Genomic DNA, 57,671 nt, shown 5'->3' on the forward strand with positions numbered 1-57,671 from the left:
GGCTTCTACCTATGATCAAAATCCAGCGTTGAGTATTGAGATGTTGAGTTGGCCTGAATCTATTTTAAACGCAGCTCATGATGTTAGAGAATCTTCCGTTCAAGCAAAGAATTTTTACTTGCAGCTGGCTAACTTTAAACAGTTTTTGTCGTACGCAACACTTAACAAAAACTATGTGCCTAGCCTATCCCGCGACTTTTATGAGTTAACGATTAAAGCATATATTGACGCGATGGAAGCATATCAGGATAGCTACAATAATTTTCAGCAACAAGGCAGAAGTTTAGAAAACAAACGCCAAGATCTCACTTTGATGCAGGATAACCTATTCGACGTTGCATCTGCTGAGCAACGAATTATCTCTCGCTCTGTTGAGCAACTGACGAGCTTGGTAAAAACACTTGATGAACAAAAAGCATCATTCAGCGGACAAGAAAATAATGTCTTCTATTCTGGGGTCGAGTTTCAACAAGGAATTTTGGACTACAAACTAGATAAAATCACTGAAATTGGGCTTAAAGTACTTGAAACCGTAATTAGTGCGGGCACTGCATTTGCGGGTGCTGCTGGGGGTGACACCAGCGGTCTGAAAGACTTGGTCGCGAGCTTGCCCGCCACAATCCAAGAGATCAATGAGTTAAAAACCAAAATTGATGATATCGCGTCATTAATGGATAAAGTACAAACGGTTAGCGGCCAGTTAAACGTGTTATCGCAAAAAACCGCTGATCCGTTTTCTAGTAGTGAGCTTGCACAAGAGTTCAATCGTCTTAATTCACTCATTCCGACCAAAGAAGAGGCAAATCGAATTTGGGACGAATTTTTGATAACTGCTAAGGCACAAATGAAAAAGGCCATAGATGAAGACATTGATGGTGCAAGTGACTACCTTGTTGCTATCGAAAAGTTGATTAATCATGGTAAGGCAATAGTTGCTGTAGAGATTGATATTGCCCAGGAGCAATCTAGACAGATAGATTTGCGCATCACCGCTGATGCAAAGCTTAAACAGATCAATCGTATAGATGCATTTTTACAAAATAATCAAAACAGTCTAGATGAAATTCAGGACATGGAGGAACAGCTATTCCGGACTCTGAATAATCTAAAACGTCCGATATTTGTTGCATTAACAAACTATCAGGCGGCATTTAGCTACTGGTCTCTTGATGACACCATAGTGACACCAAGCCTTAATCAAAGTTATCAAGAATACCGTCACGACTTAGCTTTACTACGTGAACAAGAGGCCGCGTCATTATTGCGTTTTAACCCTCGACCTCAAGATTTTATGCTCACCATAGAAGAGTTAGATGCGCCGCAGCAATTGCTGGATTTTGCGCAAGACGGTGAAATGAGTTTTACGCTGTCGTTGGAAGATATTGATTTTTCCCAGTTTGATCGAGTTAGATTAGACGAGGTCAATGTTGTACTAGAAGGTTCTGGGTTAAATGAGAACCAGCGCTATGATATCGAAGTAAGATCTAGTGGTTCATATCAAGATAGGTTTAAAGGGCAACCCTATCAATTTAGTGCAGAGTCGTTATACCGATTGGTAAGTTACGAGCTGTTAGATAGTGAAACGACGCGCATAGATCCAATCACCAGTGGTGCAATAGCAAACGATTATGCTATTAATTACTTTAAACCAACTCCGTTTACCACTTGGTCAATTAAGCTGAAAAATCCACAGCTTTATGACTTAAGTAAAGTGACGAATATCAAAGTGTCGTTTAAAGGAAATGCGATCCCCAAACAATAGTGCGCAGTTTAGTCTAGTAGGAGCCACTTCACGTGGCGATCTTTTAGCAAAAGCTTGCAGGGTTAACCTGCTCCTACTTTGGTGAGACTTGAATATTTGCTAAACCAGATTGCCTTTTCGTAGGAGCCACTTCACGTGGCGATCTTTAACAAAAGCTCGCAGGATTAACCTGCTCCTACTTTGGTGAGATTTGAAAATTTGCTAAACCAGATCGCCTTTTCGTAGGAGCCACTTCACGTGGCGATCTTTAACAAAAGCTCGCAGGATTAACCTGCTCCTACTTTGGTGAAACTTGAATATTTGCTAAACCAGATCGCCTTTTCGTAGGAGCCACTTCACGTGGCGATCTTTTAGCAAAATTCCTCGGGATGAGCCGCCACCTACTCTACAACTTGAGCCCTGTTATCCAGATGGCCACTAAAACGGGTTGCTAATAAGGCTGCAGCGCTAATAAGTGCGCCTACCCAAGCGGTGTCCTGCAGCGACATATTTTCTACAATTTGGCCACCTAAGACAGAGCCGAGCGCAATTCCAACGTTGAACGCAGCGATATTCAACCCTGATGCGACATCCACCGCTTTTGGAGTAAACTTTTCGGCTAGCTGTACAACATAGACCTGAAGACCAGGTACATTTCCAAAAGCAAATGCTCCCCACACTAGTACTGTGATCACCACGCCTACTTTCGACTGCATGGTAAATGTCAACACAGCCAAAATGATCGAGAGTAACGCGAAGATGATGGTCAGAGCGCTTATCGGCCCCTTTTTATCTGCTAATTTTCCGCCATAAATATTGCCAACAGCAACAGATACACCATAAACCAGCATAATAATACTGACTGTAGCGGCGTGAAAACCAGCTTCCTGTTGTAAAATTGGCGCAAGATAGGTGAATGCCGTAAAGGTTCCACCGTAGCCGAGTATGGTCATAAGATAGACTAGCAGTAATCTGGGTTGCAATAATACCTTTGCCTGCTCAGATAGACTGGCAGATGCGCTTTGCTTTAGGTTCTTTGGAATTAATAAAGCACTTCCCAATAGAGCGATAACACCTAAAGCAGAAACTACTAGAAAAGTGACTCGCCAGCCAAACTGTTGGCCAATCCAAGCACCCAAGGGGACACCTGTTACGAGCGCAACGGTCAGTCCCGTGAACATAATGGCGATGGCACTTGCCTCTTTGTCTTTTGAGACCAAGCTAGTTGCAATCGTAGAGCCAATCGAGAAGAACACACCATGAGCGAGCCCTGTCATGATCCTCGCTAAAATGAGGCTTTCATAACTTGGCGCTTGCCACGCAAGCAGATTGCCAAAGACAAATAGTGCCATCAAACTAAGTAATACAGATTTCCTATTCCATCGCCCTGTCAGTGCGGTTAAAACGGGCGCACCAACAGCAACGCCAATGGCATATAAACTCACCAGTAAACCTGCACTTGGCAGCGAAACTGATAAATCGGAAGCAATGGTCGGTACTAAACCAACAATGACAAATTCGGTGGTACCAATGGCAAATGCGCTTAATGTCAGCGCCAGTAATGCAAGCGGCATAAATAACCTTTTTAACGTGATAAGCAATAAGTTGGTGTAGTGTGAAAGCTTTTTTATTTGCAAAAAACAGCAAAAATGACAAAATACTTTTGTAGAAAATGAAAAGGAACACACGTGGCCGTTAGCTCAAAAACCGAAGATCTAGAAGCTTTTATCTGTGTTGTCGATACTGGGAGTTTTTCCGCTGCAGCAAATCTGATGGACGAACAAGTTGCAAAGATCTCAAGAGCAGTCACTCGATTAGAAAAGTCCTTGTGTGTAACCCTATTCAATCGAACGACTCGACGGATAGAGTTAACCGAAGAAGGCGAGCTATTTTTACACTATGCGCGACAGGCACTTAATACCATTGAGCAAGGCGAAGAGGCGTTAAGGCTGTTACGATTTTCACCGGCAGGTAAATTAAGAGTGGATGCTGCAAGTCCTTTCGTTTTTCACCAGCTTACGCCTATATTAAAAGGTTTTAATGAGGTCTTTCCCGATATTACTTTGGAAATAACGAGTCATGACAGCATTATCGATTTGCTGGAGCATAAAACCGATATCGCAATACGGATTGGTGACTTGGCTGACTCTAATCTTCATGCGCGTTTGCTAGGCCGCAGTAAACTTCATCTAGTAGCCAGCCCTGACTATTTAAGTAAATTTGTAGGTAATGAATCACGGATTGATCTTCCACATCATAACTTGATAGGTTTTACCGATGCCCCACATCTCAACGTCTGGCCTTTACAAAGTCCGCAACAGCTCAAGTTTTCCATTAGCGCATCCAGTGGTGAGACCGTGAGGCAATTGTGTATTGCAGGCCATGGCATTGCACTGCTATCTAACTTTATGGTGAGGCAAGATATAAAAGCAGGAAGACTTGTTGAAGTTTTTACCGAGCAAATTATTTCGCCAAATCGCAGAGAAGCAGTACAAGCCGTGTATTATCAAAATAGTGGTGTATCCTCTCGGATTTCGGCATTTCTAGACTATATTGCGCCTAGGCTCACGCTATAGTTTTTTCATTTTTTACAAATATATTTTGTATTTATTGCGGTTAATGAAGATATTTAAAACCGTTAAGCTTCTCATCGTGAAAATAAACGTTGAGGAGGCCAAATGGCTGATTTATTTGAGTCAATTAACATAGCAGGTAAAACACTTAGTAATCGTATCGTGATGCCACCTATGACCCGCTCGCGGGCGAGTCAACCCGGGGATATCCCTAACAATTTGATGGCAACCTATTACGCACAGCGTGCTACGGCTGGTTTAATTATTAGTGAAGGGACACAAATATCGCAACTAGGTAAGGGATATGCTTGGACACCGGGGATCTATTCAGACGCCCAAGTTGCTGGCTGGAAACAAGTCACAAAACAAGTGCATGATGCAGGCGGTGTTATGTTTGCGCAGCTTTGGCATGTCGGGCGAGTATCGCATCAAAGTAATACCGGCGGGCCTCAGCCGATTTCAGCTTCGGCAATTCAAGCTCAGGGTGTGAAAGTTTTCATCGATGAAAATGACTCCCCTGATTTTATTCAAGCACAAACACCTAGAGCAATGACCCAAGCAGATATCAATAATGTTATTAACGAATATCGACACGCTGCACGCAACGCGATGCAAGCAGGATTTGATGGAATTGAACTGCATGCAGCGAATGGTTATTTGATTAATCAATTTTTAGACTCTCACTCAAATCAAAGGACTGATGGCTATGGTGGCTCTGTTGATAACCGCATTCGCTTTTTGCGTGAAGTCGTAACGGCGGTGAGTGAAGAAATAGGCAGTGGCAAAGTGGGCGTTAGACTTGCGCCGCTTACTACCTTAAATGGTACAGTAGATGAAAACCCTGAGCAGACATACCTCGCGGCAATTAAACAGCTAACTGCGCTCAACGTATGCTACGTACACATCGCAGAAGCGGATTGGGAAGACGCGCCAGATATGCCTTTGAAATTTAAATACGCAATTAGAGAGGCATTTAATGGCGTGTTAATTTATGCCGGAAAGTATACTAAAGCGCGCGCCCAACAAGCTCTTAATGAAGGTTGGGCTGATATGATTGGGTTTGGTCGTCCTTTTATCTCAAACCCTGATTTGCCCTACAGGCTGGCAAATGACTTGTACTTAAACGAACATCAGCCTGAGACATTATTTGGTGGTAGCGAACAAGGTTATACCGATTACCAAACCCACGCCTCAAATCCAATAAACGTATAGTAGACTAAAAGTTAGTTTCAATCTGCGTACGCATAAACTGGTGTGTACGCAGCTTTCATTTCAACGGCGTTAAGGTGAGAGCAATGTAGCGAACTTTTGCTCTCACTTTTTTGAAATTATCGCTAATGATAGTGTATGACAAAGCATATAGGTTGGAGTTTAGCCTCAAAATAGGGAATAATGTCGCCAAATTAAAGACACATAAAACATTCTACATCTTATCTAAAAATGAAAAATATAATTCTATTTGCTATTGCACTTTTATGCACTAGCTCTGCTAACGCTCAGTTACCTATTGAAAGTTACGCGCAACTCCCTAATATGAGTAAAGTTTCGCTCTCTCCCAGTGGTAAGGCAGTTGCGTATTTACAAAATTATGAAGGAAATCTCGTTCTTACTGTTCATGACCTAAAAACGCATAAAAAAAACTATATATTGCAAACTGATAATAAAACGATAGCACTTGGTTGGTACGATTGGGCCAGCGATGACATGCTCTTATTTGGTGCTAATTACACCAAAGTGCAGCGAGGCGTAAAGTACACAACATCTCGTTTATTTAAATTTGATTTAAAAAACCCTACGGATGAATTGGTTCAAATCAACCGTGCTTATCGCAATGAAATTCCAGCCCAATTTCAAGACGATGTCATTAGCATACTGCCAGAACAACCAAACAAGATATTGGTACAAACTGACTTCGATATGGCAAATAAGCCGAGCGTTTATATCTTAGACATAGCTAAAGATAGACGCGAGAAAGTTGTTCGAGCAAGAAGAAAAATATCTAGCTGGATAGCCGATCAACAAGGCAATGTAAGAATGGGTTATGGTTTTGAAGGGATCACTGCCTACTATATGCTCTATGATAATGAGACGAAGGATTTAACCGATTTCTATACCTTTCAGGCTCGTGGTCCGGAAGCTATCCATATTCTTGGATTTGATAAAGACCCAAATATTATTTACCTCACCGCACTTCATAATGGTAAAAATGCGCTGTTTAAAGCAGACATTACTAAGCGCCCGCTTTTACCTCAGCTTATTTTCTCCGATCCAGACTATGATTTTGATGGCAGTCTCATTTATTCACACGACGGTCGAGCCATAGGCTTCAGCCATTCCAACCTTGATAACTCGAGAGTCTATTGGGACGAAGACCGCAAACTCCTACAAGGCTCACTCAAGGCGGCATTACCAAGCTATGACACCGTTGTAATAAGTATGAGTGCGGATAATAAAAAATACATTGCGTACGGCGATTCGGACCAAGACTCTGGTACGTACCTGATTGGTGACAGAGAAACCAGCTCTTTAGCGGGGTTAGGACGTTTATATCCAGATATTACCGGTGACAATTATTTGGGCAAACAAAGGGTATCGTTTAAAGCCCGTGACGGCCTTGAAATTGAGGGTTACTTAACCCTACCTAAAGCATTCGATGCGGCTGCTCCCACAATCATCTTTCCACACGGTGGACCATACTCTCGCGACTACGCTGGCTTTGATTATTGGTCTGAACTATTGGCAAGCCGAGGCTTTGTGGTTTTCCAACCTAACTTTAGAGGCTCTTTTGGTTATGGCTTTGACTTCTTTAATGAAGCAAATCAAGGTTGGGGAGGAAAGATGCAAGATGACTTACAAGATGCGGCAAACTGGTTGATTGCAGAAAAGTATGCACTCAAAAATAAAATTTGTATAGGTGGTGCGAGTTACGGCGGCTATGCGGCACTAATGGCTGTGGTAAAACATCCTGAAACGTTTCAATGTGCAGCAAGTTTTGCTGGTGTTACAGACTTAGAATCGATAGTCAGTCGTGCGCGCTTTTTCACAAACAAAGAGCTTGTTCGTGACCAATTTGGACAAGATACTGATAAACTTGAGGCACAATCTCCTGTTAACTACGCTAAGCAGATTAACCGCCCCGTGTTACTTATTCATGGTGATGACGATAAAGTCGTGCCTGTGAATCATAGTCGTGACATGGCAGATGAACTTGAAGATAATGACAAGAAGTTCAAATACATAGAGCTCGAGGATGGGAATCATCATCTGAGTTATCAAGCACATAGAGTGAAGACGCTCACTGAGTTTTTAGCTTTTTTCGAAAAACATCTTAAGTAGCAAAGCGCCGCAATTAGCGGCGCTTTTTATTGAGAGAGCAACTTCTTCTGTCACAGAGTTGATGTATGATAGAGGGGTAACATAAAGGAGAATTATTGTGCAGCTCGTTAAATTATTCGCCATGGCAGTGATGCCTATGCTCAGTGTATTTCAGGCCTCGGCAACGTCGTTTTTAGTCTTTGGTGATATGCCCTATACGGAGATAGACAGAGGCATGCTGATGCCAAATGGTGCTCTGCAGGAAAAGGTAAATGATATACAGCATGATTTTATGGTGCACGTAGGTGATATGAAATCCGGTGCTGAGCCTTGTACAGACCAGCTGCTTAAAGATAATTATGCCCTGATCTCAAGTGTGAGTAGCCAACCTTTTGTATTCACGCCCGGCGACAATGATTGGACTGACTGTGACCGCGAAACTCTGAACCCTAGGTTTGATGAGTTAGAAAGGTTGGATTTCATCCGTAAACACTTTGCGGTGCAAATGCCTGATCTACCAAAGTTTAAACGTCAGCAAACAGTACCTGAAAATCAATCTTGGATAGTGGATGATGTGCAGTTTTTAACTTTGCATGTACCTGGCACCAACAATGGTCGCAAACAAATCTTATTATCCGATAAAAAAGTAGTGCACGAAGAGTCCCATCGTCGTGATGTAGAGAATATTAAGTGGTTGGATAGCTTGCTGACGCCAAGCCACAAAGCTGCAGTGATATTTCTACAAGCTGACCTGTATCAAAAAGAGAATCACTCAGGACGCTGTGATAAAAACTCAAAAGCTAAGTGCGATGGTTATCAGTTATATCGAGAGACACTTGCAGAATATGCGACTCAACTCAGTTATCCGTTGCTGTTGATACATGGAGATACGGGAGAGTTTTGCTTTTCTGAACAGTCAAAGAATTTATGGCGTCTTAACGCCCCTGGCGACTTTCAATATTTAGATATTGCAAAGGTTAAAGTTAAAGGAGATAAAAAGAAGCCGTTCAAGATAACACCGCTTCTTTCGCAAGATAAAATAGCTAAATGCAAGGGGCTGTAAAGCCCCTTTACACGCTTTTTACGCAGCTTTACAAGAAGCGTAGCGCGAATTGCTTGCCGTACCTACAGTATAAGCTCGCGCTGTTTATTGTGACTTTCAAACTGCTCTTGCTTAACTGTATTGACAAAATGCCACTCACTTTCCACCTTCTCTTTTGTGAAATTAAGCGTTAAATAACCACGCTGATGAATATTGGCATATTCAAGGTCATCGACTAGTAATTGCAATACCTCAGCAAATTGTAGCGCCTGCTCATCGCCTAATTGTAAGTAATGTTCAAGCCCTGGAGAACTGACAGAAGCAGTCGCATATTCTTGACCACAAACAGCTCCGCTTGCATCGCAGAGCTTACCAGACCAGGCGTTGTGCGTATCTCCAGCAACGACTACTAAATTTTTATTGGCCGATTTTGCTGTTTGTAAAATTACTTCACGTTCAACCGGGTATCCGTCCCATGCATCCAAATTATAAGGTGCGGTAAACGTGACTCGCGCTTTTTCTTGCTCTGACAGCGTTGAGTCACCAGCAAGCATTCTTCCCTTTATTTGAGCAAGCTCTGTTAATTGCGTCGACATTTGTGCAGAAGGGTTGGCAAGAGACATGAGCAGCTCGGCTGGGATCATCATTTTGGTCATCAATACTTGTTGCCCTAAGACTTGCCATTTCGCTGCAGATGTCTTTAAGTTATCTGTGAGCCAAGTCAATTGGTTTACACCTAATAGCTGTTGCGAAGGTGCGATGAGATCCGCCTGAAACCCGGCAAAATCTACTTGTCCTGTACTAGGGTCAATGTAATCTTGATAGTCGAGTGCTTTAGCGCGGCTCTCATGACGAGTATCTAGCATATAAAGTGATAACAAGTCGCCAAATTCAAATTTACGATAGAGGCTCTCAAGTTGATCCTTAACCATCGGACGCACAGGCATCCATTCATAGTAGGCTTGCAGTGCGGCAAGCTTTCGGGCTGTGTACTCCCCTTCTCCCTCGTTATGGTTCTCAGCGCCATCCATGTATGAGTCATTGCATACTTCATGGTCGTCCCATACCGCAATAAATGGCGTACTGGCGTGGAGAGCTTGCAGACCAGGGTCCGTACGATATTTTGCATAGCGACGACGATAATCATTTAATGAAATAATCTCGCTCGCATTATCTGCATCCAGCCCTCGCCCCATGGCGTCGGCATTTTCAGTGGCATACCCACCCATACCATATTCGTATATGTAATCACCTAAATGTAACACTGCGTCTAAATCGCTGCGTTTTGCAGCCTCTGCGTAAACATGAAAGTAACCAGCCGGATAATTTGCACAAGACATGACGGCAAGTTTTACCTGAGTTACATCGTTAACGGGCAAGGTTTTGGATTTACCTATGGGTGAATGCGTTTCCTTAGTGACGAAGCGATAAAAGTAGCGGCTATTTGCAGTCAGGCCATTAAGATCTACTTTAACGGTGTAATCGTTTTTTGCTAATGCGGCGAGCTGGTGGCTTTGTAGTAAGACACCAAAATCTTCAGATTCTGATACTTGTAGAGTGACATCCACACTGTTAGGTGTACCCTCAGGAGTGACTCGCGTCCATAATATAATGCTATCAGCTAAAGGATCGCCACTTGCGACACCATGGTTAAATGCGACAGCAAAATCGTTGCTTGCAACCGCTTTATTATCACTGCTGCCGCAACCTATTAACGAGACGCTAATTGTCGCTGCGCCAACGCCCATTAATGCACTTTTAATAAAATCTCGACGGGTAAAACTTGCCATTATTATTATTCCTTAACTGCAAAATGCGCCATATTGGGCGCACTTATCTACTACTTGAAGGAACTAGCTTAGTTAAGCATTATTACAATTTAACGATTGGTCTTAATTAGTGCGGATTTGGAACAACTCGATTTCTGCCACTGCTTTTGGCTTCTAGTAACATCGTATCTGCACGACGAATAATGCTTTCAACGCCAGACTCACCTGCGCCAAATTCTGCAACCCCAAATGAACTGGTAATATCGACCTCTTCACCGACCGCAATTTGAAATGATGCCTGCTCTATCATAATGCGTGCCCGCTCGGCGACTAAGATTGCCCCCTCTAAGCCGGTATTAGGGAGTACTAGGGCAAATTCCTCTCCACCTAGCCGAGCTATTAAATCCGTGTCTCGTAACATGTCAGAGAGTAGCGAGCTCACGTGAACCAGCACTATGTCTCCCGCTTCATGGCCAAATCGCTCGTTGATTGCACGGAAATTATCGAGGTCGGTCAGTATCACACTAAATGGTGTTCTGTAACGTTCATACAACCTAATTTGACTGTCAATTTTATCGCTTAGCTGCCTACGACTGGCGACGCCCGTTAATGGATCAGTTTTGGTAATAAAATCAAGCTCTTTACGTAAGTGATCGAGTTCGCTATGTATTGCTTTTGTTGTGGTAATGTTGTCTCCGTAGATAACAAAGGCATCATCTTGCAGCGAAAAACACCGTAATCTGAAGAACTCACCGCTTAAGGTATCAATTTCAATTTCTGGATAGTCTAATTCACAGCCGTTGCTTAAGCCTAAAAACCATTCTGTGAGTTCATCCCCGTCGATTCTGTCATCAAACGTATCGTCTGTTTGTGGGTCGAAGATATTACCCAGTGTGCGTCCTGTTATGTGAGACGAGGGTTGTCCAATTAGCTTCGCCATTGCTTTATTGCAAAACTCAAGAACCGACTTGTTGCTAACAATAGCAACTGCATCGTCACTTTTATTGAGCACGCCACTCAGTAGGGATTGTAAATGGTTAGCGTTAGACATAATTCAATTCCGTTAGGCTTTTTGTTATTTTAAATCAATCGGGAAGATTTATCTTAGATCTCGCGCAAATCACACGAAAAAGACATTTTGATTTCGTTATCTACATCAATTGATTCTAATTTAGCACCAATCATATTCCATTTCACTTATGTTTAATGCAACAAATGAAACGTATAGTTACCTCCATACACAAAGGAGGAACTATGTTAAAACCAACGCAACTCGCAACGATTATTTCAGCTTTGCTACTGCTAAGTGCATGTGGCGAAGCTGAGCAGGCAAGCAGTCAAACTCCGCCTCTTCAACCAATTGATGTAGCAGCAACACCGCAAATTAGCATTGCTGATTGGCACACCTATACAACACGCCTTTCTTCTCCAAACGAAGTCGCACTTCGCGCTCGTGTCACGGGTGTGATCGGCTCGGTAAACTTCAAAGAGGGAGATACGGTGAACCAAGGCGATGTTCTATTTGAGCTGGACGATAGAACTTTCTTGGCTGAGGTTGCCGGCCTTGCCGCACAAGTGAAACGTGCCGAAGCGGCCCTTTCGCAAGCAAAAAGTGAGTCAGCACGTGCGCTTCGATTAAGCAAGCAAAAAGCGATTTCAACTGAAGAAGTCGATGCCCGTGTTTCGCTTACCGCACAGCGTGAAGCCGAACTAGATGCGCTTCGCGCTTCATTTAAAGCAGCTCAGTTAAACTTAGAGTTTAGCAAGATCACAGCACCAATCAGCGGCAAAATTTCATTTGCAGAGGTCACTCAAGGTAACACCATTAGAGCAAACGACACTTTGCTTACAACGATAGTCGCAACCGATAAGATGTATGCGTACTTTGATATCGACGAGCGCACTTGGAATAGCCAGTTTGCATCAGTGACGGAAGGTGAGCCGCTTCCTGTGAAATTACAGCTACTCGGCCGTGAGTCGCAGCCAGTCATGGGTGAGCTAGACTTTATTGACAACGCCATTGATGACCACTCCGGAACCCTAAAAGTACGCGCTTCTTTTGATAATCACAGTGGACAATTACGACCTGGCTCGTTTGCGCGAGTGAGTCTTTCATCCGGTGAGCAAAACGATCGAGTATTAATTCCAGACCGCGCAGTGGGTACAGATCTTAAAAACCGTTTTGTTCTTGTCGTCAACGACGCTAATACACTTGAATATCGTCTAATCACACTCGGTAATCGCTATGGCGAATTTCGTGCTGTTGAGTCGGGTTTAGCCGCAGGAGAGCGTATCGCTGTGAATGGTCCAGCGCGTGTAGGCCCAGGCATGCCGATAAGCCCAAACTCCGTGACGCTTACCTTGCCAGATAACATTGCCACGGAAGTGGTTGCGATGACGCCTAGCGATTCTTCACAAGGATTAAACTAATAATGAAATTTTCCCATTTTTTCATTAAGCGCCCTATTTTTGCGGCGATGATGTCGCTTGTGATATTAATCGCAGGGGCCATTTCCCTTTTTCAGCTTCCCGTGAGTGAGTATCCAGAGGTGGTACCACCGACGGTTGTGGTATCTGCAACATACCCCGGTGCAAACCCAAAAGTCATTGCTGAGACCGTTGCAACACCACTTGAGCAAGAGATCAATGGTGTTGAGAACATGCTGTATATGTTTTCTCAAGCAACCAGTGATGGCCGGTTAACGCTTACCGTGACTTTTGCACTTGGTACTGACTTGGACCGTGCCCAAGTTCAAGTACAAAACCGTGTAAATAGCGCTATTCCAAGGTTACCGCAAGAAGTACAACGTTTAGGGGTTGTGGCTGAGAAGGCGTCACCAGATCTCACTATGGTGGTGCATTTGGTATCGCCAAGTGGCTCGCATGATACAAGCTACCTCTCAAACTATGCCGATATTTATGTCAAAGATCAGATAGCGCGCTTGCCGGGAGTTGGTGATGTAAAACTATTCGGCGGCGGTAAATACGCGTTGCGGATATGGCTAAACCCCGAGCAATTGGCTGAAAGAAACTTAACCGCAAGTGATGTGGTCCGAGCAGTCCAACAACAAAACCGCCAAGTAGCAGCTGGCTCTGTGGGTGCTCAACCCACAACCAATGAAAATCAATTCCAAATTCTGTTAAACGTTAAAGGTCGTTTGGCAGATACCAGTGAATTTGACAATATTATTGTTAGCGTATCGAGCGATGGCGCGATCACTAGACTCAAAGACATTGGCCGAGTTGAGCTTGGACAAGATAACTACGCGTTAAGAGCTTTGCTAGATGGAAATGAAGCGGTGGCAATGCCGATTTTCCAGCGTCCTGGTTCTAATGCGATAGAGCTGTCGGATCAGGTGCGTGAAACCATGAAAGAGTTATCGACACGTTTTCCTGAAGGGGTTGAATACGATATCGTTTACGATCCGACAATCTTTGTTCGCGGCTCAATCGATGCGGTAATTTCGACATTATTAGAAGCCATTGTACTTGTGGTATTAGTCGTTATCTTATTCTTGCAAACATGGCGCGCTTCGATTATTCCGCTGGTAGCGGTGCCTGTATCGTTAGTTGGTACCTTTGCTGCAATGCAGTGGCTTGGTGTTTCTATCAATACGTTGTCGTTGTTTGGTTTGGTACTAGCAATCGGTATCGTAGTCGATGATGCCATCGTCGTGGTTGAAAACGTTGAGCGTAATATTGAAAACGGTCTTGCGCCCTTCGAGGCAACTAAACAAGCGATGTCAGAGGTGACAGGCCCTATTATAGCGATTGCGTTGGTGCTTTGTGCAGTGTTTATTCCAACTGCATTTATTACCGGCTTGTCAGGTCAGTTTTACAAACAGTTTGCCCTCACGATCACGATTTCGACGCTGATCTCGGCATTTAACTCATTAACATTATCACCAGCGCTCGCTGCACTACTGTTAAAGCCGCACGGTGCTAAACCAGACAAACTCACAGTGGTGTTAGATAAATTGTTTGGTCAGTGGCTATTCAAACCGTTTAATCGCTTTTTTGATAAGGCAGCTCACGGCTATGTCGGACTGGTAAAAAAACTTATTAGACTGAGCACCATTGTTTTAGTGGTTTATTTAGGGTTAATTTTTGCTACTACTAAGTTGTTTAGCGCCATCCCTGGCGGCTTTATTCCACAACAGGACAAACAGTATCTTGTTGCGATTGCCCAACTGCCAGACGCTGCAAGTTTGGATAGAACAGAAGCCGTTGTACGTGAGATGGAACAAATTGCGCTTCAGACTCCAGGCGTTTTACATTCCGTGTCTTTCCCAGGGCTTTCAGTAAATGGTTTTACAAACAGCCCAAATAGCGGGATTGTATTTGTTGCCCTAGATAAATTTGAAAATCGTACGTCACCAGAGTTGTATGCGTCGTCAATCGCTGCGCGGCTTAATCAGAAGTTTGCCATCATAGATGAAGCGTTTGTCGCGGTTTTCCCACCGCCACCAATACAAGGGTTGGGCACCACAGGTGGATTTAAACTGCAAATTGAAGATAGAGCAAATCTTGGCTTTGAGAAGCTATTCTCTGACTTACAAGCAGTGATCGCAAAAGCGCAGCAGCAACCGGAGCTAATGGGACTGTACTCAAGCTTTAGGATCCAAGTACCACAAATGGACATTGATATCGACCGTGAGCAAGCAATGGTACAAGGCGTACCGCTCGAGGAAGTGTTTAATGCATTACAGATCTATTTAGGTTCAATGTACGTCAATGACTTTAACTTATTTGGTCGCACTTATCAGGTTACCGCTCAGGCTGACGCTAATTTTCGGGCAGATCCTGCACAGATTCTGTCTTACAAAGTAAGAAACAACTACGGTCAAATGGTGCCACTTGGCGCGGTACTCAAAGTCACGCCGACAACGGGACCTGATCGCGTTATGCACTACAACGGGTATCCTACTGCCGAGTTAAATGGCAGCCCTGCGCCCGGATATTCTTCGGATCAAGCGCAAATGGCAATTGAAGCGGTGCTAAACGAAACGCTTAGCGAAGGCATGGCATTTGAGTGGACTGAAGTCACCTATCAGCAGATCCTCGCGGGTAATGTGATGGTGTATATCTTCCCACTGGTTGTACTCTTGGTGTTTATGGTTTTGGCATCGCAATACGAAAGCCTAAAGCTACCATTTGCAATCATCCTCATTGTGCCAATGACCATACTGTCAGCATTAGTAGGGGTGTGGCTAACAGGCGGCGATAATAATATCTTTACCCAGATTGCTCTTATCGTTTTGGTTGCTTTAGCGTGTAAAAACGCAATCCTAATGGTGGAATTTGCAAAAGAAGAGTACGAGCAAGGCAAGACTAATTTAGAGTCAATTATTGAGGCATGTAAACTACGTTTACGTCCTATTTTAATGACGTCAATTGCCTTTACCGCAGGGGTTGTACCTCTGGTACTTGCAACCGGTGCGGGTGCTGAAATGCGCGAAACCATGGGGATTGCAGTATTTTCAGGAATGATAGGGGTTACTCTATTTGGTCTATTGTTTACGCCTATTTTCTTTATGGCGATGACGAAGCGATTATACACGCCAAAAATACGTGAAGCGCAGAGTATCTCCAATGCTATTCCAGTAAAGGATTAATAACTTGTAATCATGTTTAAAGGCCCGTAGGGCCTTTTTTATGCTGCTTTTTATTGCCTTGTAACCACACTATTCACCTTAACTTCATCCGTTTACGCTAAATTATCAGATACCGTCTTTTTCTCGCCGGAGTCTGTTTATGAAATCTCAAATTGCCTTTGCTGTTTTAATTAGCGCTGTTCTCAGTGCATGTGGCGAGGACATCTCGAATCGTAAAATTGAGCTTAGTGAAACACTTAGCCGCTATCAATGTGATAATGATTCGGTGATAAAGGTTGACTACAACGACAGTGATAAGGCAACTGTCCATTTTAACGAACAAGTGGTTAGGATGAAGATTGCTCGTTCAGCCAGCGGTGCAAAATATCAAGGTGATGGGTTTGTGTGGTGGACAAAAAATGACGAAGGTATGTTGCTTAGACAGGAAGAAGATAAAAACAACCGCATCATCGCACGTTGCGAGATGCGGCCCAATGAAGCCTTAACAGTGAAGGCGCAATCAAACTGATTATAAATGCTCGTCCCAACAGGCAACGTCACTTATATAGAATTAGGATGTCTTATACCGACAACTTTTCAGGTGTAGCTAAAGTACTTTTTACAAACTCAATGGCAGCGCTTACATCAGCAAATAAAACTTGATCTAATGGCTCTGGCATGCCAATTTCTTTGCGCATTTTTTCAATCTGGCTTTTCGCAATTGCCGACTTCAACACATACGCAGCACTAACACAGCCTAACTGCAAACAGCGCTTTGCTGTATTTACCAGTAACTTATAGGCTTCTGGTGTCGCAGCTATGGCCTTTTCGGAATAACTCACGTAACCCCATGTCGAAGAATGGATCTCAGCTCGACATTGCTCTAATGCCCTAGAAAAATAATGGATCATAGACTCATTAATATTTCCTTCGAAACAGGCAAAGAGGATATTTTGCTCGGCCCAGAGGGTTACTTTCCCGCACCGAGTTTGATAACTATATTTTGACATTAATCCTTATCCGGCTCCTTTCGAAGTGCGGATTATACATCAGCACGACAAGGTTAAAAAAGAGCAATTGCTACTTTTTTAACCTAAATCGCATATTACGCTTATGGCTCAGCGAGTTGCTGTTTCGCTGCCTCAGATTCTTCTTTTAGGTAGTTGTTAAACGACAAGCCTAAAAACTGCGGTAAAGTTGCGCTAATTGCCAAGGAAGACAAAGTACCAATGAGAATGCCACAACACAACGCTATGGCGAAACTATTAAGTCCTGCGCCGCCTAACCACCATATCGCTAACACCGTTGTGAGCGTCGTTAATGAGGTGATAAGCGTGCGGCTCATTGAATCCTTTATCGCTTGGTCTATGGTATTGCCCACGGGACTGTTTTTCCACTGCTCTTCGAACAAAAGCTCTCTAACTCTGTCACCAATCACAATCGAATCGTTGAGTGAGTAACCAATAATCGCCAGCAGTGCTGCAAGCACGGTTAAGTCAAATTCTACTTGCGTTATTGCAAACAAACCTAGCGTCACAATCACATCATGAAAAAGCGCGATACTTGCGGAGACCGCTAAGCGCCACTCAAATCTAAACGCCAAGTAAATCAATACACTAAGTAATGCGAATATACCTGCAAGGCCACCTTGCTCAATTAACTCATTACCCACCTGCGCACCAAGATAACTGGCGTCTAATACGCTTGCTTGCCATTGTGTTTCAAGTCCTTCTATCCACTGTTTGACGTGTGTTTCATCGGTGGACTGAGGGGTTTGGAAAACTCTCCAGCTACCATCGTTTTGTAGAGAGATTCGTGCATCTTGAACACCAAGCTCAGCTAGCTTGTTTTGCATTTCTGTTTGGCTCTTTTGCTTGGGTAAGTCGATAACCGTAACGTAACCGCCGGTAAAATCTTGGCCTAATACAATGCCTTTTTGGGTGATGGCTATGAGACTTGCAAGGACAAGTAACAATCCAGAAATTAGCCCGACGAATCTCGCCTTTTGCGTTTTACTTGTCATTTTACTTTGCGCCTTTACGTGATTTTGAATAAAGAGATTCTGATAACATACCGGAGACGACCACACCGGCGAAAATACTGGTTACTATGCCCAGCGCCAAGGTGATCGCGAACCCTTTTACTGGTCCATAACCGATACCAAGTAGGATAAGAGCAGTTATCATCGTGGTTAAGTTAGCATCGATAATACTCGACATGGCTTGTTGATAACCTTGCTTTAATGCAGTGACCATCGCAATGCCTTTACGCCTTAATTCGCGAACTCGCTCAAAAATAATAACATTGGTGTCGACCGCCATACCAATAGTCAAAACTAGGCCCGCAATGCCGGGTAAGGTAAGCACAACACCAGGAAGCAGCGACATTAATCCAATTAGGCAAACTAAGTTTACCAGTAATGAGGTAATGGCCACTGCGCCTAGCTTGCGATACCATACTGCCATAAACAGCAAAGTTAGGCTTAGCCCTAACGCCAAAGCTTTAAAGCCGCTTTCAATATTCTTTTCGCCTAATGAAGGACCAATGGTTTGCTCTTTCACAATGGTGATTGGTGCGTCAAGAGAACCCGCCCGCAACAATAATGCTAACTCCTGCGCGCGTTCCATTGACTGCATATTGGTAATACTGAATCGGGTATTTAATACTTGTTGAATAGTGGCTACTGAAATCACTTCCGTTTTGCGCTTAATCTCTCCTTTTGGATCCGCGTAATATTCGCTGAATACAGTAGCCATTGGCTTACCTACATTGTTTCTAGAAAATCGGTTTATCTTTTCACCGCCTTGAGAAGATAAGAATAGTTGCACTAAAGGCTTTCCGTATTCATCTCTTCCTGCTGTCGCGGACTCTATTTCATCCCCGCCAAAAATGGCAACTGGGTCGACTGAAACCAAAGCGCCAGATTTATCCTTTAATTTTTGACCTCCCATTTCTTGTAATGCATGAAATGAAAGCTTTGCTGTTGCGCCGATAATACGCTTGGCTTGTTCTGGGTCTTGCACGCCAGGTAATTCGATTCGTATATAATTAGTGCCTTGACGTTGCGTAACGGCTTCTGTGATCCCGAGTTCCTCAATACGCGAACGTAAAGTAGACAGTGCTTGGGCCATTAACTGCTTATCGAACTCTGCTTTTTTCGCTTCGGCAAAACGGAAGTTCACTTTCGTTAAACTGCCTTGTTTATGAGTTGTACTGGTAAATTGTGGATAGAGTTCGCGCAGTGTCGCAGTAAGCGCAGCGAGTTCATTTTGCCCTTGCGCTTTCGCTATGACCTCAACCTGCTCACCACTGATAACTTGAGGAATAGATAGGTTACGATAACGATTTTTGATCCGTAGGCTATTGGCTTCGTCTGCGAGTGACTGCAGTTTATTTTGCGCCGCTTGTTCTGTGTCAACCTTGAGTACGAACAACACACCGCCGTCCAAGTCGAGTCCGAGCTTGATAGGTTTGAGTCCAGTGCTTTCTAACCACTGTGGCATCGTTAAAGCACTAACAACCTTAACACTTAGCTTTGAGTGAGACTCAGCCATATAAGCACGCGCTTCGGCGGTTAGCGTGCGGTTTTCAAGTTCAACTAAATAGCCACCTTGATGAGACTCGATTTGCTTGACTTTGAATCCCTCTCCTTCTAGCTGAGATTTAAGCTCAGGCAGCGACAGAGACACAACCTCGTTACTACTTGCTTGAATTTGAATTAAATTCTTATTGGGATACACGTTTGGTAGTGCACAAAGGATCAACAAGAACACAATAAGCGCAGTAAAAAAACGTTTTGCACGCGCGGTGGCTCCACGAGAGGTTGATGCCCTCGTTGGCGAGTTTATATCTTTCATATTTTTCTCAATATCTATCTGAGCGATACCGATTTGCTAACGAATACTGGTCATACAGACGTTAGGTGCTGGTATCAAAAACTACTATTTGGGTGCTTTATTGGTAGTCGATAATGATTAAGAGGCGAAGTTGAGACTGCCTTTGAAGGTTAAGTTTGCCGGCTTACAGTTGTCGATAAAGCCATTATTTGGCCGAGTATCACACATATACCAAGGTACAGGTTTAGGTCTATTTATGTCATAGACTGAGGCCGGTATATATTTTTCTGCTGCAAGCTCAAATACAAGCGCATATTCGGCTTGTTGTTTAGGATGCAGAAAATAACTAGGGTGGCTAGTACGCTCACGTTCCGGCAATAAGCCCTTTTCGTGATGCGTGGTTTCACCACTGAGCTTTATTGGACTCGCAGGACTTGGTTTACTGGGTAACTGATTGGCGTCAGCGAGGCCCTTTTGGGTGATGTTTTCGAAGCTTGTGCTGTGTGTATCGGGAGTATGGGATAAGTGAGTATCAGGCGTTCCTGTCGCGCACGCAGCAGCTACCCATAACAACATGAGTAATGACATAACGGCGAAAAGGTTAAAACGCTTCATGAAAACTGATTAAACAACTTATTAGATAAAAATACGAGATTGGGGCGATAGTAGCAAATTCAAGATAGCGCTATCAATTATAATGAATATGAGAGGCATAAAAAAACCTCCAACTTGGGAGGTTTTTCTTGTCCAGCGAGTGGATTAAGGATTTACTTGGTCTTTTAGGCCTTTACCTGCTTTGAACGAAGGAATGTTCGCAGCTGGGATTTGGATTTCAGCGCCAGTTTGTGGGTTACGACCAGTACGCGCAGCGCGCTCTTTTACTGAGAATGTGCCAAAACCAACTAAAGCAACAGAACCGCCATCTTTTAGTGTGTTAGTTACTGCGCCAGTAAACGCTTCTAAAGCACGGGTTGCCGCTGCTTTTGAAATCTCTGCGTCTGCCGCCATCTTTTCAACTAGTTGAGCTTTATTCATTATTAGATTCCTATAACTTTATAATTTGCCTAAGCAAAACCTATGTTTATGCATTTTGCGTTTATGTGCAACCCCAAAATTGCGAAATTCGACGAAATATTTATTATTTTATTGCGTTTCGCCCCGGATCCTGTGGGTTTGTAATCAAACGCTATCAATTTGCTGGCAACTGCGCAAGCTTTGTACCCCATAAAATGCGATTAAAACTCACTATCAGGTAGAATCCCACACTCCACAGCGCGCCAAATGCTGGCCAAAAAATGTACCAAGGCATTGAGATAGAAACTACGTCAAAGTTAGCTGCACCAAGATAGCTAGGTGGCGCGCAGACCAAAAATACCACTAATAATATCGGCGCCTTGAGTGTTAATAGTTTGGAAAGTGCATTATTTATTGTCAGCACCAATGCTATCCACAAAACCCAGAGCCAAAGCGGAAGTAATTCACTACCTTGGTAATTGATGAGCTGAGTTTTGACCGCAATCAATTCAATGCTTATTCCTATGGCGGAACCTACGAGTGCAAGCAGCAAATTGAGACGCTTATTTTGGTGCCCTGCGAGCATGACGAGACAGCCTAGCAACATCAACCAAAGCGCGTCTGCTTGAAAAAATAATGCAGAAAACCAAATACTTTGGAAGAGTAGCGCGTTAGTAATCCAATGTTTGAGTACAGACATTTGACTGGTATCTTGGTTTTCTGGCGACTAAATGCACGGCACTGGTTGCTCTTTGTTTAAATGCCCCTTCGCAGTAGCATAAATAAAATTGCCAAAGGCGATAAAAGCGTTCATCGAAACGTTTACCATCAAGCGAAGGCCATGCTTTTTCAAACCGAACACGCCAATCGTATAGCGTTCTGGCATAGTGCAGACCGATATCATGAAGTTCATGGATAACCATATCGGTGGAATTTACAATTTGCTTGCTCATTTCACTCACGGAAGGAAGACAACCACCAGGGAAAATGTACTGCTGAATGAAATCCGATTGCTTGAGGTAATGTTGATAACGTTGGCAGGCGATGGTAATGGCCTGAATCAGCATTGCGCCTGTCGGTTTTAGCAAGTCGTTGCATTTGGTAAAAAAGCCAGATAAATACGCGTGTCCAACCGCTTCAATCATTTCGATAGACACCAGCTTGTCGTACTGGCCGTCCAATTCGCGGTAATCTTGTTTTAGTAGTGTGATGTGCTGCTGCAGCCCTTCTTTTTCAATCAGTGCTTTTACGTACGCATGCTGCTCTTCTGAAATAGTTGTCGTGGTTATATGGCAGCCGTAGTGTTTTGCAGCATAAACTGCAAATGCGCCCCACCCGGTGCCAATCTCAACAACTTTGTCGGTTGGCTGCAGATCCAAGCGCTCACAGATTGCGGCTAACTTGTGTTGCTGCGCTTCTTCAAGCGATGCCTCCTTTGAGGGATACACTGCGCTAGAGTACAGCATTTCTTCACTTAAAAATGATTCATAAAGGTCGTTCCCAAGGTCGTAGTGGGCGACAATGTTACGCTTTGAGCCTTGTTTTGAGTTTTTGTTTTTTAAATGTTTTACCTTATTCACAATGCCGGAGAAAAATGCAAACTTATTTTCAAAGGCATCCAGCTGAGCTTGGTTTAGGACGAAGATCTCAATCAGTTTGGTTAAATCCGAACAACTCCAATGACCAAGAATGTAAGATTCGCCTGCTCCGACACTGCCGCCAAGTGCAAATAGCTTATACATTTGCGCTGAATGAACTTGAATATCAACGCTTAGGCTTGTTTCTGACTCACCAAAACAGTATTTTTGGTCGCCTTCGACAAGTACCACTTTTCCGATTTCTAAGGTATTCAACGCGCCAAAGACGAGCTTTTTGTACACTCTATCGAATGTAGAAAGCGAAATTGATGAGGATATTGTCGTGGTATTTTCCATCTTATACTCTTCCGGGGTGCCCAACAAAAGGCACTTTTTTTAAAAATAACTTCAACGCTTGCCAGTAGATACCTTTAGCTATGCTCCATGTCATTGCAGGAAACCGCTTGAGCAATTGATTAATATTTGCTTCATTGAGCTCCTGCTTTTTGAGCGTCATCGTGGCATCAAATAGCAATTCGTCACCTTTTCTGTTTTCAATATGGATTAGCGTATTGCTACCGGGTGGCTTCACTTTCCAATGGTAGTGCATATCCAAATTCATAAAAGGTGATACGTGAAATTGCTTTTTAAAGTTCACTTCTTTATTTAATTCAACTAAATAAAAATGACGCTCGTTCCAAGGCGTATTACTTACTTCAGCGAGCATATGGCTAAAACCGGCACCCTTTTCGTCTTCAAAAAAGTAGAAATTAACCGGGCTGAAGTAAAAGCCTAAACAGCGTATTTGCGCCATTAAATATACTTTTGTTTGTGAAGAAACGGGTTTGCCTAACGCATTTGACTTAGCACGTGCGCGCTCAACCAAGCTTTCGCCTTCTGTGAGGATATAGTCAGCTTGATTGAATTTAAGCAGTTTTAAGCCGGATGTACCAAGCTTTGACGAAATACTATTGAGTGCGTCGAGCTCACTTAAATCTAGCCACATCATATACATGGGGTAAGAAAAAGCATGCCCGGCATGAGCGAATCGCCGATGCCGAACTTTACCAATCAGTATTGCACTGTTCAAAATGAGATACCCAATTGCTCGGCCACATCTACCGCACTTTTTACCCCATCTTCATGAAAACCGTTGAACCAGTACGCACCACAAAAATAGCTATGGTGTTTACCATCAATATAGGCTTTACGTTTTTGAGCCGCAATACTGGTGGTATTGAAAACCGGATGATGATAGACAAAGCGGCGGATCACTTTGTCTTCAGCTATCCCTTCATCGTGATTTAACGTGACACAGTATTGATGTTTAGCGTCAAACCCTTGTAGTATGTTCATTTGGTAGGTGACAACAGCGGCTTTGTCCGTCGCTTCGTTTAATAAATAGTTCCAACTGGCCCACGCCAGCGGACGCTTTGGCAATAAACGGGTGTCAGTGTGCAGCACCACTGAGTTTGCAGTATAAGGAATTGCACCAAGTATCGCTTGTTCATCACTCGACGGGGTATTTAGTAATGCTAAAGCCTGATCGCTATGACATGCAAAGACGACTTTATCGAAGTACTCATTACTGCCATCTTTGAAGATAATGGTCACACCAGACTCATCACGAACCACTGTTTCGATGTCGGCATTAAGCACAATATTGTCTTTAAATTCTGCCACCAATGGCTGAATGTATTCCCTGGAACCACCTGGGATAACATACCATTGAGGGCGGTTTGTGATGTCCAAGAGCCCATGGTTGAAGAAGAACTGGACAAAGAATTTAGCTTCAAAATCGAGCATTTCTTTGATACTGGTTGACCAGATAGCGGCGCCCATCGGCAAGATGTAGTGCAGCTTAAAAAACGCATTAAAATGGTGTTGCTGTAACAGTTTGCCAAGCGTTTCAACACCTCGATAGTCGTCTTTTTCATATAATGACTTACAAAGGCCATTAAAACGCACAATATCCTTTAGTAATCGCCAGAAAGTTGGTCTCAATAGGTTACGTTTTTGTGCGAATAGCGTGCGGAGTGAATGGCCATTGTATTCAAACTTCGATTGGCTGTTGTGAACACTAAAGCTCATTTCAGTTTCTTTGCGACTAACACCAATTTCAGCCAGCAATTTTTCAAACTTTGGATAGGTTCTGTCGTTAAATACGATAAAACCGGTATCAACCGCGAGCTTTTCACCTTGGTATTCAACATCAATAGTTGCCGTATGTCCGCCAATATAATCATTTTTTTCAAAGACTTTCACGTCATGTTGACGACTTAACAGGTATGCTGCGGTCATACCTGAAATACCGCTTCCAATTATTGCAATTTTAGCCACGGGCTATCCTTTTTGCGAGAGGTAACCACAACGAAAACGGCAGTAACCTGAGAAGTTTTAAAAATAGAGTAAACCTTTTTGGGAAATGTATTTCTTTACTACGCTTTTCTATTCCTTTGCTAATGTAACCCACGGCCTCATCGACACTTACAATAAATGGCATCGGAAAGTCGTTTTTATCTGTCAACGGCGTTTCAACAAAGCCTGGGTGAACTAGGGTTACATCAATGTCTTTTAATGTTGCTGTCAGGGTGCGCGCTAAATAGCTGACAGCCGCTTTCGACGCACCATACGCTTCGGCGCGAGGCAAAGGTAAAAATGCACTGCTGGAGCTTACTATACAAAGTTGCCCGCCTGTATTCATTTTTGGCAGTAAAACGTCTAGGCAGTGGCCGATTGAGATGACGTTTATATGCATTACTCGCTCAAACAGATGGCCGTCAAATTGGTTGGGATTATCGATATACTCACAACCACCAGCGTTGAGGATCACAAGATCCAAGCCGTCAATATCTTTGAAGTTATCTTCTATCTCTTCGCGGTTTGTTAAATCAAATGCTTTGCTCTTTGCACCTACGCTGCTTTCTAATTCGTCTAACACTTCTTGGTTGCGGCCACAAGCTGTTACTTGATGTGACTGCTTTGCATAAAATTCAGCAAGACCTTTACCTATCCCTGATGTTGCGCCAGTAACTAAGATGTTGCTCATGCCGTGATCCTTTTATCCAATAGCCGAATAACACCACCGAGTAGTGGGACTTGGCGATACAGCATTTGCGCACTGTCAAAGTAATCCCGATGTTGCGCCACTTTTTCGCCAATAAAACTCAAACGACTATGACCATCGACTTCTATGGGCTTACCGCCATTTAGCTTGGGGTGTTGATAGGACATGGTCCAGTAGATAAAGCTGACGTCATCAACCTGATAAGCGTTCGTAACAAGAAATTCGATTTCAGAGACATTTTCATATAACCCTTGAAAATAACTCGTTAGCGCATCAAGTCCTTGAATTTTATGTAAAGGGTCTACGAAACTGATGTCCTCAGTGTAAATTGAAGCCAATTTACCGAGACAGTATTTGTCTATTTCATTATAAATTGCCACGAATCGCTGCGTTCTGTGATCCATACCTATTTACACCTTAAATGCGTCAAGTGCTCTTGCCCTTGCTTCTTTATGATCAACCAGCGGCTTTATATAGCCGTCCTTTCCACCAAATGCCGCTAAATAGTCATGGGGAAAATGAATATGCTTTGCTGGAACATTTTTCAATTCAGGCACATATGTACGAATAAAGGAACCATCGGGATCAAACTTTTCGCTCTGCGTGATGGGATTAAAAATACGAAAATAAGGCTGCGCGTCACACCCTGTACTTGCAGCCCACTGCCAGCCACCATTATTACTGGCAAGGTCGCCATCTATTAACTTTGACATAAAATAGGCTTCGCCTTCACGCCAGTCGATGAGCAAGTGTTTGGTTAAAAAGCTGGCAACAATCATACGTAGCCGATTGTGCATCCAGCCAGTTTTATTGAGCTGACGCATTGCCGCATCGACAATCGGATAGCCAGTTTGACCATTACACCAGAGCTCAAAAGCTTGGCTGTCGTCACGCCACCTAACCGCGTTATATTTATCGTTGAAATTAAAACCTTTACATAAACGCGGAAAAGCGACGATAAGATGGCGATAAAACTCACGCCAAATGAGTTCGTTCACCCAACAAAACTCTGGCTTACTTGGGTTTTCAAGCACTTCAGGGTAATGAAGTTGGATCTGTGCGATGAGCTGCTTGGGTGACACAATGCCTAATGCCAAGTATGGACTGAGCCCCGAAGTTCCTTTGATTGCAGGGAAATCACGGTCATCTTGGTAGTCTGCTAGTTTGTCCTTAATAAAACGATTTACAATCGTGACAATGGCATTATCATCCACTGGCCACTTTTCAGATTTATTGGTCATCTTGAAGAAAGTTGGCTTTTTGAAGTTTGCCTCATGTTGTTTGTCCAGTGGCCAGCTAGAGAAGTGAAATTGCTGCCCCACAAAACATTTTAACCATGCTTTTTTAAAGGGGGTAAACACCTTGAACATCTCACCGGAGCCCGTAAGCACTGAGCCCGGTTTGGCAACGAGATCGCCATCGAATAATTTTAACGAGATCACAGTTTCACACGCTTCATCGCGCGCCACTTCATTTACTTCATATTCTTTATTTGCATATAAGCAATCAATGCCTTTATCGTCACAAACAACTTGAAGCTGCGCCGGCAGCTCAGCGAATGTGCTCGCTTCAATGATATGTAGCCTAATGCCAAATTCACTAAGCTGACTGCCAAGCTCAAGTAATCTGCGCTCAAGTAGGTCGAGCTGAATACTGGCCACGTTGTGTGACTGCCACTGTGACTTGCAATAAAAAAAGAGCGCATCGCGTGCGCCCTCATTCACGGCTTCAATCAAAGCCTCGTTGCCGTAAACCCTGAGGTCACGGCGAAACCAAAAAGCTGTTTTCATTACTAAATTCCGAATCTTAAACGCAGTTCGTTGGGGTATGGGTCAAAGTACACTTGGCTTTGCAAATACGCTTTAGGATGCACGGTGAGATGATGCTTGAGCAAAGTCAACGGTACATATAAAGGTACAATACCTTTGCGATATTGATCTATTGCGCCGCACATCTCTTGCTTCTCGATACTGGAAAGCTCGTTCTTAAAATATCCCTGTAGATGCGTTAACGTGTTTGCTTGATTTTTGCGATTGGCAGGCTTGCTCAGTGCTGACATCAAACCACTGATATATTTATGTTTCAGCGTCTCTCTATCCAATTGTTTGCCATCACCGAGTAGACGCCCTAAATCTTTATAGGCTTGGTAATTATGGCTCATCAACAGATATTTGTGCTTGGCGTGAAAATTCGTCAGCTCGTGTAGACCGATGTTTTCCGATTGAGTTAGTTCCTGCCAGTTTTTATAAACAAATACCCGCATTACGAAGTTTTCTCTGAGATGCATGTCATTCAATCTGCCATTTTCCTCGCAAGGTAAAAGCGGATTGTGTTTTATGATTTGCTCAGCAAAAATACCAATACCCTCAGATGTATTACCAGTTCCTGCTTCGTTATAAACCTTAACACGCTCCATTCCGCAGCTTGGGCTTTTGGCACAAAACACAAAGCCGGAAAGGCTTTGTGTCTGTGAGGTTGCAACCTTTTCGCCAAACTCCTTAAGCTTTGGTGCGACATCTTCTTTACCGTCGGGACGACTAACTTTGATAATGTCGCCTACACGGATCTGTCTGATGGTTGGTCTTGGAATTGGCATGCCTATCGCAACTTCCGGGCAAAAGCGCACATACTCAACATGTTCGGCGAATTCATCCATACAAAAGTTTGAACGCTTGTGGCCTGAATCAAATCGTACTTTGTCTCCAGCCAAACACGCGCTAATGCCAATTTTTATTGGTGATGAAAATTTCATTTCGCAACTATTCCTTTAATAAATCAACTTACCAATTGGGTTTAACAGCTTACTTAACCCTTTATTAAAGTGTAGTGCACTGCTTACCACGGTAAAGCAAAGGCAGCCTTCTTTTGTGCGCGGAGAATGATTATGTTTGCCGTCTTGCCAAATAAAGTCGCCCGGTACGTATTCCCCAGCTTCATCTGCAAAATCGCCGTCAAGTAACAAGGTGATTTCAAAGCCCGTGTGGGTGTGCTCTGGAATTTCCCCTTCCGCACCAATTTGTAGAAGACTTGAGCGTAAGTCGCCATCTTCTAGCAATAACCGAGAGCGGGCGACTTTACCTACACCTGAAAATTTGGTGCGATCGATATTCGCAATAGCCCTAGGTAATTGAACATCCCTACCCTGATAGTTAAAAGTGGGTTGGATATACTCCTTAACTTCGTCTATTTCGTCATCCAGTGTTATCGCTTGCATCATCGCCTCAAAATCACAGCTTAGTGAAGATTCGCTGCCTCCTCCAAGCTGAACATTCGCTTCTTGCGCTTCAAGCTGTTGGGTCTTTTTCTGGCAACAAGGACATAGTTCGACATGTGCTGCAATTGCGACACTGATACTTGCAGGCAAATTACCTTCAACAAATTGGCTTAATAATGAATCATTAGGGTGATGCTTAATCATGCTTGATCTCCCATTTCTGCGCGAAGTTTTTGTAAAGCAAGTCGTAAACGTGACTTAACTGTCCCGACAGGTATATTAAGATGCTCTGCCAATTGTTCTTGAGACATTTCTTGAAAGTACACGCCTTTGACTATGTCTCGTTGTGCTGGCGGCAACTTATTGATGTATTTTTGAATTTGCGCCGTTTGCAAGTGATCTTGAAAACCGTCGTCGTCAGCCTGCGAGTCTTGAATTATCGGCCAGATGTCTTCACTGATGTGTTCTTCTTTATTACTCTTCATCTTACGCAGTGCATCGAACGACGCGTTACGCATTACGGTATAGATCCACGTTGTGGCTGCGCCTTTGTCATGATGATAAAGATGTGCTTTACGCCACACTGACGTCATCGTGTCTTGTACGAGCTCCATCGCTTGGGCGTCATTACCAAATTGTTTCACACCAAAGCGCCTGATTTTTGGCGCAAAGTACTCAAACAAGAACGCAAAAGCTTTGCGATCTCGTTTTTCTGCAACCTTAACTAAAGCGTCCGATAACGCTTGAGAGGGAGTTTCTTGCACTGCTTTGCGAGTTCCTGACTGAACGTTGCAATCGATAGATTGCTGTTGGCCTAACATAGCTCACCTTCCAATTTATAATTATAAGCTGTAATACGCTGTAAAACTTGGCATGGATCACTATTTTTCATCTAATACAGTATGTAAGAACTCTGCCACCTGTTCAAATGTTTGTGCTTGTTTTATTTTCAGTTTTTGGGTCATCGAGATAGGTAAGATTTCTAGCCAACGATAAGCAACCCAAAGAGGTTGAGTAAAATGCTTGTCGCGGTACAAATCATCAAGGATTGGATTGGCGATAAAAACACTCTGAAGCTTATCAACAAGGGTTTCGTCAACTAGACTCAATGCTTCCTCGCTACATTGCCATGGCGGCCCATCAATAATGTCACAATCGCCATAACGTAAAGATTGTGAGTCTACTTCCACATTACTGATCGCGACGCGCGATAGTGCCTCAACATCAATGAGCAGCTGACCATCATCATCTTGTGAAAAGTCGACGATTTTAACGTGCACGCCTTCTTTTGACACATTGTTCGGCGTATCCGCGAGGTATGGGCATAACACAAAACCTTGCTCTGTTTTCGCGGCCTCTTTTACCATATATAAATAGCGCTGCTCAAAGATCCGCAAGCGGGTGAACCCGCCTGGAAGCAAGAATATTGGCAATGGAAATAAAGCGAGTTTCATAATTCCCGTTCAAATATACAAAAACTAACGATAATTACGACTGCCCTATTTATCTGGATCAGTTAACGCTAAATTTATAACTATTCCCAAACACAGTGTTTAGCTATCACGTTACTATTTGAGAATGTGACGCCCTCAGCTTGCAAGCGCGATTTTTGCTCTTGAAATTTACTACTGTCTTGAGGAAATGAAATACGTCGTTGGCTATTTACTACTCTGTACCAAGGTAACGCTGAATCTTGTGGTAGGTTTTTCAGCAATTGACCAACCTTTCGAGCATGTTTTGGATAACCAGCTAATCTCGCTATTTGCCCATACGACGCAACTTTTCCAAATGGGATACCACCAATTACGGTGAAGACTTTTTCAGCGAGTTCTTGCTGAGGATTGCTGCTTTTCATATTGAATATTTAACTCTTTTAATTTATCCCAAAAATATCTTGCTACTGGCCCATGGTGGGAAATATGCAAACGATACGCGTGGATCTCGGCTTCAAACTCATCCTTTCTATCAAACACCCTCACTTGTTGCAAAACACTAGACTCTAATTCTTCTCTACAAAGGTCAAGGCCGATTAGGGCATAGCCCATACCTTGCAATAAGTATCTTTTTATTGCCAGTGCGTCATCGAGTTTCATGACATTGTTACTGTTTCTGTATGCCAAGCGCTCACTGTCAAACTTGAATTTACTTTCTTTCATTGCAAGAGATGGGTATTGCGCAAGCTCCGAAAAACTAAGCTCTGGTGGCATATAGCCCGTTAATGAGACTAAGCCTAATTTTACGTGTCCAATCGGCATTGATTCTAAATCGCCAGTTGAATGAAAAAGATCAAACCAAGGGCCAATGCCAAGGTTTGCAATCCCCTGTGTGACTTGCTCAAGCGCAAAAAAACGTTTACCACTTGAGATGTTCATTTCAGTTGCGGGAAACTTAATGAAGGCATTGCCTAATACTTGATCAATCTGGTTTTGATATACGATCGGTTCGTAACAGATGTTAAAGCTTGGTTCATTACCCGCCGCGAATTCAGTCGCGAGTAATGACAAATCTCTATGATGATTAAGCAATTTTTCGGCTTCAAAATAAAATCGACGACCTTGCTCTGTTAACACATTGCGATATTTCTCACGCTCAAAAAGGGCAAATCCCAAAGATTGTTCTAATCTTTTAATTGATTGAGAGACCGCAGGCTGCGTCTTATGAAGCTTATTTGCTGCTTCGGTAAGGCTAGGCGCTTCAACAACGGTGCAAAACGCTGCTAAGTCCGAAATCTTCATAAATAAATCTTATGCAGTATAGAATGTTTTATAATTTTTATTTTATATGTAATTCCATTATTCTGCACGCATTAAAATTGACGTTGTCATGGAGAACAATATGTTAAGAGTGTTTTCTGGAATTGTGCTGGCTACCCTATTAGTGGGCTGCCAAGAGCAAGCAGAACAAGCCCCAACAGAAGCCCCTAACCGACCAGTTAAAATTCATACGGTTTCGGATCCTAATAGCAGCACGCTTCGTAGTTTCCCTGCTGAAGTGGTGGCAAACCAAGGCTCCTACCTAGCCTTTCGTGTGAATGGTGAACTTATCGAGTTTCCAGTTCTCGCAGGCCAAGATGTACAAAAAGGGCAATTGCTTGCAAAGCTTGATCCTGAAGATTTCAACCTGCAATATGAACAACGTAAAGCCCAATTTGAACTGGCTAAATCGCAGTTATCGAGAATTGAGCCGTTATTTGAAAAAGGCATAGCGACTAAAGCTGAGTTTGATAAAGCAAATGCAGACAAGCAAGTTGCGGAGTCTGCATTTAAAATTGCTAAAACAAACCTCGAATATAGCGAACTTAGAGCACCGTTTAGTGGTACTGTTGCCAAGGTATTTGTCAAAAATTACGAAAACGTCGTAGCAAAGCAAAATATTCTTCGCCTTGAAACACGCGATATGATGGATGTAGTTATTCAAGTACCTGAGCGCATCGTTGCACGTGTTGATAAAGATTCGGATTACAAACCGACCGTTGTTTTTGATGGCTACCCAAGTAAGTCTTACCCGCTTACGATTAAGGAATGGGATACGCAGGCAGACCCTGCAACCTTAACCTATAAAGTCGTATTTAGTCTTCCAATCCCCGAGGACTTTAATTTGTTCGCAGGTATGACTGGTCATGTTTACGTCGACCCAAGCAAAATTACGAACCGTGAAAATACGGCAATCATCGTACCTAACCAAGCAGTATTCTCCGATAAAAAGCAAGGCACAGAGGGAAATAGTTACGTTTGGGTATATCAAAGCGATAAACAGACCGTCACAAAACGCGAAGTCACCGTTGGCCAACTTAATCATACCGGAATTGAGGTATTGTCGGGTCTTGAACCTGGTGAAGAAATTGTTGCTGCGGGCGTGCATTACTTGCAAGAAGGCGCAAAAGTGAGACCTTGGACTAAAGAAAGAGGTCTGTAATATGAGTTTAGCCAAATGGTCAATTGAGAATAAGGTAATCAGTTGGATGTTTGCTTTGCTCCTGCTTATTGCTGGGGCGGTATCCTATTTGGGCTTAGGCCAACTAGAAGATCCTGAATTCACACTAAAAAAAGCCATGGTCGTGACCATGTATCCTGGTGCATCGCCACAACAAGTGGAAGAGGAAGTCACCTTCCCGATTGAAAATGCAATTCAGTCTCTGCCGTATGTTGATTATGTTACTTCCATTTCTTCTCCAGGTAAGTCGCAGATCACTGTTGAAATGAAGAGTAAGTACCGTAAGAAAGACTTACAACAGATCTGGGATGAGCTGCGCCGTAAAGTAAATGATCTCTCGCCGAAGCTACCGCCAGGTGTTAGGCCGCCAAGCGTTATCGACGATTTTGCTGATGTTTACGGTGAACTCTACGCGATCACCGGCGAAGGCTATTCGTATGATGAGCTAAAAGACTACGTTGACTTTTTGAAGCGCGAATTAGTGCTAGTTGAAGGTGTGAGTAAGGTTACTGTTGCGGGTGAGCAGCAAGCACAAGTGATCGTCGAAATATCAACACAAAAACTGTCACAACTTGGCATTGCGCCTAGCTACATTTTCTCGTTGTTACAAGCTCAAAATACGGTATCTAATGCGGGTAAAATACGAGTTGGAGACGAGTCTATTCGCCTGCATCCTACTGGTGAGTTTACAGACGTTGCTGAGCTAGAGGGGTTACTTATCTCAAAGCCCGGTGCCAAAGAGCTTATTTATTTGGGTGACGTGGCAAAAGTGACACGCGAATATGCGGAAGTGCCGAATCATATTACACGTTTTGATCAAAAGCGTGCCCTGCTGGTTGGGGTTTCTTTTACCTCTGGTGTAAATGTTGTTGAGGTGGGTAAAGAAATCGAACATCACTTACAGCAACTAGAATATCAGCGCCCATACGGTATTACGATCAACACGGTTTACAATCAACCAACAGAAGTAGAAACCTCGGTCGACGGTTTCATCGTTAGCCTTTTAGAGGCCGTTGCCATTGTAATTATCGTTCTGCTTATCTTTATGGGTGTAAAGAGTGGTATTTTAATCGGCGGTATTTTGCTTATTACCGTGCTCGGCACCTTTATCTTTATGAAGATATTCGCCATTGATTTACAGCGTATTTCATTAGGTGCTTTGATCATTGCACTGGGGATGCTAGTCGATAATGCCATTGTAGTGACTGAAGGCATTTTGATTAATATTAAACGGGGTCAATCTAAAGTAAAAGCTGCTGTGAACATTGTTGAACAGACAAAATGGCCACTTCTTGGCGCAACCGTTATCGGGATCACAGCTTTCGCGCCGATTGGTTTAAGCTCAGATGCCAGTGGTGAATTTGCTGGTTCTTTATTTTGGGTGTTGTTAATTTCATTGCTACTAAGCTGGGTAACGGCAATCACACTGACACCATTTTTTGCCAATATGATGTTTAAAGGACCGAAGGAAAAGTCATCAGATACCAGCGAAGAAGACGACCCCTATAAAGGTGTGATCTTCACTGTGTATAAATCCATGCTTACCTTCTGCCTTAAAAATCGCGCTATTACCATTATTTCTATGGTACTGCTATTAGTCGCTGCAGTTGTTGGCTTTAAATCAGTTAAGCAGTCCTTCTTCCCGGCTTCAAATACACCGATGTTCTATGTGGATTATTGGCATTATCAAGGTGCAGATATTCGCAGCACGGCGCAAAATGTTGAGAAAATTGAATCCTTTTTACTGGCTGATCCTATGGTTAACGAAGTAACGGCAACGATTGGTCAAGGTGCGCCTCGTTTTATGTTGACCTATTCGCCTGAAAAACAATATGACGCTTATGGTCAGTTAATTGTACGTGTAAAAGACCGAGAAGCTGTAGTGGCTATGATTGCTAAGCTTCGCGATTATGAGCTTGAAAATGAGCTAGACGGACGTCTCAAAATAAAGCGCATGGAAATTGGTCCTTCAACCGACGCAAAAATCGAGGCTAGGTTCTCGGGACCAGATCCTGTTGTGTTACGCCAACTAGCTGAAGAAGCCAAAGGTATTATCAGCCAAGACGATAAAGCGTTTAATATTCGTGATAACTGGCGACAAAGAACCAAGTTGATCCGCCCACAATTTAATGAATTGAAGGCGCGTCGTTTGGGGATCAGTAAATCTGACTTAGATCAGTTGCTACTTACTTCGGTGTCAGGTAACAAGGTAGGGTTATATCGAGATGGTACGCAACTGTTGCCTATCATTGCACGCTCTCCTGAGGAAGAGAGACTCAATGTTGAAAACCTTGGTGACTTACAAATATTCAGCCCTGTCCTTAGCGTTTACGTGCCAGTTTCACAAATCGTGGATGATTTTAGTGTCACTTGGGAAGATAGCCTGATCATGCGCCGCGACCGCAAACGTACCATCACGGTTATGGCTGATCATGACGTGATAGGTGATGAAACCCCAGCGAAGTTATTTGCAAGGGTGAAGGCGGATATCGAAGCCATTGAACTACCCCAAGGGTACGAGATGCAATGGGGCGGCGAGTATGAGTCGTCAAGCAAAGCGAAGAAAGCTATTTTTGGCTCATTACCAATCGGTTATTTAGCGATGTTTATGATCACTGTATTGCTCTTTAACTCTGTGAAAAAGCCATTAGTGATCTGGTCTACAGTACCGCTTGCTATTATTGGGGTAACGGCAGGCCTTGTATTACTACAAGCACCATTTAGCTTTATGGCGCTGCTAGGCTTGCTAAGTTTATCCGGCATGTTGATTAAAAATGGTATTGTACTGATGGATCAAATAAACATCGAAATTGACTCTGGTAAGTCCCCTTACCAAGCGGTATTTGATTCTGGTGTGAGTCGTGTAAGGCCGGTGTCTATGGCTGCTATCACAACCATATTGGGTATGATCCCGCTATTATTTGACGTGTTCTTCCAATCCATGGCGGTCACCATTATGTTCGGTCTTGGTTTTGCGACCATACTGACGTTGATTGTATTACCTGTGTTACATTGCGTGTACTTTGGTATCGAACAACCAAAAGACTAGTTGAGTATCATCCACCTTCTTCGGAAGGTGGATGTTATTATCGCTTTAGCTTTTTTCTTTCACCTTTTAATCGACAGGAGTGCTACTGCCACCAACTGTCTAACTTATCTGCAACAAGCTCAGCCCTCCAGCCTAACGCAAGATCGGGTTTCATCAGCAATTGCTTTTCTTCCGGTGACTTTTTCCACGACCAGCTGATCACCTGATTGATTTGCTTTTTCGAAGCAAACACATCAACCGGAATATCGTTAGTTTTGGCGACTTCGGCGATAACCTGTTTAATATCCTTGCACGCTGCTTTGTAACCTTTAAAGTCGATAAGCCTTCTCACGCGTTGTGGACAATCTTGTTCACTTACTTCTTTTGCTTTTTCTATACAGGCGAGAATTTCTTTACCAGAGCGATTAACTTCCATTGGCTCAACACCTGGAACATTACGTAAACTGCCCAGTGAGCTTGGACGACGTTTGGCAATTTCTACCATGTTATGTTCTTTAAGTACAAAATTTAGCGCTAAGTTCTTTTTCTCTGCCTTGGCTCTGCGCCACGCCGCAAGTTCTTTTAGAGTAGCAAGATCTCTAGGCTTAAGTTGCCACACGTTTTTGACATCGAGATAAAGTACTTCGTCTGGTTGACGGAAGCTCCTCTTTTGGGCGAGCAACTCACTCTCTTGAAGCACTATGTTAAATAGCTGCTTTTCATTTACTCGCGCTTGAATAGTCTCAAAACATGGCAGTAAATGATATACATCGGAGGCGGCGTAATCTAATTGGCTTTGAGTTAAAGGGCGGCGTAACCAATCTGTTCTGGATTCACTTTTGTCAATGTCTACGTCTCTAAGTTGCTTCACCATATTGGCAAAACCAATACAACTACCCTCACCTAACAACTGTAAAGCAAACTGGGTATCGAATATTGGTGATGGGATAAAACCTGCAAACTTTAGAAATACTTCGATATCTTCTGATGGAGAATGAAGTACTTTTAAAACACTAGTATCTGAAAACAACGTCCACAGCCTACTAAAATCGATATCGGCTAGTGGATCGATAAGGGCAAGGTGGTTACCATCAAAGATCTGTAACAGAGCAATTTCTGGGTATAAGGTGCGGCGACGCATGAATTCGGTGTCGACGGCGAGCACTTTGGCTTTCGAAATAGACAAGACAAATTCATCTAGTGCTGTTTGGCTTTCAATAACTTGATACTGCACTGTTACTCCCATGCAATTTACATAACTAGCCATATCACGCTAGTTATAAAAAAGCCGGCTAGTGCCGGCTCTATTTGTTATTCTTTTAACGCTCTACGCAGTATTTTACCAACGTTAGTCTTTGGCAGTTCATCTCTAAACTCAACTAGCTTTGGTACTTTATAGTTCGTTAGATTATCTCGGCAATGTGCAATTATATCTTTTTCTGTTAAAGATGGGTCTTTTTTAACAATAAAAACTTTAACTTGCTCACCACTAACCTCATGTGGCACGCCAACCGCTGCAACTTCTAACACGCCTTCGTGCATAGCAACGACTTCTTCGATTTCATTAGGGAAAACGTTAAAGCCAGACACTAAGATCATGTCTTTTTTACGATCAACGATGTAGAAGAAACCGTCATCATCATAAGTAGCGATATCACCCGTTGCAAACCAGCCGTCTTTTAAACATTCGGCGGTTGCGTCTGGACGGTTGTAGTAACCAGCCATCACCTGTGGCCCTTTAACACACAGCTCACCGGGCTCACCTTTAGGTGTTTCATTGCCGTTGTCATCAACTATCTTAATGTCAGTGCTTGGTGCAGGTAAACCAATAGAACCGTTGTAGGCTTCAAGATCATGTGGGCAAATAGTAACTAGCGGCGCACATTCTGTAAGGCCATAACCTTCCATCAGTTTTGACTTTGTCACTTTCTGCCAGCGCTCAGCGACAGGGCGTTGTACGGCCATACCACCACCTAAAGACATTTTCAGGGTTGAAAAGTCTAGGTCGGCAAAACCTGGTGTGTTCAACAAGCCATTAAATAACGTGTTAACACCAGTGATTGCTGTAAATGGCACCTTTGCCAGCTCTTTTACAAACGCAGGCATGTCACGCGGGTTGGTGATCAAGATATTGTGACCACCGTACTTCATAAAGGTCAAGCAGTTCGCTGTTAATGCAAAGATATGGTAAAGCGGTAGCGCCGTGATAACGACCTCTTTTCCTTTATCTAATACTTTATCTAAACAGCCAGAGACCTGCTCAAGGTTTGCTACCATGTTGCCATGAGTAAGCATCGCGCCTTTAGATACGCCAGTTGTACCGCCAGTGTATTGCAAAAAGGCAAGGTCACTTAGCGTCACATCAGGTTTCTGATATTTTGTAGGATCTGCTGCAATTACTTCTTTGAAAGGAATGGTATTTGGCAGGCTAAAGTCAGGCACCATTTTTTTGAAGTGCTTAACAACAAAGTTCACCAAGTGCTTTTTGAAGCCACCTAACATGTCACCAATTTCTGTCAGCACTACGTGCTTCACACTGGTTTTTGGTAAGGCCTGCTCCAATGTATGGGCAAAGTTTGCAAGAATAAAGATAGCTTTTGACTCGGAGTCATTTAGCTGATGCTCTAATTCGCGCACGGTGTAAAGCGGATTGACGTTTACAACGGTACAACCAGCACGTAGTACACCTAAAATGGTAACTGGGGTTTGCAACAAGTTTGGCATCATGACCGCAACTTTATCGCCACGGCCAAGTTTCAATTCATTTTGTATATAACTAGCAACTGCTTTGGTTTTTTCATCAACTTGCTGATAAGTCAGTGTCTTACCCATATTGGTGTAGGCTGGATACTGAGCATAATCTGCAAAACTTTTTTCAAATAATTCAAGCAATGAGTTGTAATGCTCTGGGTCGATAGTTTCAGGCATACCTTCTGGGTAGCGCTTAAGCCAGATTTTTTCCACTCTTAGCTCCTGTGTTCTCGTTATTTTTATATTCACCCTAAACCATAAACGATGTAAGGCACTTTAACAATTGAGCAAATACTCTAAAAACGCCATATTCCCACAATATCTGAGGATTTACAATCTAGATGCTGTTGAAACGTGGGCTTTAGCGCTCTTTGTGAACTTTGCTTTCCATGATTAGTTTATTCTTTACGCTCCTTCAGTTGTAAACGCTGTTTTGTCGCTGTTTTGGTGTGCTTCAATTAGCTTATAGCAAATTTCCGGGTTTTCCATATGGCAATGGTGGCCGCCAGGTATTTTCTCAAGCCTGAGTGAGTCGAAACAGCCCTTAAATTGACTATACTGTCTGACAATCATGTCATAGCCTTGTTCCGCTAACACCAATAAGGTTGGAATGGATATCCCATTGAGCGCCGACTTTGCTTGAGAGATGGAATACCTAAATCCAGAGTGATGCTTTAGTCGGGGATCCAATCTAAGTTGCACGCCATCAGGATGCGGCTGGGTATTTCTTGTCACAAGCAGCGCTGCTATTTCTACCGAAACATCACTGATTTTACTGCGCAGTTGCGTAAGTGTATTTATATCAGGATAAACCCGTGGTTCAGATTGTTTTAATTTATCTCGGGAATTAAACGCATTAATGAGCTGGGTTTTGGTATCACTCTCTGAGGTACTCACAATCCCTATTCCCTCGATTAGTACCAACGATAAACAACGTGTTGGATAGCAGCTTGCAAACAAGTTAGCTATCATTGCCCCCATAGAATGGCCAACAATATGGCACGTTTTGATCTGTGCTAAATCTAAAAAGCACTTTAAGTCATAGACATAATCGATAAAGTAATAAAAGGCGTCGGCACTTTTCCAATCTGAGTGTCCATGACCTGCTAAGTCAAGTGCGATATGTGTGTACTGTGTATTGCAAAATGGCGCAAACGGTACAAAACTGTTGCTGTTGTCTTGCCAACCATGAAGGTAGATAACGGTTTGCTTTCCCTCTCCCCAGCTTTGGTAGGAGAATGGCCCGATTTTTTGTTCTTTTATCGCATATAGAGACATCGACGAATTCTTTTTGTGTTCATTGTACCATCATTGATTTATCATCTTACCGTGACATATTTGAACTTACTACTTTGATTTGTTGAAAATATTTTTATCGAACATCCATTCTATTATGAATGTGTTTTAAATCGATCAAATAGTAGAGAATCACATACCTCTATCACAATAAGTACACGGGAATAACAATGAATTTCAAAACTAGCCTTTTGGCCTCATTTGTTGGATTAGTATTTGCGGCTCCGACATTGGCTGCTCCAAAAAACATTATTTATATGATTGGCGACGGCATGGGGCCGGCTTACACTACGGGCTACCGTTATTTTAAAGATGACCCTTCAACGAAAGTGGTTGACCCAACGGTTTTTGACTCTATTTTGGTAGGTATGGCGCATACTTACCCAGACGACGACACGGTTGTAACAGACAGTGCTGCGGGCGCAACCGCCTTAAGTACAGGAACTAAAAGCTATAATGGCGCAATTGCGGTAGATACCCATAAAGAACATTTGGAAACGATGCTTGAAGTGGCGAAACGAAAAGGTAAAACAACCGCGCTTGTTGCAACATCGCAAATTAACCACGCAACACCTGCAAGTTTCGCGTCTCATAATGAATCACGTCGTAACTATGACGATATTGCCAATGATTACATCGACAATAAAATCGCAGGAAAATTACCCGTAGATCTTATGCTTGGTGGGGGCACTAAATACTTCATTCGTGAAGATAGAAACCTCGTTAATGAATTTAAAGATGCAGGTTATCAATACGTTGATGCTTTATCTAAGCTTGATACGCTAAATAAAATTCCTGCGATGGGTCTGTTCGCAGAAGTAGGTCTGCCATTCGCAATTGATGAAGAGCCGCAGCGCCTAACTAAAATGACTAAAACGGCATTATCATTATTGGAAAACCAGAATGATAAAGGCTTCTTCTTAATGATTGAAGGTAGTCAGATTGACTGGTGTGGACATGCCAATGATATCGCTTGTGCTATGCATGAAATGGACGACTTTGCAGAGTCAATTAAGCTGGCAAAGGCTTTTGTTGATAACAACCCAGACACTATCTTGGTGATCACAGCAGATCACTCTACCGGTGGATTAACGCTTGGTGCGAATGGTCAGTATCGCTGGGAGCGAGATGTGATCGCTAAAGTGAAAGGTTCAGCGGGCGAGATAGCAAAAGCACTCGCAAAGACAAAAGACGTTAAAGCAACATGGCAAGATCTCACAGGTCTTGAGTATGACAGTGCAACTGAGCTAAAAGTAAAAGAAGCACTATCACAAGGTCCGAAGGCGCTTAGTGTTGTCGTAAAAGAGGCAATTAGTGATGCATCTTTCACTGGTTGGACAACGGGTGGTCACACCGCTATCGATGTACAAGTGTTTGCCCATGGAAAAGGTAAAGAAGCGTTCATCGGCTCGCAAAACAATACCGCAATTGCTGATAAACTGATTGGATTTATTAAAAAGTAAAAATCTTCATCTATTATTTCAAACAAAGAAGGTCAGCATTTGCTGACCTTCTTTGTTATCGAGTCTTGGAAGAGGTATTACGCGTAAACAGAAACGCCAATCATACTTTTGATCTCATCTCGTCTTGCTTCGGTTGCAATTGCTTTGTATTCACTAATTGCTTGTCCAGTACGAAAGTTAGGGCGGTCGTAGATAGTCGAACGTTGCTGCGATTGGAACTGCTCCACCAACGCAATGCCCTTTTCACTGGTTTTGATCTGCGCGGTATTGAGCTTAGCCGTATTTCCTTCTTCAATAGCAGGGCTCACCGCCTTTTTAGGCTGTGGCTTTACTTGATATGTACCTGCTTGTTGGATGATTGAATTTAGTTTCACGGTTTAGCTCAATAAATACGAAGTGCTTGTATAAAAATACGCCTTTATTCTCGACCTGGCAACTTTTTCCACGTCACAGTATCCCTTACATATTGCGGCTGGGCGTCAGCTGCATCCACAGATAAGCCTTGTGTGAAACTATCGTCGGCTATAAACAGCATGTAATAAGCATCCGGTAACGTGATATTGTCAATGATTTCGCATTCAAGCTGTGTGGCAAGCTCTGAGAACGCTTGCCATCCTGTACCAACACCGGCCGCGCCAGTTGATGTAAAGTCGATATTTTCAGGTTTAATAACTGTTTCTTCGGTGCTTGGTTGAATAACACCACGAGTTTCGCCGTTGTATTGGCATAAGTAGATCTCACCCATACGTGCATCTATTGCCGACACTACGCTGGACTTGCCTGCTTCCATGTATGCCTGTTGCGCCATCGCCTGCAAAGTTGAAACGCCAACCAACTTAAGACCTGAAGAATAAGCTAAGCCTTGCGCAACCGCTGTACTTATTCTCACCCCAGTAAAACTGCCCGGCCCACGTCCAAACACAATGCCATCAAGCTCACTAAGCGTGATATCGGCTTCGCGTAAAATACGTTCAACTAAGGGAAGTATCTTTTGGCTATGCTGCTGTGGGCAAACCTCGAAGTGGCGAATAAACTTGCCTTCATAGTGCAATGCAATACTGAGTGCTTCGGTGGAGGCGTCTATGGCCAACAGGTTATTTTTCATTTTTATCAATATTCTCTAAAAATCGGATTGCCTTGTTTAAGTCTCTCGTGCGAGACATATCGGGCAAACTACTTAAAAACGTCTGGCCGTATTTTCTCGTAACTAAGCGATTATCGCAAATAATCAGTACGCCTTTATCGTTAGCATCACGAATTAGCCGTCCAACCCCTTGTTTCAACGCGATAACAGCTTGGGGGAGTTGTATGGCATCAAAGGGTTCTAATCCACGTATTTCAGCGTCTCGCATGCGCGCTTGCAACAAAGGGTCATCTGGTGAAGCAAATGGTAGCTTATCAATGACAACACAACTCAAAGTGTCACCTCTCACATCCACCCCCTCCCAAAAGGAGGCCGTACCAAGTAGTACGGCGTTACCGTGCCGAATAAATTGCTCTAAAATTATCCGTTTCGATGCTTGACCCTGCATAAAAATGGGATATTGCAGTGCCGTATTCAGCCCTTCGTAGACTAAATGCATCGCGCGATAACTGGTAAAGAGTAAAAATGTACGCCCTTTTGCAGCTTCAATCACCTGTTTTGCAAGCTTTACCAGCGCATGTGGCATTAAGTCGTCACGGGTTTCTGGCAAATAGCGTGGCAGGCATAGTAAAGCTTGCTGCTTATAGTTAAATGGGCTATCAACAATAAATTGTGAGGTCGGTTTGAGTCCTAAGCTACGACTAAAGTGCTCAAGGGAATTATCAACGGATAAGGTGGCTGAGGTAAATACAAAGCTTGCTTCAGTGGTTTTGACAATTTGTGCAAACTTACTTGATACATCAAGCGGCGTGATATGAATAGATAAAAAGCGCCTTGTGGTTTCGAACCAGTAACTAAATCCAGTTTGACTGGTATCAAAGGCACGTTCAAACTGATTTTTAAAGGTCATGACCTTTTCAAATGGGTGTTCTATTTTTTCACTTCTATCCAGACAAAGTTTGAGCACTTTATAGAGAAAGTCTAAGTTAGCTATCACTCGATGCATGGCATCGCAAATTGGTTTATTCGCCAGCGCTTCACGCCAATCACCACGGGCACCATCGCCACCAAATACCAAACGCAAATCGGCGACACTGGTTTCCAATTTATTGAGTGTTTTTCCTAGTTGCAACATATCTGGAATATCAGCGCGGTAGATCACCCTTAAATCGTTAATAAGCGCCTGCAAAGCTTTAGTGCTGATAGTCTCACCAAAGTAGTCACTGGCTATTTCTGGTAATTGATGTGCTTCGTCGAAGATATAGCTATCTGCGGTTGGCATTAGCTCCGCAAAACCTAAATCTTTTACGGCCATATCGGCAAAAAATAAATGATGATTGATCACCACAACATCGGCATCGACTGCCTTTAATCTTGCCTTTCGGATATAACAGTCTTCGTAGTCTGGGCACTCTTTCCCTAAACAGTTATCTGCAGTTGAGGTAACGTAGGGTAATACCTTTGCGTCTTCTTCGATACCCACACAGTCGGCTAAGTCTCCACTGTGTGTTTCAGAAGCGAACTTTGCAACCATGGCAAGTTGGTGCATAACATCTGGGTCGTCGGTTGGCACATGGCTCAAATGCTGTGATAAACGATAAGGGCAAAGGTAATTGGCCCTACCCTTTAGCAACGTGACTTTTGTCCCACTGCCAAGCACCTTTTTTAAGGTCGGCACGTCACGATGGAATAATTGCTCTTGCAAGGCCTTAGAGCCGGTTGAGACGATGACTTTACCTTTAGACTGAAAGGCAGGAATGAGATAGGCAAACGTTTTCCCCGTCCCTGTTCCTGCTTCGGCGATGCATTGTCCACCATTTTGTATGGTTTCTTCTACCGCAATAGCCATATCAATTTGGGGCTGTCTTGGTTGATAGCCTGGGAAATGCTGGGCTAAAGGCCCCGTAGAAGAGAAAGTCGTAGATACAGCCAAAGTAATGTAGTTTACAAACAGACAGGTCGCGAAATTGTATGTGGCTAAGCATCAAATCGCAACCGCTGTTTGGCAATAACTGAGTGTGGATACCAATTGAATTAATTCTCTAATCAATTTGAAGGGTGAAATAGCATATTAGCTTCGTTAAAAACTTCTCATTTAGAACAACTAAATAGCAAAATTTTTGCCTAGCTACTAAAGCTATTTCCCCGCTTCGAAATAGATCATTTACTTAATACAACTGATATTACCTGTTAAGTTGTCGTTTAACCTTAATCATACCTACCCCACAAATAATGAAATACACGAGATACAAAGCGATGCGGTTAAGCCAAGTAGGCTCTGGCGAAGGCATGATAACACGCAAATAATCGTTCAAAACCAGCATACCGACACCGACAATGATTGCTGTCAATTGAAAGTGGCGGTGATTGGCTGAAGAAATGGTAAACAAGGAAACTAGGAGCAGTACAAGGCTTAAGTAAAATGCTAAAACAGCCATGCTACCAGGTACAACACTTGGGGCTAACGCTAGCGCAGACAGACCTACAACGAGCCAACCTACGAGATTTTTTACTGATTTATACGACATGTTATTTCTCCTTAAATAAATGGTCGTTAATTTATGCAACCTTGTTTGATGTATTGAATACAAACAGAACTATCAAATGTATCGGTATCGAAACAGAACATGGCGAGTGTATCGATAATGGCACGCAAAATACAGTAAGAGTAAAGCGATAACAGCCTACATCATATTGATTGTATGAATAAAAATATAAAAAGTAAAAGCTGGTATCAAAACTGCAAATTAAGCTTACGTTAGAAAATACACAATAGTGATAATGGACACACTAAAAAGGACACAACATGTTTATTAAGTCGCTTATAAATACCTCTTGCACGGTTATTATTTTGTATAGTGCTTTAACATATGCACAGCAACCCAATTCTCAAATAACAATGCTGGAGTCTGCTTTTTATCATCGTCAGTATCAGCAAGTCACTAAAATGCTTAACACGCTAAACGATAAAGAGCTTGATGCTGAAATAATGGCCGTGTCAGTTGCGGTTGCGCAAAATGATGATAATAAAGAAACACTGTTAAACACCTTAATTAAGCGCCATATAGACAATGCAAAGGTGCATTTTACTGCGGGTAATTTATGGTATCAAATTAAACAACAGTCAAACCTTTTTAATAAACTTAGCTTAGTTGAAAAGTCTAACACGCACTTTATAAGAGCTGCAGAATTGGCGCCAAATAATCCTGAGTACTTAGTATCTGCAGCGAAAGCATTAGCTATAGAAAGTGGTTTTTGGGATTCTGAAAAAAAAGCATCAAAAGCGATAGTTGATAGACTAAAAGCAATGGATGACCGATACTATAACTTGGCTTTGATGGATTACTTACAAAACACACAAAATGAAGAGTTAGCCCTAGAAACGGCAGCTTTTGTGGGTCAACATTATGCGCAAGATATCGTTTTGATCCATCGAGCTGCTAACTTATTGTGGACTTTTTCAGCGAAAGACGCAGCGCAGCGTTTATTCACTAACGGGTGCCTGATTGAGCAAATCGCATTAAGCCAACTACCAACGTGGAGAGATGCTTGTGTTTCATCGGCTTATTTAGCGCTTCAGCAACACGGTGATAAGCGTAGGGCTGTTGACGCTATGGAACACTTATTGGAAAAAGAGCGAGTACAGGATGAGCAGCATATAGAGTATTTAATGCTTCAGGCTGAGTTGTACCGGGAGCTCAAACAAAGCGAAAAGGCTAGAAGTGCCTACCTTCAGGCATTGAATCTCACCAAAGAGCGTTCAATTGAGCGAGATATTCACCGGGCTCTCGCTGGACTAGATGATACATAAGCTAGGCTCGAACAGCGGGTGGGATATGTAGGGGGAATAGATAAACTCAGGTATTGAGAGATGTTCAACAGGTTATTTTATGCAAAATAAATCTACGCCCATGTATCAAGATTCTCACCCTTATGTTCTTCGTGAGATTTTTCCTCTTCATCTTCGCTTTCTTTAATTTTTTCATGCTCAGCAGCTTGGCGTTTAAGTTCGATCTCGGTTTTTAGATCTTTCTTAACCTTTTCAATCTTATAGTGCTGCACACCAGCTACATGAAATGCAGACTTATGAGTTACATCTAGCCGTACGATTGGGCCTAAAAAAGGTTTAAATGCATCCATCTGTTCCCCCACTAACCTACTGTTGGTCTTACTTATTATCGGCTGTTATAAGCTATTCTTTAATTTGCGTAAAAAAATGATTGCCAAGTAGAACAAAATTATGTTTATCTATAAATGAACTTTTTGAACAGCAGATATATTACAAAGGTAACATCATGCTAATGACACTGACAGCAATTCATCATCACCATCATCATACGGGATAACCTGTCAGTTATTTCGCTGGTGGGTTATTCCTTAAAGGAACCTCCGGCGAAGCAAAAAGTATAGTCAAAGTTTATTTCGCCCCGAGGTTCCGCCTCGGGGTTTTTCATTTAAAGAATTAGGAAATAAATAATGAGCAACAGCAACCGTTTAAGAATCGCAATCCAAAAATCAGGCCGTCTTTCAAAGGATTGCCAAGCCCTACTCAAACAACTTGGTGTAAAACTAAACCTACGTGAACAGCGTTTAATCGCCCACTCCACTAACATGCCTATTGACGTACTTAGAGTGCGTGATGACGATATTCCAGGCCTTGTAATGGACGGCGTTTGTGATTTAGGCATTGTTGGCGAAAACGTGTTAGAAGAAGTTCAAGCTGAACGTGTTCGCAACGAGCAGTTTGCTGAAGTCACTAAACTTTCAAAACTGGACTTTGGCTTTTGCCGTTTAGCGCTGGCGTGGCCACAAGAGCTAGGTCAACAGGAAAAAGCGTGGTTTAACGGCAAACGCATCGCAACCACCTACCCTGAGATTTTAAAGCAATATCTAAAACGTGAGAACATCGATGCTAGCGTGGTCATGTTAACGGGCTCGGTAGAAGTAGCACCTCGAGCAGGCCTCGCTGACGCCATTTGTGACTTAGTATCAACCGGTGCAACGCTTGAGGCTAATGGCCTTATGCAAGGCGATACCATCTTAGAATCTAACGCTTGCCTCATTCAAAATGCAGCATTGACTGACCAAAGTAAGCTTGCGTTGATCGATAAGCTAATGCCACGCCTTAAAGGGGTGAAACAAGCAAAAGAAAGCAAGTACATCATGATGCATGCACCAAAGAATAAGCTAGATGAAGTATGTGCGTTACTTCCAGGCACAGGCCAACCAACTTTACTTGCACTTGCTGGCAGCGATGAATATGTTGCACTTCACATGGTCAGCTCCGAAACCCTATTTTGGGAAACGATGGAAGAGTTAAAAGCGCTTGGTGCTAACTCGATTCTCGTCATGCCAATTGAAAAGATGATGGAGTAACAGCATGTTTGATTGGCAGCAAGCCACCAGCGAGCAACGCAGCGAATGCTTGAGCCGTCCTGCGGTCAAAGTGGGTGATAAGGTAAAAGCGGCAGTTGAAAAGATAATTGATAACGTTGCTTGCAATGGCGACACCGCGTTACTAAGTTATGCCGAGCAGTTTGACGCCCGTGTTAGCCCAAGAATACGGGTAACGGGAGCAGAGCTTATTGAAAGCGAATTTGCGTTAACACCTGAACTTAAAAGTGCTATTGACCAAGCGTATAGCAACATTAAAAAGTTTCACCAGTTGCAGTTACCACAAAGCAAGAAAATAGAGACTCAGTCAGGTGTGACCTGCGAGCTCAGGTATCAAGCGATAGAAGCCGTGGGTTTATACGTGCCAGGTGGTAGCGCGCCACTGCCTTCTTCTGTATTGATGCAAGGGGTGTGTGCGCAGCTAAGTGGTGCAAAAACAATCGTGTTGGCGACGCCGGTCAAAGGCGATAGCCAAATACATCCTGCGATTTTGTATGCGGCTAAATTGTGTGGTGTTACCGATGTGATTGAATGTGGTGGTGCAGGTGCAATTGCTGCCATGGCGCTAGGTACTAACAGCGTACCAAAAGTGAACAAAATTTTTGGTCCAGGCAATAGCTTTGTCACAATGGCAAAACAGCTGCTTGCTCAGTCAGTGCCGGGACTTGCGATTGATATGCCGGCTGGCCCTTCAGAGGTGTTAGTGATTGCAGATAAGGGCGCTAACCCAGAATTTATCGCCGCCGATCTACTTTCTCAAGCGGAGCATGGGGAAGACTCGCAAGTTATATTATTGGCGTCTGACAGTCAACTTATCGAAGAAACTGAAGCTGCAATCGAGTGTCAACTAAGCAAGCTTAGTCGCGCTGATATTGCCAGAGCTGCGCTTAAAAATAGCACGCTGATTTTAGTTGAGAGCATAGAGCAAGCCTTTGAGATCTCAGCAGAGTATGGGCCAGAGCACCTTATCTTACAGATAAGAGATGCGGAGCGTTTCCTGCCGCTAGTAAAAAACGCAGGCTCAGTGTTTGTTGGTGACTATACGCCAGAATCAGCAGGTGACTATGCGTCTGGCACCAACCATGTATTGCCAACCTATGGTTATTCAAAAACCTATTCAAGTTTAAATCTGATGGATTTCTATAAGGCTTACACAGTACAAACCATCACAAAAGAAGGCCTGCGTGGTTTGCGCTCTGCCATTTTACCTTTGGCACAAGCTGAGGGCCTAGATGCACACGCGAACGCCGTTAAAGTGAGGTTGGAGAATAATAATGACTAATATTGCGCTACCAAATAACATTGAAAAGCTTAAGGCCTACAGTTCTGCGAAAAGTGCAAAGCTAACAGGCACCACGTGGCTCAATGCCAATGAAAGTCCATACGCTCGTGTGCTTGAAATGCGCTTTGATAACTTAAACCGTTATCCAGATCCGCAGCCACAAGCGGTAATTGATGCCTATGCAGGCTACGCTAAGGTCGAGCAAGCAAATGTACTGATGACGCGTGGTGCCGATGAAGGCATTGAGTTATTAATACGCACATATTGTGAACCGGCTAAAGATAGCATTGCAATCTTTACCCCTACCTATGGTATGTACAAAGTTACGGCAGACACCCACAACATCGCTATTAATGAATTAAGCCAAACGCAGCTTGCCAATGACGATGTGGATACACTGACCGCTGCAATTGGCGACGCTAAACTTGTCTTCGTTTGTAATCCAAATAACCCAACCGGTGCAATACAACCTGCCAGCAAAGTCGCTGCACTTGCAGATAAGCTTAAAGGCCGTGCAATCGTGGTCGTAGATGAAGCTTATATTGAGTTCTGTGAAGAAAAAACCTGTGTTGAGCTTATCAAAGAATTCTCAAACGTTGTTGTGCTGCGTACGCTATCTAAAGCGTTTGCACTGGCAGGGCTTCGCGTTGGCTTTATGTTAGCGAGTGAAGCGCTATTGGCACCGGTGAGAAAAGTGATTGCGCCCTACCCTGTTTCTACAGTAGTGGCACAAATAGCAGCAACAGCGTTAACGTCAGATGCGATAACGCAGATGCGCCGGCAAGTCTCTATTTTGAACCTAGCAAAAAAGAAGCTTATACAATGGCTACAAGACAGCGAGTTCGTAAGCGCAATATTATGCGGCGAAGGCAACTTTGTTACTTTACAGCTAACCGACAAACAGTTTGTGGTTCAAGCGATGCGCCAAGGGTTAATCATGCGGCCATTTGTGCTGTTTGGCGAGGACAACTGGTTGCGGATCTCTATCGGCAACGAGCAGGAATTAAAACAAGTAGAAAACTGGCTGAAACAATGCCAAGTGACTGAGGAAGTATCATGAGCGCCCCCTATTTATTCATCGACCGCGATGGCACTATTATCGAAGAGCCAATAACCGATAAGCAAGTGGATAGCCTAGAGAAGTTGGCACTATTACCCAATGTGATCCCAGCGTTATTACAACTGCAGTCGTTTGGTTACAAGCTAGTGATGGTATCTAATCAAGATGGTCTCGGTACAGATAGCTTCCCTCAAGCTGATTTTGATGCGCCTCAAGACAAAATGATGCAAATCCTCACCAGCCAAGGGATCCGTTTTGAGGAAGTTCTGATCTGTCCTCACTTTGACGAAGACAACTGCCAATGTCGCAAACCTAAAACAGGATTACTCACAGAACTGATGCGTTCTGGTAAAGTGAATCTTAGCAAATCATTTGTTATTGGCGATAGGCAAACCGATATTCAGCTTGCAGAAAACCTCTGCATTGAAGGCATTCTCTACGAAGATAACTGGCCTGCTATTGTGACGCAGTTAACCACCTTAAATCGCAGTGCACAAATTGCTAGAAATACCAAAGAAACACAGATTTCGGTAGCGATAAATCTGGACCAACAAGCCAATGGAGAGATTTCAACGGGGCTTGGTTTTTTCGACCATATGCTAGATCAGATCAGAACTCACGCTAACCTTGGCCTGAATATTCAGGCGAGAGGTGACTTACATATAGACGAGCACCACCTCGTAGAAGACATCGGAATTGCCCTTGGTCAGGCCTTTAAGACCGCGCTTGGTACAAAATCACAAATCGCACGTTATGGCTTTGCGTTGCCTATGGACGAATGTAAAGCAGAATGTCAGTTGGATTTATCTGGACGCGCGTCTTTTGTACTTAATGCTGACTTTACACGAGATAAAGTGGGTGACTTAGATGTTCAAATGGTTGAGCATTTCTTTAAATCCTTCGCGGATAATGCGGCAGTGAGTTTAATTTTGAGCGTAAGCGAAGGTAATGCCCACCACCAAGTTGAGGGTTTATTTAAAGCGTTTTCTCGTGCTATTCGTATGGCAATTGCAACTGATGCGTCACAGCAAATGGCAAGTTCTAAGGGGTGTTTATGATTGCAATTATTAATACTGGTTGTGCCAATATTAACTCAGTGCGTTTTGCATTTGAGCGCCTTGGTGTGACGCCTGAAGTGATCACTGCACCGGAGAAATTAGTCCGCTTTGAACGAGCCATTTTACCCGGCGTCGGCCACGCCAATGTGGCAATGAAGCGCCTAAATGAGCAAGGCTGGGCAGAGGCAATAGCCGACTATCAACGGCCTTTGATGGGGATTTGTTTAGGAATGCAGCTGCTTTGTGAGTCTACTGAAGAAGGGGATATTCCGTGCTTAGGTCGCATTCCGGGTAAGGTTGAGTTATTAGAGACTAACGAGTTAACTGCACCGCACATGGGCTGGAATAATCTTCGTGTGGTGAAGCCTCATGCGCTCACTACAGGGCTTAGTGAACAAGACCAAGTGTACTTTGTACACAGTTTTGCGCATACCATCAATCAATCGACACTGGTTTCGGGTGAGTACGGTCAAGCGTTTTCTGCGATTGTTGCAAACGACAATTATGCCGGCATGCAATTTCACCCTGAGCGCAGCGGCAAGGTTGGCACGCAGCTTTTACAAAACTTTATTAATTGGCAGCTATAAAAGGACGAACAATGATTATTCCCGCTTTAGATGTATTAGAGAACAATATTGTTCGTTTGTATCAAGGCAAGTACGAAACCGCACAGTTTTACCCATTTAATTTAGCTGAGCGTTTACTTGAATACCAAAACGCAGGCGCAGCCAAGCTACATTTGGTGGATTTAGAAGGCGCTCGTGACCCGAGCAAAAAGCAATGGCGCACTATCCAAGCGGCGACTAAGGCTTTATCTGTTCCCTTTCAGGTAGGCGGCGGTATTCGCAGTATTGACGACGTAAAGCAATGGTTAGATGCCGGAGCCGCCAAAGTGGTGATAGGCTCGATGGCGGTAGATAAAAAACAAGAAGTTGCTGCGTGGATTAAAGCATGTGGCGCCGATAAATTTGTGATAGCACTTGATGTGAACAAAACCGAGAGCGGCTGGTCTCCAGCTACTCACGGCTGGCTAAATGATGCGAAAAGCGATCTATTCGAGCTATTAGATTTTTATGTTGAGCAAGGTGTAAGTGATTTTTTATGCACGGATATCAGTAAGGATGGCACGATGACAGGTCCATCGTTTTCCTTATACGAAGACATCACTAAGCATAACAGTGCAATTAAAGTACAAGCATCAGGGGGCGTGAGCTCTCTTGACGATATTGCACGGCTTGCAAAGCAACAAGTAGGTGGAGTGATACTTGGCAAGTCGCTACTTGAAGGTGTATTTAGCGTTGAGGAGGCTTTAGCATGTTATCAAAACGCATAATTCCTTGTTTAGACGTAAAAGACGGTCAGGTGGTCAAAGGTGTTAAATTTCAAGGCCATGAAGTCGTCGGTGATATTCTTGATCTCGCCCAGCGTTATAGTGAGGCAGGTGCTGATGAACTGGTGTTTTATGAGATCAGTGCTAGCGTCGAAAAGCGTTTGCTCGATGTCAATTGGGTAGCTGAAATTGCCAGACATATCGATATACCATTTTGTGTAGCTGGTGGGATTAAATCGGTGACTGATGCGGCTCGAGTGCTTGAGCAAGGCGCGGATAAGATCTCCATTAACAGCCCTGCCATTGCAAGGCCTGAACTCATTAAAGAGCTACATGACGAATTTGGTAAGCAATGTGTGGTTGTAGGCGTAGACAGCTTTTATGATAAGCAAACTCAAGAGTATTTAGTGTACCAGTTAACTGGCGATCCGAATGCTGCAAGCCGTACTCGATATAAAACGCAAGAATGGGTCAAACGAGTTCAAGATCTTGGTGCTGGAGAGATTGTACTTAATTGTATGAATCAAGATGGCGTGCGTAATGGCTATGACATAGCGCAGCTCAGCGCAATTAGAGCGCTGTGTAAAGTGCCACTTGTCGCCTCTGGCGGCGCAGGCAGTATGCAAGACTTTGTTGATGTATTTAAACAAACTAATGTCGATGGTGCTTTGGCTGCAAGTGTATTCCATAAAGGTGTGATTGACATTCCAAAGCTCAAGCAGTTCTTAATAAATAATAATGTGGCGGCACGACAATGATAATTAATAAACAAAACATAGCAGAAGTAGATTTTGATAAGTCAGCACTCATTCCCGCTATCGTACAAGATGTATTAACCGGGGTAGTGTTGATGCAAGGCTTTATGAACAGAGAAGCCCTTGAGGCGACGCTAGAAAAGCAGCTCGTCACTTTTTATTCGCGTTCAAAATCGCGTCTTTGGACCAAAGGTGAAACCTCAAACAATGTTTTAACCTTGGTGGAAGTACATACCGATTGTGATAAAGACAGCTTGCTGATTTATGCAAAGCCGCAAGGTCCAACTTGCCACCTCGGCAGCGAAAGCTGCTTTGCGGACACCATGCCAGAGCTTGCATTTTTAGGAAAGCTTGAGCGAGTGATTGCCCAGAGGAAAAATGCATCTCCTGAAAGCAGTTATACCGCCTCTTTATTTGCTAAAGACTTAAGTCGTAGTTGTCAAAAAGTGGGAGAAGAAGGGGTTGAAGTGGCGCTGGCGGCGATGAAAAACGACAACGAAGAGTTGCTCAATGAGTCCGCAGACTTACTGTATCATCTTATTGTCTTATTACAGCGACAGGGCCTTACACTCAGTGAGGTGGTCAGTACGCTCAAAGATAGGCATAAGTAATTTGCGCTTTGGGTAAGTAATCCTTTCGCCTATCTTTTCGCTGGCTTGTTCCAGACATCGTGCATTAACAAGCCAACCTACCACCATCGGGATAAATCTGTAATTAGATCAACCCCTGTTCATATAAATAAGGTAAACTTCTCATAGTCTTACAACTATGCAGTGGCAAAATATTAGTCTAACTTTAATGGTGCGATTGCGAACAGTATGGAACGGTTTATGAAAACAAGATTACTTGGTCTAATGCTGGCAGGGTTGACAGCTGCCGGATGTTCAACATTGACCCCTGAGCAACAAGAGAAGCTCGATGATATGTCTAATTGCGAGAAACTTAATGCACTTCTAAGTGCATCACCCAATGGGTTTTCTGCGCTTAAAGGTGCTGAAGTCGGTGCAAAGTTAATGAACTCTTGGCAGGCCAAGGCACATCTAGTTGGCAATAAATGCCAAATCATAGAAAGCGCTTCTGGAAAATCAAAATATACCTGTTCTGAGCAGTTCAAGGAATACGAAAACGCGGTAAAAATCCATAACTATGCGCAGAGTCTCGCAAAGCAATGTTTAGATCACTCTTGGGTTGGTGATAGCCAAAAGAGTGGCCAGCTAATGCGTACGGAAATTATGTCACCGAGCTCTACTAGCAAAATTGCAATTGAACTAGGCAAAGGCCTCGACAAAGTCACGCCATGGATCGTTACGTTTAATGTGACTGAAAAATAAGATGTAAAATACGGAGAAGCGTTGTGCTTCTCCTACCCTATCCCCCCTAGCATTCCTCCTTTGCAATCCACTTTACTTTGTCTGTTTGAGCGTTAATAAATTTTTAATTGTTGCTTTACTCGATTCTAATGTCGCTTCGCGTGGCGTCTTTTATATGAAAATAGTGAATAGTAATTGTGGTGTAACGCGATAAAAATTTAGAAAAAATAAGCAGTATATATTTTGAGGGGGGGTGGGATCTGCAACAGTCTATATTTAATTGATGCTGATTATGCATTTCTTTGGTTTTGATGTGTTAATAAAAAGCTTGTTTATTAAAAAAAAGTAGCATTTAATTCAGCTGCTATTTTTGTTGTTAGCGCTAAATTAACTACTATTTTTAAAGGAATTAAGATGAACACATTGATAAAGTTGTCTGCTCTATCCCTCTCTCTTGCTATGTTTTGTAACCCTGCTTCGGCTAATGAACAAGCTAAGCCATTTGAGTATACAGTAAATGGCAGTGTATATGAGATCCCCGCTTCTCAAGCTAAGAATCTAGATGAGATAATTGCGCTAATAGAAACTAATAACGATGTTTCAGGTTATGACGTTACTGAGACTAAGTTAGCAAAAACTGAGCGCACAGAAATTGCCAGCGATTTTTCAGCGCTAGCTGGTGGTAACTTACGCGTTTATAGTGAACTCAATACGGGGTATTTAAATGATTTTGACCAAGCATTTACTTACACTTGTCCAAGTAATATGTTTATTAAATCAATCTCAAGCTACCACCAAGATAAACAAGAAGACAGACGCTTTAGCTTAGTCTGTGCAAAATTTACAACGGATAGCGGCAGTCGCATTTATCGTAAAACGACAAAGTGGAGCGGTTACGTAAATTCATACGATCAAGCGTTTAACTTTGTTTGTCCTAATGGTCAATTCTTTGTCGGAATGTCAAGTCGTCACGATAATGGCACAGAAGACCGTTTGTTTAACTTTAATTGCGCATCTATGGCAACCTCGAGCACAGGCGCTGCACTATTCGCTGAATCATGTATTACAACACAATACACAGGCTACGACCAACCTTGGACATTAGGCGGTAATGGTGCAATCATCGGCATGTCAAGTCGCCATGATAACAGAACGGAAGACCGTCAGACTGCAGTGAGTTATTGCTCAGCTGCGAGTGATTGGTAATACTTCCCTATAGAGTAGGGTTGATACCCTACTCTATGTCAGAATTTCGTCATTTCACTGTCATACAAAAGTCGCACACTCAAAATGTAATTAGTTAGCGGATTTAAGACTCATTGTGACCAAACCGAATATTTTTCTCATCAATTTAGATTCTTGTACTGATAGACTCAAGGAATCTACTCTCCAGTTTGATAAGTTCTCACTACCCTTTGAAAGGATAAGCGCTGTAAAAGGTGCAGAGCTGAGCGCAGACGTTTTAGATGCGAGCTATTGTAAGTTAAAAAACGCTAAGCAATATTTCCGGCCTTTAACGTTAGGAGAGATAGGTTGTTATTTAAGTCATATAAAAGTACTGAGCAAAATTGTTGAGTTAGAACTGCCCTATGCTTTTATTTTTGAAGATGATTTCCAACTACACGACGACTTAGCACAGATTGACCAACTGATCGCTTCATTGCCATTTGATTGGGATATGATCAAGCTATTCCAGTCTCAGAAGAACAAACGCACTCCGATTGCAAGCTTTCCGCTAAATAAATCACTATCGTTATTTATGCAAAATAAGGTACCCGCCGGAACCGTTGCTCAGCTTGTAAGTCTCAAAGGGGCAAAGAAAATATTATCCAAATCAATTCCTTTCGGCAGACCGATTGATATTGATTATCAACATTTTTGGGAAAAAGATCTAAGCGTATTCGTAATGAGTCCTTGTCCTGTTAGTCATGGTGAAAAGTTTGCGAGTACCATAGATAGAGCACCAAGTGTTACAGGAGCAAAGCGGTATTTTTGGCGCAAGCAATTGCTTCAGATAAATAAGTTTATAAAAAACAAGTTTTATCGCGTGCTGGTTCTCAAACGCTATCAACAACACTTCTAGTTATATGGTGCGAAAGCCGCTGTACGCCTTTTGAACAATGGGTTTTATACTTGTACGTAATAGAGAAAAATTCGTGTTAAAAGTGTAATTTATGGGAAGACTTCTGAAAAAGATGTGCTAGTATCTAAGATTATTGCAATAAGTTTAACTTTTTGCTTAAACCATTAATAATAACAACGTTGAGGGAGCACAGACGTGTCTATAGAAATCAACTTTGAACTCTCTGATTCAGATCTTGAACACTTCCGTGGAATGATGAAAGCTGCTATTGAAAAAAGTGGCGATGTAAGTGACGCCGAAATCATTGCTAAAGCGCGTGATTTAGTGGCAACGATGGAGAAATCCAACCTTCCTGAATTTGTAAGCACTCGTCTAATTTCGTTACAAACGCTAATTGACGCAGTGTTAGATGAAGAATGGCAAATGCCTGAAGATGAAAAGCGCGAGATCATGGCTTCTCTTGCTTACTTCAGTGAGCCTGAAGACATCGTTCCAGATCATATCCCAGTATTGGGCTATGTCGATGATGCGATTATGATTGAACTTGTGTTACAAGAATTGTCGCTAGATTTAAAAGCATACCGTGAATTCTGTGGCTTTAGAGCTACTGAAGAAGCAAGACGTGGTGATAATGCTAAGGTCGATCGTGAAAGCTGGCTTGCGGGCACACGCTCTCAGATCCGTTCTTCTATGCGTAGAAGTCGTTCTAAAAACCGTTCACGCTTCTTTTCTCGCATTATGTAAGTTAAGTAGCCCTAAGCTTAGCTAATTGCTTTTTAGCTTAGGGCTGTGGACTATAAAAGGGCTGATAATCATCAGCCCTTTTTGATTGCCATTATTTTATTTCATTTGGGTGAGAAACCCCCATCCACGCTTTATAAAGTAACGCTTGCTCGCTTGATGGGTTAGGTGTAAATGTTATCTTTTTAGGCTTATCATGGTCGCGGTCAAGCTTGATTTTCGTATTCATCAACTTATCACGACGGATAAAATCTACCGTGATTGTTTGACCTGGCTTGAAGTTTTCTAAGCTCGCTTTTAAATCTTTACGAACAAGGTGCTTATCAAATGCAACGATAAGGTCGCCTGCTGTTAGCCCCGC

Annotated in this window: 54 protein-coding genes (2 of these 54 only partly in view); 24 read left to right on the plus strand and 30 right to left on the minus strand. The window is 43.1% G+C overall.

The features are described 5' to 3' along the window. A protein-coding gene (locus MHN30_RS07285) for a hypothetical protein (RefSeq protein ID WP_239359082.1) crosses the window boundary here: on the plus strand, positions 1-1,762 show its 3' portion. The gene continues 587 nt to the left of window position 1, outside the view; only the last 1,762 of its 2,349 coding nucleotides appear in the window; the start codon falls outside the window, past its left edge; the stop codon is at positions 1,760-1,762. A gap of 380 nt (positions 1,763-2,142) precedes the next feature. Here the strand turns inward: MHN30_RS07285 and MHN30_RS07290 are convergent, their stop codons facing one another. Next, a complete protein-coding gene (locus MHN30_RS07290) occupies positions 2,143-3,315 on the minus strand; it encodes an MFS transporter (protein WP_239359084.1) in 1,173 nt (390 codons plus the stop codon). Positions 3,316-3,429: 114 nt separating this feature from the next. Between MHN30_RS07290 and MHN30_RS07295 the strand changes: the two genes are divergently transcribed. From MHN30_RS07295 to MHN30_RS07310, 4 genes are all read left to right on the plus strand, one after another. Then, on the plus strand, positions 3,430-4,317 hold the full coding sequence (locus tag MHN30_RS07295; RefSeq protein ID WP_239359089.1) for a LysR substrate-binding domain-containing protein: 888 nt from the start codon (positions 3,430-3,432) through the stop codon (positions 4,315-4,317). 102 nt (positions 4,318-4,419) lie between these two features. Then, on the plus strand, positions 4,420-5,526 hold the full coding sequence (locus MHN30_RS07300; protein WP_239359090.1) for an alkene reductase: 1,107 nt from the start codon (positions 4,420-4,422) through the stop codon (positions 5,524-5,526). A 321-nt stretch (positions 5,527-5,847) separates the two neighbouring features. Then, positions 5,848-7,650, plus strand: coding sequence for a S9 family peptidase (locus MHN30_RS07305; protein WP_239359091.1), 1,803 nt, complete (start codon positions 5,848-5,850; stop codon positions 7,648-7,650). A gap of 97 nt (positions 7,651-7,747) precedes the next feature. Next, positions 7,748-8,692 carry a hypothetical protein gene (locus MHN30_RS07310; protein WP_239359096.1) on the plus strand — a complete coding sequence of 315 codons (945 nt, stop codon included), beginning with the start codon at positions 7,748-7,750 and terminating at the stop codon, positions 8,690-8,692. 62 nt (positions 8,693-8,754) lie between these two features. Here the strand turns inward: MHN30_RS07310 and MHN30_RS07315 are convergent, their stop codons facing one another. Together MHN30_RS07315 and MHN30_RS07320 are read right to left on the minus strand one after the other, a co-directional pair. Then, complete coding sequence (locus MHN30_RS07315) at positions 8,755-10,461, minus strand: alkaline phosphatase D family protein (RefSeq protein ID WP_239359097.1); 1,707 nt, start codon at positions 10,459-10,461, stop codon at positions 8,755-8,757. Between the two features lie 106 nt (positions 10,462-10,567). After that, positions 10,568-11,491 carry a GGDEF domain-containing protein gene (locus MHN30_RS07320; protein WP_239359098.1) on the minus strand — a complete coding sequence of 308 codons (924 nt, stop codon included), beginning with the start codon at positions 11,489-11,491 and terminating at the stop codon, positions 10,568-10,570. Positions 11,492-11,694: 203 nt separating this feature from the next. Between MHN30_RS07320 and MHN30_RS07325 the strand changes: the two genes are divergently transcribed. From MHN30_RS07325 to MHN30_RS07335, 3 genes are all read left to right on the plus strand, one after another. Further along, a complete protein-coding gene (locus MHN30_RS07325; protein ID WP_239359099.1) occupies positions 11,695-12,870 on the plus strand; it encodes an efflux RND transporter periplasmic adaptor subunit in 1,176 nt (391 codons plus the stop codon). A gap of 2 nt (positions 12,871-12,872) precedes the next feature. Beyond that, positions 12,873-16,055: a multidrug efflux RND transporter permease subunit gene (locus MHN30_RS07330; protein ID WP_239359102.1), complete on the plus strand. Its 3,183-nt coding sequence runs from the start codon at positions 12,873-12,875 to the stop codon at positions 16,053-16,055. A gap of 139 nt (positions 16,056-16,194) precedes the next feature. Beyond that, entirely contained in the window at positions 16,195-16,563 is a 369-nt protein-coding gene (locus MHN30_RS07335; RefSeq protein ID WP_039495203.1) for an MliC family protein, read from the plus strand. Positions 16,564-16,615: 52 nt separating this feature from the next. Here MHN30_RS07335 and MHN30_RS07340 read toward each other — a convergent pair whose 3' ends face one another. The 18 genes from MHN30_RS07340 to MHN30_RS07425 form a co-directional block, all read right to left on the minus strand. After that, on the minus strand, positions 16,616-17,044 hold the full coding sequence (locus tag MHN30_RS07340; protein WP_039495205.1) for a hypothetical protein: 429 nt from the start codon (positions 17,042-17,044) through the stop codon (positions 16,616-16,618). 101 nt (positions 17,045-17,145) lie between these two features. Continuing rightward, positions 17,146-18,057, minus strand: a complete 912-nt coding sequence (gene secF, locus MHN30_RS07345) for a protein translocase subunit SecF (protein WP_239359103.1) — start codon at positions 18,055-18,057, stop codon at positions 17,146-17,148. A gap of 1 nt (position 18,058) precedes the next feature. Continuing rightward, complete coding sequence (gene secD / locus MHN30_RS07350) at positions 18,059-19,891, minus strand: protein translocase subunit SecD (RefSeq protein WP_239359104.1); 1,833 nt, start codon at positions 19,889-19,891, stop codon at positions 18,059-18,061. 117 nt (positions 19,892-20,008) lie between these two features. Then, positions 20,009-20,485 carry a hypothetical protein gene (locus MHN30_RS07355; RefSeq protein ID WP_130127424.1) on the minus strand — a complete coding sequence of 159 codons (477 nt, stop codon included), beginning with the start codon at positions 20,483-20,485 and terminating at the stop codon, positions 20,009-20,011. Between the two features lie 144 nt (positions 20,486-20,629). Next, positions 20,630-20,905, minus strand: coding sequence for an HU family DNA-binding protein (locus MHN30_RS07360; protein ID WP_010377204.1), 276 nt, complete (start codon positions 20,903-20,905; stop codon positions 20,630-20,632). 154 nt (positions 20,906-21,059) lie between these two features. Next, on the minus strand, positions 21,060-21,584 hold the full coding sequence (locus MHN30_RS07365; protein ID WP_239359105.1) for a DUF2878 family protein: 525 nt from the start codon (positions 21,582-21,584) through the stop codon (positions 21,060-21,062). Next, positions 21,556-22,818 (minus strand): cyclopropane-fatty-acyl-phospholipid synthase family protein, encoded by a 1,263-nt coding sequence (locus tag MHN30_RS07370; protein ID WP_239359106.1) that lies wholly within the window; start codon positions 22,816-22,818, stop codon positions 21,556-21,558. The genes MHN30_RS07365 and MHN30_RS07370 overlap by 29 nt, the downstream gene beginning before the upstream one ends. Before the next feature lies 1 nt (position 22,819). Next, positions 22,820-23,551, minus strand: a complete 732-nt coding sequence (locus tag MHN30_RS07375; protein WP_275446561.1) for a DUF1365 domain-containing protein — start codon at positions 23,549-23,551, stop codon at positions 22,820-22,822. Beyond that, positions 23,548-24,801, minus strand: coding sequence for an FAD-dependent oxidoreductase (locus tag MHN30_RS07380; RefSeq protein ID WP_239359107.1), 1,254 nt, complete (start codon positions 24,799-24,801; stop codon positions 23,548-23,550). Before MHN30_RS07380 ends, MHN30_RS07375 begins: the two co-directional genes overlap by 4 nt. After that, positions 24,794-25,510 (minus strand): SDR family NAD(P)-dependent oxidoreductase, encoded by a 717-nt coding sequence (locus MHN30_RS07385; RefSeq protein ID WP_130165525.1) that lies wholly within the window; start codon positions 25,508-25,510, stop codon positions 24,794-24,796. Before MHN30_RS07385 ends, MHN30_RS07380 begins: the two co-directional genes overlap by 8 nt. Beyond that, the gene (locus MHN30_RS07390; RefSeq protein ID WP_130165526.1) at positions 25,507-25,932 is read right to left on the minus strand and encodes a nuclear transport factor 2 family protein; all 426 of its coding nucleotides are present in this window, start codon (positions 25,930-25,932) and stop codon (positions 25,507-25,509) included. The genes MHN30_RS07385 and MHN30_RS07390 overlap by 4 nt, the downstream gene beginning before the upstream one ends. Before the next feature lie 6 nt (positions 25,933-25,938). Then, positions 25,939-27,318 carry a deoxyribodipyrimidine photo-lyase gene (gene phrB / locus MHN30_RS07395; RefSeq protein WP_130165527.1) on the minus strand — a complete coding sequence of 460 codons (1,380 nt, stop codon included), beginning with the start codon at positions 27,316-27,318 and terminating at the stop codon, positions 25,939-25,941. 2 nt (positions 27,319-27,320) lie between these two features. After that, positions 27,321-28,280, minus strand: coding sequence for a DUF523 and DUF1722 domain-containing protein (locus MHN30_RS07400; protein ID WP_130165528.1), 960 nt, complete (start codon positions 28,278-28,280; stop codon positions 27,321-27,323). A 15-nt stretch (positions 28,281-28,295) separates the two neighbouring features. Then, positions 28,296-28,946, minus strand: coding sequence for a ChrR family anti-sigma-E factor (locus MHN30_RS07405; protein ID WP_130165529.1), 651 nt, complete (start codon positions 28,944-28,946; stop codon positions 28,296-28,298). Beyond that, positions 28,943-29,563, minus strand: a complete 621-nt coding sequence (locus tag MHN30_RS07410; protein ID WP_039495233.1) for a sigma-70 family RNA polymerase sigma factor — start codon at positions 29,561-29,563, stop codon at positions 28,943-28,945. The genes MHN30_RS07405 and MHN30_RS07410 overlap by 4 nt, the downstream gene beginning before the upstream one ends. A 60-nt stretch (positions 29,564-29,623) precedes the next feature. Beyond that, positions 29,624-30,196, minus strand: coding sequence for an LON peptidase substrate-binding domain-containing protein (locus tag MHN30_RS07415; RefSeq protein ID WP_069019219.1), 573 nt, complete (start codon positions 30,194-30,196; stop codon positions 29,624-29,626). Positions 30,197-30,276: 80 nt separating this feature from the next. Continuing rightward, positions 30,277-30,597, minus strand: a complete 321-nt coding sequence (locus MHN30_RS07420; RefSeq protein WP_130165530.1) for an MGMT family protein — start codon at positions 30,595-30,597, stop codon at positions 30,277-30,279. Further along, on the minus strand, positions 30,563-31,477 hold the full coding sequence (locus MHN30_RS07425; protein ID WP_239359108.1) for a LysR family transcriptional regulator: 915 nt from the start codon (positions 31,475-31,477) through the stop codon (positions 30,563-30,565). Before MHN30_RS07425 ends, MHN30_RS07420 begins: the two co-directional genes overlap by 35 nt. 100 nt (positions 31,478-31,577) lie before the next feature. Between MHN30_RS07425 and MHN30_RS07430 the strand changes: the two genes are divergently transcribed. Beyond that, the gene (locus MHN30_RS07430) at positions 31,578-32,657 is read left to right on the plus strand and encodes an efflux RND transporter periplasmic adaptor subunit (protein ID WP_045988555.1); all 1,080 of its coding nucleotides are present in this window, start codon (positions 31,578-31,580) and stop codon (positions 32,655-32,657) included. Position 32,658: 1 nt separating this feature from the next. Beyond that, positions 32,659-35,724, plus strand: a complete 3,066-nt coding sequence (locus MHN30_RS07435) for an efflux RND transporter permease subunit (RefSeq protein ID WP_222244805.1) — start codon at positions 32,659-32,661, stop codon at positions 35,722-35,724. 82 nt (positions 35,725-35,806) lie between these two features. Here MHN30_RS07435 and rnd read toward each other — a convergent pair whose 3' ends face one another. The 3 genes from rnd to MHN30_RS07450 all read right to left on the minus strand — a co-directional run bounded on the left by rnd (position 35,807) and on the right by MHN30_RS07450 (position 39,732). After that, positions 35,807-36,937 (minus strand): ribonuclease D, encoded by a 1,131-nt coding sequence (gene rnd, locus MHN30_RS07440; protein ID WP_130165533.1) that lies wholly within the window; start codon positions 36,935-36,937, stop codon positions 35,807-35,809. Between the two features lie 77 nt (positions 36,938-37,014). Continuing rightward, positions 37,015-38,667 (minus strand): long-chain-fatty-acid--CoA ligase FadD, encoded by a 1,653-nt coding sequence (gene fadD, locus MHN30_RS07445; protein WP_045988558.1) that lies wholly within the window; start codon positions 38,665-38,667, stop codon positions 37,015-37,017. A 192-nt stretch (positions 38,668-38,859) separates the two neighbouring features. After that, a complete protein-coding gene (locus MHN30_RS07450) occupies positions 38,860-39,732 on the minus strand; it encodes an alpha/beta hydrolase (protein ID WP_239359109.1) in 873 nt (290 codons plus the stop codon). A gap of 188 nt (positions 39,733-39,920) precedes the next feature. Between MHN30_RS07450 and MHN30_RS07455 the strand changes: the two genes are divergently transcribed. After that, the gene (locus MHN30_RS07455; protein ID WP_130165535.1) at positions 39,921-41,213 is read left to right on the plus strand and encodes an alkaline phosphatase; all 1,293 of its coding nucleotides are present in this window, start codon (positions 39,921-39,923) and stop codon (positions 41,211-41,213) included. A 77-nt stretch (positions 41,214-41,290) separates the two neighbouring features. Here MHN30_RS07455 and MHN30_RS07460 read toward each other — a convergent pair whose 3' ends face one another. The 4 genes from MHN30_RS07460 to MHN30_RS07475 form a co-directional block, all read right to left on the minus strand. Next, positions 41,291-41,587 (minus strand): hypothetical protein, encoded by a 297-nt coding sequence (locus MHN30_RS07460; RefSeq protein ID WP_017216823.1) that lies wholly within the window; start codon positions 41,585-41,587, stop codon positions 41,291-41,293. A gap of 44 nt (positions 41,588-41,631) precedes the next feature. Beyond that, on the minus strand, positions 41,632-42,318 hold the full coding sequence (gene tsaB, locus MHN30_RS07465) for a tRNA (adenosine(37)-N6)-threonylcarbamoyltransferase complex dimerization subunit type 1 TsaB (RefSeq protein WP_010605467.1): 687 nt from the start codon (positions 42,316-42,318) through the stop codon (positions 41,632-41,634). Further along, complete coding sequence (locus MHN30_RS07470) at positions 42,308-44,146, minus strand: ATP-dependent DNA helicase (RefSeq protein ID WP_239359166.1); 1,839 nt, start codon at positions 44,144-44,146, stop codon at positions 42,308-42,310. Before MHN30_RS07470 ends, tsaB begins: the two co-directional genes overlap by 11 nt. 334 nt (positions 44,147-44,480) lie before the next feature. Further along, complete coding sequence (locus tag MHN30_RS07475; protein ID WP_039495260.1) at positions 44,481-44,825, minus strand: hypothetical protein; 345 nt, start codon at positions 44,823-44,825, stop codon at positions 44,481-44,483. A gap of 278 nt (positions 44,826-45,103) precedes the next feature. Between MHN30_RS07475 and MHN30_RS07480 the strand changes: the two genes are divergently transcribed. Continuing rightward, positions 45,104-46,108 (plus strand): hypothetical protein, encoded by a 1,005-nt coding sequence (locus MHN30_RS07480; RefSeq protein WP_130165537.1) that lies wholly within the window; start codon positions 45,104-45,106, stop codon positions 46,106-46,108. Positions 46,109-46,200: 92 nt separating this feature from the next. Here MHN30_RS07480 and MHN30_RS07485 read toward each other — a convergent pair whose 3' ends face one another. Continuing rightward, positions 46,201-46,437: a hypothetical protein gene (locus MHN30_RS07485; protein WP_095726550.1), complete on the minus strand. Its 237-nt coding sequence runs from the start codon at positions 46,435-46,437 to the stop codon at positions 46,201-46,203. A 336-nt stretch (positions 46,438-46,773) separates the two neighbouring features. Here MHN30_RS07485 and hisG point away from each other — a divergent pair, with 336 nt between their 5' ends. From hisG to MHN30_RS07545, 12 genes are all read left to right on the plus strand, one after another. Then, positions 46,774-47,673 (plus strand): ATP phosphoribosyltransferase, encoded by a 900-nt coding sequence (gene hisG, locus MHN30_RS07490; protein ID WP_039495263.1) that lies wholly within the window; start codon positions 46,774-46,776, stop codon positions 47,671-47,673. 4 nt (positions 47,674-47,677) lie between these two features. After that, positions 47,678-48,973 (plus strand): histidinol dehydrogenase, encoded by a 1,296-nt coding sequence (gene hisD / locus MHN30_RS07495; RefSeq protein WP_239359111.1) that lies wholly within the window; start codon positions 47,678-47,680, stop codon positions 48,971-48,973. Then, the gene (gene hisC / locus MHN30_RS07500; protein ID WP_239359113.1) at positions 48,966-50,033 is read left to right on the plus strand and encodes a histidinol-phosphate transaminase; all 1,068 of its coding nucleotides are present in this window, start codon (positions 48,966-48,968) and stop codon (positions 50,031-50,033) included. Before hisD ends, hisC begins: the two co-directional genes overlap by 8 nt. Continuing rightward, positions 50,030-51,091 carry a bifunctional histidinol-phosphatase/imidazoleglycerol-phosphate dehydratase HisB gene (gene hisB / locus MHN30_RS07505; RefSeq protein ID WP_239359115.1) on the plus strand — a complete coding sequence of 354 codons (1,062 nt, stop codon included), beginning with the start codon at positions 50,030-50,032 and terminating at the stop codon, positions 51,089-51,091. The genes hisC and hisB overlap by 4 nt, the downstream gene beginning before the upstream one ends. Continuing rightward, positions 51,088-51,678 carry an imidazole glycerol phosphate synthase subunit HisH gene (gene hisH, locus MHN30_RS07510; RefSeq protein WP_239359117.1) on the plus strand — a complete coding sequence of 197 codons (591 nt, stop codon included), beginning with the start codon at positions 51,088-51,090 and terminating at the stop codon, positions 51,676-51,678. The genes hisB and hisH overlap by 4 nt, the downstream gene beginning before the upstream one ends. Before the next feature lie 11 nt (positions 51,679-51,689). Then, positions 51,690-52,424: a 1-(5-phosphoribosyl)-5-[(5-phosphoribosylamino)methylideneamino] imidazole-4-carboxamide isomerase gene (locus MHN30_RS07515; protein WP_239359119.1), complete on the plus strand. Its 735-nt coding sequence runs from the start codon at positions 51,690-51,692 to the stop codon at positions 52,422-52,424. After that, positions 52,406-53,179 (plus strand): imidazole glycerol phosphate synthase subunit HisF, encoded by a 774-nt coding sequence (hisF, locus tag MHN30_RS07520; protein WP_239359121.1) that lies wholly within the window; start codon positions 52,406-52,408, stop codon positions 53,177-53,179. Before MHN30_RS07515 ends, hisF begins: the two co-directional genes overlap by 19 nt. Next, positions 53,176-53,787, plus strand: a complete 612-nt coding sequence (hisIE, locus tag MHN30_RS07525; protein WP_211856993.1) for a bifunctional phosphoribosyl-AMP cyclohydrolase/phosphoribosyl-ATP diphosphatase HisIE — start codon at positions 53,176-53,178, stop codon at positions 53,785-53,787. Before hisF ends, hisIE begins: the two co-directional genes overlap by 4 nt. A gap of 219 nt (positions 53,788-54,006) precedes the next feature. Then, positions 54,007-54,507, plus strand: coding sequence for a hypothetical protein (locus MHN30_RS07530; protein WP_239359123.1), 501 nt, complete (start codon positions 54,007-54,009; stop codon positions 54,505-54,507). A 393-nt stretch (positions 54,508-54,900) separates the two neighbouring features. After that, the gene (locus MHN30_RS07535) at positions 54,901-55,692 is read left to right on the plus strand and encodes a dermatopontin-like protein (RefSeq protein WP_239359125.1); all 792 of its coding nucleotides are present in this window, start codon (positions 54,901-54,903) and stop codon (positions 55,690-55,692) included. Positions 55,693-55,807: 115 nt separating this feature from the next. After that, on the plus strand, positions 55,808-56,569 hold the full coding sequence (locus MHN30_RS07540; protein ID WP_239359127.1) for a glycosyltransferase family 25 protein: 762 nt from the start codon (positions 55,808-55,810) through the stop codon (positions 56,567-56,569). Between the two features lie 195 nt (positions 56,570-56,764). Further along, positions 56,765-57,313 (plus strand): YkvA family protein, encoded by a 549-nt coding sequence (locus tag MHN30_RS07545; protein ID WP_045990127.1) that lies wholly within the window; start codon positions 56,765-56,767, stop codon positions 57,311-57,313. A gap of 91 nt (positions 57,314-57,404) precedes the next feature. Here MHN30_RS07545 and MHN30_RS07550 read toward each other — a convergent pair whose 3' ends face one another. Then, a protein-coding gene (locus tag MHN30_RS07550; protein ID WP_130165546.1) for a PDZ domain-containing protein crosses the window boundary here: on the minus strand, positions 57,405-57,671 show its end. Its footprint extends 1,512 nt past the window's final position; only the last 267 of its 1,779 coding nucleotides appear in the window; the start codon falls outside the window, past its right edge; the stop codon is at positions 57,405-57,407.

Source organism: Pseudoalteromonas sp. OF7H-1 (genome assembly GCF_022347825.1).
GTDB lineage: Bacteria > Pseudomonadota > Gammaproteobacteria > Enterobacterales > Alteromonadaceae > Pseudoalteromonas > Pseudoalteromonas maricaloris.

Coding starts and splice junctions, on each gene's coding strand:
- MHN30_RS07290 (WP_239359084.1), bottom strand. CDS start 3,315: ATGCCGCTTGCATTACTGGCGCTGACATTAAGCGCATTTGCCATTGGT.
- MHN30_RS07300 (WP_239359090.1), top strand. CDS start 4,420: ATGGCTGATTTATTTGAGTCAATTAACATAGCAGGTAAAACACTTAGT.
- MHN30_RS07305 (WP_239359091.1), top strand. CDS start 5,848: ATGAGTAAAGTTTCGCTCTCTCCCAGTGGTAAGGCAGTTGCGTATTTA.
- MHN30_RS07315 (WP_239359097.1), bottom strand. CDS start 10,461: ATGGCAAGTTTTACCCGTCGAGATTTTATTAAAAGTGCATTAATGGGC.
- MHN30_RS07320 (WP_239359098.1), bottom strand. CDS start 11,491: ATGTCTAACGCTAACCATTTACAATCCCTACTGAGTGGCGTGCTCAAT.
- MHN30_RS07325 (WP_239359099.1), top strand. CDS start 11,695: ATGTTAAAACCAACGCAACTCGCAACGATTATTTCAGCTTTGCTACTG.
- MHN30_RS07330 (WP_239359102.1), top strand. CDS start 12,873: ATGAAATTTTCCCATTTTTTCATTAAGCGCCCTATTTTTGCGGCGATG.
- MHN30_RS07335 (WP_039495203.1), top strand. CDS start 16,195: ATGAAATCTCAAATTGCCTTTGCTGTTTTAATTAGCGCTGTTCTCAGT.
- MHN30_RS07340 (WP_039495205.1), bottom strand. CDS start 17,044: ATGTCAAAATATAGTTATCAAACTCGGTGCGGGAAAGTAACCCTCTGG.
- secF (WP_239359103.1), bottom strand. CDS start 18,057: ATGACAAGTAAAACGCAAAAGGCGAGATTCGTCGGGCTAATTTCTGGA.
- secD (WP_239359104.1), bottom strand. CDS start 19,891: ATGAAAGATATAAACTCGCCAACGAGGGCATCAACCTCTCGTGGAGCC.
- MHN30_RS07355 (WP_130127424.1), bottom strand. CDS start 20,485: ATGAAGCGTTTTAACCTTTTCGCCGTTATGTCATTACTCATGTTGTTA.
- MHN30_RS07360 (WP_010377204.1), bottom strand. CDS start 20,905: ATGAATAAAGCTCAACTAGTTGAAAAGATGGCGGCAGACGCAGAGATT.
- MHN30_RS07365 (WP_239359105.1), bottom strand. CDS start 21,584: ATGTCTGTACTCAAACATTGGATTACTAACGCGCTACTCTTCCAAAGT.
- MHN30_RS07370 (WP_239359106.1), bottom strand. CDS start 22,818: ATGGAAAATACCACGACAATATCCTCATCAATTTCGCTTTCTACATTC.
- MHN30_RS07385 (WP_130165525.1), bottom strand. CDS start 25,510: ATGAGCAACATCTTAGTTACTGGCGCAACATCAGGGATAGGTAAAGGT.
- MHN30_RS07390 (WP_130165526.1), bottom strand. CDS start 25,932: ATGGATCACAGAACGCAGCGATTCGTGGCAATTTATAATGAAATAGAC.
- phrB (WP_130165527.1), bottom strand. CDS start 27,318: ATGAAAACAGCTTTTTGGTTTCGCCGTGACCTCAGGGTTTACGGCAAC.
- MHN30_RS07400 (WP_130165528.1), bottom strand. CDS start 28,280: ATGAAATTTTCATCACCAATAAAAATTGGCATTAGCGCGTGTTTGGCT.
- MHN30_RS07405 (WP_130165529.1), bottom strand. CDS start 28,946: ATGATTAAGCATCACCCTAATGATTCATTATTAAGCCAATTTGTTGAA.
- MHN30_RS07410 (WP_039495233.1), bottom strand. CDS start 29,563: ATGTTAGGCCAACAGCAATCTATCGATTGCAACGTTCAGTCAGGAACT.
- MHN30_RS07415 (WP_069019219.1), bottom strand. CDS start 30,196: ATGAAACTCGCTTTATTTCCATTGCCAATATTCTTGCTTCCAGGCGGG.
- MHN30_RS07420 (WP_130165530.1), bottom strand. CDS start 30,597: ATGAAAAGCAGCAATCCTCAGCAAGAACTCGCTGAAAAAGTCTTCACC.
- MHN30_RS07425 (WP_239359108.1), bottom strand. CDS start 31,477: ATGAAGATTTCGGACTTAGCAGCGTTTTGCACCGTTGTTGAAGCGCCT.
- MHN30_RS07430 (WP_045988555.1), top strand. CDS start 31,578: ATGTTAAGAGTGTTTTCTGGAATTGTGCTGGCTACCCTATTAGTGGGC.
- MHN30_RS07435 (WP_222244805.1), top strand. CDS start 32,659: ATGAGTTTAGCCAAATGGTCAATTGAGAATAAGGTAATCAGTTGGATG.
- MHN30_RS07450 (WP_239359109.1), bottom strand. CDS start 39,732: ATGTCTCTATATGCGATAAAAGAACAAAAAATCGGGCCATTCTCCTAC.
- MHN30_RS07455 (WP_130165535.1), top strand. CDS start 39,921: ATGAATTTCAAAACTAGCCTTTTGGCCTCATTTGTTGGATTAGTATTT.
- tsaB (WP_010605467.1), bottom strand. CDS start 42,318: ATGAAAAATAACCTGTTGGCCATAGACGCCTCCACCGAAGCACTCAGT.
- MHN30_RS07470 (WP_239359166.1), bottom strand. CDS start 44,146: ATGGCTATTGCGGTAGAAGAAACCATACAAAATGGTGGACAATGCATC.
- MHN30_RS07475 (WP_039495260.1), bottom strand. CDS start 44,825: ATGTCGTATAAATCAGTAAAAAATCTCGTAGGTTGGCTCGTTGTAGGT.
- MHN30_RS07480 (WP_130165537.1), top strand. CDS start 45,104: ATGTTTATTAAGTCGCTTATAAATACCTCTTGCACGGTTATTATTTTG.
- MHN30_RS07485 (WP_095726550.1), bottom strand. CDS start 46,437: ATGGATGCATTTAAACCTTTTTTAGGCCCAATCGTACGGCTAGATGTA.
- hisG (WP_039495263.1), top strand. CDS start 46,774: ATGAGCAACAGCAACCGTTTAAGAATCGCAATCCAAAAATCAGGCCGT.
- hisD (WP_239359111.1), top strand. CDS start 47,678: ATGTTTGATTGGCAGCAAGCCACCAGCGAGCAACGCAGCGAATGCTTG.
- hisC (WP_239359113.1), top strand. CDS start 48,966: ATGACTAATATTGCGCTACCAAATAACATTGAAAAGCTTAAGGCCTAC.
- hisB (WP_239359115.1), top strand. CDS start 50,030: ATGAGCGCCCCCTATTTATTCATCGACCGCGATGGCACTATTATCGAA.
- hisH (WP_239359117.1), top strand. CDS start 51,088: ATGATTGCAATTATTAATACTGGTTGTGCCAATATTAACTCAGTGCGT.
- MHN30_RS07515 (WP_239359119.1), top strand. CDS start 51,690: ATGATTATTCCCGCTTTAGATGTATTAGAGAACAATATTGTTCGTTTG.
- hisF (WP_239359121.1), top strand. CDS start 52,406: ATGTTATCAAAACGCATAATTCCTTGTTTAGACGTAAAAGACGGTCAG.
- hisIE (WP_211856993.1), top strand. CDS start 53,176: ATGATAATTAATAAACAAAACATAGCAGAAGTAGATTTTGATAAGTCA.
- MHN30_RS07530 (WP_239359123.1), top strand. CDS start 54,007: ATGAAAACAAGATTACTTGGTCTAATGCTGGCAGGGTTGACAGCTGCC.
- MHN30_RS07535 (WP_239359125.1), top strand. CDS start 54,901: ATGAACACATTGATAAAGTTGTCTGCTCTATCCCTCTCTCTTGCTATG.